General features: G+C 45.8%; 36 protein-coding genes and 1 rRNA gene. 13 read left to right on the top strand and 24 right to left on the bottom strand.

Features of this window, described 5'->3' with window-relative positions; translation table 11 throughout:
- Window positions 1-131 (bottom strand): 16S ribosomal RNA (locus AB4Z45_RS30940); the annotation flags it as partial.
- A 235-nt stretch (window positions 132-366) separates the two neighbouring features.
- Window positions 367-1,314, bottom strand: coding sequence for a helix-turn-helix transcriptional regulator (locus AB4Z45_RS30935; RefSeq protein ID WP_441913305.1), 948 nt, complete (start codon window positions 1,312-1,314; stop codon window positions 367-369).
- Window positions 1,315-1,434: 120 nt separating this feature from the next.
- On the opposite strand from AB4Z45_RS30935, the gene AB4Z45_RS30930 reads away from it, so the two are divergent.
- A complete protein-coding gene (locus tag AB4Z45_RS30930) occupies window positions 1,435-1,926 on the top strand; it encodes a DinB family protein (protein ID WP_441913303.1) in 492 nt (163 codons plus the stop codon).
- 112 nt (window positions 1,927-2,038) lie between these two features.
- Here the strand turns inward: AB4Z45_RS30930 and AB4Z45_RS30925 are convergent, their stop codons facing one another.
- Window positions 2,039-4,957 (bottom strand): family 78 glycoside hydrolase catalytic domain, encoded by a 2,919-nt coding sequence (locus tag AB4Z45_RS30925; RefSeq protein WP_441913301.1) that lies wholly within the window; start codon window positions 4,955-4,957, stop codon window positions 2,039-2,041.
- A gap of 144 nt (window positions 4,958-5,101) precedes the next feature.
- Here AB4Z45_RS30925 and AB4Z45_RS30920 point away from each other — a divergent pair, with 144 nt between their 5' ends.
- Window positions 5,102-5,986: a helix-turn-helix domain-containing protein gene (locus AB4Z45_RS30920; protein ID WP_441913299.1), complete on the top strand. Its 885-nt coding sequence runs from the start codon at window positions 5,102-5,104 to the stop codon at window positions 5,984-5,986.
- A 14-nt stretch (window positions 5,987-6,000) separates the two neighbouring features.
- Here the strand turns inward: AB4Z45_RS30920 and AB4Z45_RS30915 are convergent, their stop codons facing one another.
- Genes AB4Z45_RS30915 through AB4Z45_RS30900 form a run of 4 tightly spaced genes read right to left on the bottom strand, consistent with a single transcriptional unit; the run spans window position 6,001 to window position 9,240 of the window.
- Complete coding sequence (locus tag AB4Z45_RS30915) at window positions 6,001-6,768, bottom strand: spermidine synthase (RefSeq protein ID WP_441913308.1); 768 nt, start codon at window positions 6,766-6,768, stop codon at window positions 6,001-6,003.
- Between the two features lie 17 nt (window positions 6,769-6,785).
- Window positions 6,786-7,241, bottom strand: a complete 456-nt coding sequence (locus tag AB4Z45_RS30910; RefSeq protein WP_441913297.1) for a GNAT family N-acetyltransferase — start codon at window positions 7,239-7,241, stop codon at window positions 6,786-6,788.
- Window positions 7,242-7,278: 37 nt separating this feature from the next.
- Complete coding sequence (locus tag AB4Z45_RS30905; protein ID WP_441913295.1) at window positions 7,279-8,178, bottom strand: copper amine oxidase N-terminal domain-containing protein; 900 nt, start codon at window positions 8,176-8,178, stop codon at window positions 7,279-7,281.
- A 21-nt stretch (window positions 8,179-8,199) separates the two neighbouring features.
- Window positions 8,200-9,240 carry a hypothetical protein gene (locus AB4Z45_RS30900; RefSeq protein WP_441913293.1) on the bottom strand — a complete coding sequence of 347 codons (1,041 nt, stop codon included), beginning with the start codon at window positions 9,238-9,240 and terminating at the stop codon, window positions 8,200-8,202.
- 135 nt (window positions 9,241-9,375) lie between these two features.
- Between AB4Z45_RS30900 and AB4Z45_RS30895 the strand changes: the two genes are divergently transcribed.
- Window positions 9,376-10,044: an AlkZ-related protein gene (locus AB4Z45_RS30895; RefSeq protein WP_441913291.1), complete on the top strand. Its 669-nt coding sequence runs from the start codon at window positions 9,376-9,378 to the stop codon at window positions 10,042-10,044.
- Between the two features lie 1,193 nt (window positions 10,045-11,237).
- Here the strand turns inward: AB4Z45_RS30895 and AB4Z45_RS30890 are convergent.
- Window positions 11,238-11,438: a DUF2197 domain-containing protein gene (locus AB4Z45_RS30890; RefSeq protein ID WP_441913289.1), complete on the bottom strand. Its 201-nt coding sequence runs from the start codon at window positions 11,436-11,438 to the stop codon at window positions 11,238-11,240.
- A gap of 253 nt (window positions 11,439-11,691) precedes the next feature.
- Here AB4Z45_RS30890 and AB4Z45_RS30885 point away from each other — a divergent pair, with 253 nt between their 5' ends.
- Entirely contained in the window at window positions 11,692-12,468 is a 777-nt protein-coding gene (locus AB4Z45_RS30885) for a class I SAM-dependent methyltransferase (protein ID WP_441913287.1), read from the top strand.
- Window positions 12,469-12,523: 55 nt separating this feature from the next.
- Here AB4Z45_RS30885 and AB4Z45_RS30880 read toward each other — a convergent pair whose 3' ends face one another.
- The 3 genes from AB4Z45_RS30880 to AB4Z45_RS30870 all read right to left on the bottom strand — a co-directional run bounded on the left by AB4Z45_RS30880 (window position 12,524) and on the right by AB4Z45_RS30870 (window position 15,963).
- Window positions 12,524-14,281: a methyl-accepting chemotaxis protein gene (locus AB4Z45_RS30880; RefSeq protein ID WP_441913285.1), complete on the bottom strand. Its 1,758-nt coding sequence runs from the start codon at window positions 14,279-14,281 to the stop codon at window positions 12,524-12,526.
- A 129-nt stretch (window positions 14,282-14,410) separates the two neighbouring features.
- The gene (locus tag AB4Z45_RS30875) at window positions 14,411-15,217 is read right to left on the bottom strand and encodes an aminoglycoside N(3)-acetyltransferase (RefSeq protein WP_441913283.1); all 807 of its coding nucleotides are present in this window, start codon (window positions 15,215-15,217) and stop codon (window positions 14,411-14,413) included.
- Window positions 15,218-15,285: 68 nt separating this feature from the next.
- Window positions 15,286-15,963: a hypothetical protein gene (locus tag AB4Z45_RS30870; RefSeq protein ID WP_441913282.1), complete on the bottom strand. Its 678-nt coding sequence runs from the start codon at window positions 15,961-15,963 to the stop codon at window positions 15,286-15,288.
- 185 nt (window positions 15,964-16,148) lie between these two features.
- Here AB4Z45_RS30870 and AB4Z45_RS30865 point away from each other — a divergent pair, with 185 nt between their 5' ends.
- The 4 genes from AB4Z45_RS30865 (at window position 16,149) to AB4Z45_RS30850 (ending at window position 20,808) form a co-directional block, all read left to right on the top strand.
- A complete protein-coding gene (locus AB4Z45_RS30865) occupies window positions 16,149-17,105 on the top strand; it encodes a carbohydrate ABC transporter permease (protein WP_441913280.1) in 957 nt (318 codons plus the stop codon).
- A complete protein-coding gene (locus AB4Z45_RS30860) occupies window positions 17,102-17,932 on the top strand; it encodes a carbohydrate ABC transporter permease (RefSeq protein WP_441913278.1) in 831 nt (276 codons plus the stop codon). Before AB4Z45_RS30865 ends, AB4Z45_RS30860 begins: the two co-directional genes overlap by 4 nt.
- 82 nt (window positions 17,933-18,014) lie before the next feature.
- Window positions 18,015-19,409 (top strand): ABC transporter substrate-binding protein, encoded by a 1,395-nt coding sequence (locus AB4Z45_RS30855; RefSeq protein WP_441913276.1) that lies wholly within the window; start codon window positions 18,015-18,017, stop codon window positions 19,407-19,409.
- Between the two features lie 334 nt (window positions 19,410-19,743).
- Window positions 19,744-20,808, top strand: coding sequence for a ParB/RepB/Spo0J family partition protein (locus AB4Z45_RS30850; RefSeq protein WP_441913274.1), 1,065 nt, complete (start codon window positions 19,744-19,746; stop codon window positions 20,806-20,808).
- A gap of 95 nt (window positions 20,809-20,903) precedes the next feature.
- On the opposite strand, the gene AB4Z45_RS30845 is transcribed toward AB4Z45_RS30850, so the two are convergent.
- The 9 genes from AB4Z45_RS30845 to AB4Z45_RS30805 form a co-directional block, all read right to left on the bottom strand.
- Window positions 20,904-21,524, bottom strand: a complete 621-nt coding sequence (locus AB4Z45_RS30845) for an FMN-binding negative transcriptional regulator (RefSeq protein WP_441913272.1) — start codon at window positions 21,522-21,524, stop codon at window positions 20,904-20,906.
- Window positions 21,525-21,671: 147 nt separating this feature from the next.
- A complete protein-coding gene (locus AB4Z45_RS30840; protein WP_441913270.1) occupies window positions 21,672-23,825 on the bottom strand; it encodes an MMPL family transporter in 2,154 nt (717 codons plus the stop codon).
- A 54-nt stretch (window positions 23,826-23,879) separates the two neighbouring features.
- On the bottom strand, window positions 23,880-25,025 hold the full coding sequence (locus tag AB4Z45_RS30835) for an NAD(P)/FAD-dependent oxidoreductase (RefSeq protein WP_441913268.1): 1,146 nt from the start codon (window positions 25,023-25,025) through the stop codon (window positions 23,880-23,882).
- A 1-nt stretch (window position 25,026) separates the two neighbouring features.
- The gene (locus tag AB4Z45_RS30830) at window positions 25,027-25,761 is read right to left on the bottom strand and encodes a methyltransferase domain-containing protein (protein ID WP_441913267.1); all 735 of its coding nucleotides are present in this window, start codon (window positions 25,759-25,761) and stop codon (window positions 25,027-25,029) included.
- Window positions 25,754-26,908 carry a type III polyketide synthase gene (locus AB4Z45_RS30825; RefSeq protein WP_441913265.1) on the bottom strand — a complete coding sequence of 385 codons (1,155 nt, stop codon included), beginning with the start codon at window positions 26,906-26,908 and terminating at the stop codon, window positions 25,754-25,756. The genes AB4Z45_RS30830 and AB4Z45_RS30825 overlap by 8 nt, the downstream gene beginning before the upstream one ends.
- A gap of 315 nt (window positions 26,909-27,223) precedes the next feature.
- On the bottom strand, window positions 27,224-29,464 hold the full coding sequence (locus tag AB4Z45_RS30820; RefSeq protein WP_441913263.1) for a 5'-nucleotidase C-terminal domain-containing protein: 2,241 nt from the start codon (window positions 29,462-29,464) through the stop codon (window positions 27,224-27,226).
- 229 nt (window positions 29,465-29,693) lie between these two features.
- On the bottom strand, window positions 29,694-30,554 hold the full coding sequence (locus AB4Z45_RS30815) for a metallophosphoesterase (RefSeq protein WP_441913261.1): 861 nt from the start codon (window positions 30,552-30,554) through the stop codon (window positions 29,694-29,696).
- 21 nt (window positions 30,555-30,575) lie between these two features.
- On the bottom strand, window positions 30,576-31,538 hold the full coding sequence (locus AB4Z45_RS30810) for an alpha/beta fold hydrolase (protein WP_441913259.1): 963 nt from the start codon (window positions 31,536-31,538) through the stop codon (window positions 30,576-30,578).
- A 24-nt stretch (window positions 31,539-31,562) separates the two neighbouring features.
- Window positions 31,563-33,068 carry a DUF4153 domain-containing protein gene (locus AB4Z45_RS30805; protein WP_441913257.1) on the bottom strand — a complete coding sequence of 502 codons (1,506 nt, stop codon included), beginning with the start codon at window positions 33,066-33,068 and terminating at the stop codon, window positions 31,563-31,565.
- 127 nt (window positions 33,069-33,195) lie between these two features.
- Here AB4Z45_RS30805 and AB4Z45_RS30800 point away from each other — a divergent pair, with 127 nt between their 5' ends.
- The 3 genes from AB4Z45_RS30800 to AB4Z45_RS30790 all read left to right on the top strand — a co-directional run bounded on the left by AB4Z45_RS30800 (window position 33,196) and on the right by AB4Z45_RS30790 (window position 36,293).
- Window positions 33,196-34,980, top strand: coding sequence for an ABC transporter substrate-binding protein (locus AB4Z45_RS30800; RefSeq protein WP_441913255.1), 1,785 nt, complete (start codon window positions 33,196-33,198; stop codon window positions 34,978-34,980).
- A 94-nt stretch (window positions 34,981-35,074) separates the two neighbouring features.
- Window positions 35,075-35,623, top strand: a complete 549-nt coding sequence (gene thpR, locus AB4Z45_RS30795; protein ID WP_441913254.1) for an RNA 2',3'-cyclic phosphodiesterase — start codon at window positions 35,075-35,077, stop codon at window positions 35,621-35,623.
- Between the two features lie 295 nt (window positions 35,624-35,918).
- The gene (locus AB4Z45_RS30790; RefSeq protein ID WP_441913252.1) at window positions 35,919-36,293 is read left to right on the top strand and encodes a DUF2500 domain-containing protein; all 375 of its coding nucleotides are present in this window, start codon (window positions 35,919-35,921) and stop codon (window positions 36,291-36,293) included.
- A 64-nt stretch (window positions 36,294-36,357) separates the two neighbouring features.
- On the opposite strand, the gene AB4Z45_RS30785 is transcribed toward AB4Z45_RS30790, so the two are convergent.
- From AB4Z45_RS30785 to AB4Z45_RS30770, 4 genes are read right to left on the bottom strand one after another with little or no spacing between them, the layout of a single operon-like run.
- The gene (locus AB4Z45_RS30785) at window positions 36,358-37,020 is read right to left on the bottom strand and encodes a metallophosphoesterase (RefSeq protein ID WP_441913250.1); all 663 of its coding nucleotides are present in this window, start codon (window positions 37,018-37,020) and stop codon (window positions 36,358-36,360) included.
- A gap of 9 nt (window positions 37,021-37,029) precedes the next feature.
- Window positions 37,030-38,214 carry an ABC transporter ATP-binding protein gene (locus AB4Z45_RS30780; RefSeq protein WP_441913248.1) on the bottom strand — a complete coding sequence of 395 codons (1,185 nt, stop codon included), beginning with the start codon at window positions 38,212-38,214 and terminating at the stop codon, window positions 37,030-37,032.
- A complete protein-coding gene (locus tag AB4Z45_RS30775) occupies window positions 38,211-39,881 on the bottom strand; it encodes an ABC transporter permease (RefSeq protein ID WP_083682448.1) in 1,671 nt (556 codons plus the stop codon). The genes AB4Z45_RS30780 and AB4Z45_RS30775 overlap by 4 nt, the downstream gene beginning before the upstream one ends.
- A 15-nt stretch (window positions 39,882-39,896) precedes the next feature.
- Window positions 39,897-41,009, bottom strand: a complete 1,113-nt coding sequence (locus tag AB4Z45_RS30770) for an extracellular solute-binding protein (RefSeq protein WP_441913247.1) — start codon at window positions 41,007-41,009, stop codon at window positions 39,897-39,899.
- A gap of 171 nt (window positions 41,010-41,180) precedes the next feature.
- On the opposite strand from AB4Z45_RS30770, the gene AB4Z45_RS30765 reads away from it, so the two are divergent.
- Both AB4Z45_RS30765 and AB4Z45_RS30760 read left to right on the top strand, forming a co-directional pair.
- The gene (locus AB4Z45_RS30765) at window positions 41,181-42,083 is read left to right on the top strand and encodes a LysR substrate-binding domain-containing protein (protein WP_441913245.1); all 903 of its coding nucleotides are present in this window, start codon (window positions 41,181-41,183) and stop codon (window positions 42,081-42,083) included.
- 35 nt (window positions 42,084-42,118) lie between these two features.
- Window positions 42,119-42,961 (top strand): SDR family oxidoreductase, encoded by an 843-nt coding sequence (locus tag AB4Z45_RS30760; RefSeq protein ID WP_441913307.1) that lies wholly within the window; start codon window positions 42,119-42,121, stop codon window positions 42,959-42,961.
- Window positions 42,962-43,592: the final 631 nt, after the last annotated feature.

Raw genomic sequence — 43,592 nt, 5'->3', positions numbered from 1 at the left:
GGTTACCCACGTGTTACTCACCCGTCCGCCGCTAACCGGCGTTTTCCGAAGAAAACGCTAGTCCGCTCGACTTGCATGTATTAGGCACGCCGCCAGCGTTCGTCCTGAGCCAGGATCAAACTCTCCAAATTGGTGTTTGACTTGCTCATWACTTTTTTATCGCTTTTCTCACGATTCGTTAGAATCGTAAGGGCAGTTATTACTCGTTGTTCAGTTTTCAAAGAGCAAACTTTTCTATCGTTTGTCTTGCTTGTTTTTCTTTTGTTCCGGTGTGTTTCTTGGCCGGAATAAGAATATACCATGTACTCGCCTACTAATGCAAGTGTTTTTTGAAATTAATTCTATTTTGTTGTCTATCCTTTAACTTCACGCATATTTAGCCATGACTTCAGTTAATATCTTTTTCATGCGATCTATTAGTTCAACCGGTTCCTTAACTGTTGCTTCATTACCTAAACCCAAAAAAAACTTCGAATAAAACGAAAGATCAACCTTTCGAATATCGCCATCTATCCAGCCTGTACCATCTTCGCGAATATTCAGCTTGGGCAGCGGCCATAGCTCAGACTCGCAGCGCTGCAGGCCTTCTCTGCTTAATTCAACATAAAGATTAACATATGTATCCTGCGTCTGAAAAACCTCATCGCTATTCCCAAGGTTTACATGCCGCAAATCCAGCGCTTCCAAACCAGATGTATCCTCTACGGCGGAGTGAATTCGATCACAACGGAATAACCGCAATTCAGAACGCAGAAAACAGTAAGCGGAACAGTACCATAATCCGTTGCTTGCATATATGCCAATCGGTTGTATTTGACGGCTTGACTGACCTTCTCGTGATTCATATTCGATAACCAACACTTTTTGGTGAATAGCCCCTTCCAGCAAGATCGATAAATAAGGGGATTTCATTTGCCGAGCAGGCGTGAAAAAATCAACACGATTTTTCATTTGATCAATACGATCCCGCACATCACCAGGCATGTAATAATAGAACTTGCTGAGTGCCGAGGATGATTCAGGTTCAAAGGGAAGATATAAATAGTGCCTCAAAGCATGGCTGGCAAAAAATATCGCAACAGCCTCTTCTTCCGTAAATGCGATCGGTGGCAATATCCTTTCTTTTAATACCTGATACCCGCCATGCGGCCCTACCTCCGAATACAACGGAACGCCCAACTCACTCAGCTCTTGCAAATCCCTCAATATCGTTCTTGTCGACACTTCAAACTCAACCGCGAGTTCTTTGACGGTAAACTTACGTTTTCTATTAACAGTCATCATCAATTCAATGAGCCGTTTCGATTTTGACATATTGATTCTCCATTCATTTCTTAATTATGACAACTACTGTCACTATTATAAGCTACAATCAGTATTAAGCCCACTAAGGGTGACAACAATACTATAATTAAGAAGAATGGAGTGAAGGCAATGCAATCTCAGCCTACTAATGAAGTAAAAGGATTACTGCTGGAGGAATTGGAGCATATCGCGAAAACCTCTTCCAATTTGATTCGCAAAATCTCAACCGATCATTGGTCGTACAGACCACATGACAATATGAGGACGCTGCTGGAGCTTGTCCAACATATCGTATCTATTCCTTCGGTTGATCTGCTCATTCTTCAGGAGAACGATGAAACCGTCATTCGCAAGCTTGAAGCGGATATAGCTGCCGATCAAGACCACGAGAAACTAATTGCTTGGCTCACGACTGGTTTGCATGAAGTCAGAGCTTATATGGAAAGTCTTCCGGATGAGGATTTTCTGCACAAGAAAACAAAACCATTTTATCTAGAACACGGCTCGGTACAGGCAAAATGGCTGATTGAGATTACGACCCATATTCAGCATCATCGGGCGCAGATGTTTACATATTTGAAGATACAAGGCTATGAAGTCAACATGTTCGATCTATACTAAAATAATTCAAATGCATTTCACCGCTCCTATAAAAAAGCTCTCAACTGTCTACTGGCAGCGAGAGCTTTTTTGCATCTTCATTCCATTGAGCGTAAATCAACCGATACTTCTGCTAAAAGATTTTTTTCTCCCGAACGACACCTTCGTATCCTTCTGGTATTATAACATTCACTTTTACCGATGCCGGGGATTGAATGGAAACCTCAATGATTTTCTCATCGATCACTTTCCACGATACATCGATTTGCCCTGCATCGGAGAGAGGAACGCTTCCCTTCGCCCATGTAAGACCACAAGGATTAGGACTAATTTCGACCTCAGTCCAGCCCATTGCTGTACTGCGAATGCCAAGGACCTCGCGTCCAAGGAAATAAGCTGGTGCTGCCGACCAAGCATGACAATGACTTCTAGTCAGCATGTTGGGATTCGCTCTATTTTCCGAGAAGTTCGGATACATCTCCCAGCAAGTTGTCGCGTCATGCTCGATCATTTGCCCGTAATTGCGACGGATGTCTTCAACTATCGTAGAATACTGTCCCGATGCCGACAATGCTTCATAATAGAAGAAAGACATGAATGGACTGCCGATTTGAACAAAATGCGAAGGCGATTCCAGCAAATACTTCTCCATAATGCTTCTACGTTCTCCTTGCGCAACGCCTGTCAAATAAGCGACCACCTGTGTTTGCACGGAGAAGATGTCTGATCTGCGTCCATCCACATGGATACAATCCAAGTAGGCAGACTGTTCCTCGGACCACAAATGCTGATTAATCGCCGCTTGAAGATCATCGGCTGCTGCCGCAAAACGTGAGCGCCCTTCCTCATCACCGGAGAAACCAGCCATCTCAGAGGCAACTCGCAGCGTCTTCACTAGGAAGCAGTTCTGATGTGTGACAATGCCATCGTTAGGCTGATCAATCGGCGACCAATCCAGTAGGTTCCAGCCCTTAATTGCCAGCAAGCCATCCTCATTGATTTCCTTCAAATAATGATCTAACGTAAAACGGATATGCGGATACATCTCTTGGGCAAAATGAAGATCCGCTGTTTGCTCTACATATTCACGGCATGCTATAGCCCAGAAAAAAGTCCAGTTCGGAATAACGCTGCTCCAGCCGCTCGGAACCTGATTTACGTATAAAGGCGTTTGATCCTTCGATCCCGGTACAAGACGCAAGCATCGTTTTACCATATCATTTACGCCGAATAAGTAGTTGCTGACCAGCGCTTCATTGCGGCTATCCCCCACCCAGAAAACTTGCTCATAGGCTGGGCAATCCACAAAGGTATCTTCCATGCATAGCTTCGTCGTGTGGCGGCTGATCTCCCATATGTCATTCAATAAAGGATCTGAGCTTTGGAATCTACCGATCTCTGCTACTGGATAATGGCTTGCTATATAATGAACATTTTGTATTTTGACCGGCGTATTCGCATTTCGGACAGTCAGCATCAAGTACCGCAGGCCTCTGCGAATTGGAGAGACATGAATCTGTCTTCCTTCTTTACATACATAGCGCACAGTATTGTCCAGTCCAAACGTATCTTGGCGATAATCCTCTGTCATATACTCAAATCCGTAAAAGTCTAAAATAGCACCCGCTTCTGCCTCAACCTCAAATGACAGATAACCCGTAAGCTCCTTGCCGAAATCAATAATGATTTCTGTATCTAGACCTGGATACATCGGAATAACTCCCGGCGATGCGTTCGGAATAACAAGATTTTGCAAAGCCACCGGTATAACATGCGGAGTGCTTTCCTTCTTCCACACAGAGAGACCGAATACATCCACTTCACTTACGAGACTATCATCGATAGAACGAATATATGGAGAATACGCATCCAAATCTTGAACGGAAGAAACCTTATCTATTACTTGCTTATAATACGCATCCTCAAAATCAATCTGTCTCGATTCCTGATGATCCAAATATACGGTACTGTCAAAAGGACCAATGCTAATAAAAGCTGATGCACCTACTGACTGTTGCTCAGAAACTAACGGTGATCGAACCTCAATCGGAACTTCACTGTAGATGCCCAGGTGCAGCTGACCTGTATGCATGCTTCCACTCACATCAATTAAGAGTAAATGTTCGCCTTTTTGAATTGTCACTTCCGCATAGCGTTCAGGGAGCACTCCCGTGAACTGATCCGAATCCAGCTTCACCCCATTAATTGAAACTGCTCTTACGCACTCACTCGCAAATGGGAACCCGAGTATTATATCCGCGTCTTCTTGGACAGAGAGAATGGTAGCCGCATAACCCGTGAAGCCGACAACATTTGCATGGTCCTCACTGCCCTCAACCATTTGGTTGCGCATATCAATGGACGTAGAGAAGCTGAAGGACTTAACGCTGCTTAGAGATAAAATGCGGGATGGATACACAGGGTACTCTGCTAACAGCGGAATGTCCCGCTCTATTAGCGTCTTCCACGGTCCAGTGCCAACAACGCCTAGTAACGCTGCTTTCTCCCAAGCATCACCACTACCTTTAGCTGTAGTCCAATCGCTGTCCCACGAACCAGCATCAACATACTCTGAATAGCCTTGCTGACAAGACATTCGAGGCGTACGTGTATGATAGCCTTCATGAATAGCTGTGCTCCAAGTATCATCTGATTCAAGCAGCGTTTGCGTTCCCTCTTCACTGCTCCTATCCAACTGCACAAGCAGCCCGCCGCGGCCTCTTAAATAGTAAAAGGTCGATACGCCAAAATGATGCACGAGCACCGCAATCGTATTCGATTGCCCAGGTACCAGCAGATGGCCAATATCGTACACATCATAAAATTGCTCAACAGTCCAAGAGCGTACAGGGCCGCGTCCTATCTGCTTGCCATTAATATAAAGAACATAGCGAGAATCCGCACTAATTCGCAGTGTTGTTTGAGTATTTTGGTCATAATCATCCGATGATGGTGCAACGTCAAAGCTCTTTTTGAAGCAGCGCCATTCATTGCGAGGGCTTTCAGCTTCTCCGCCCCAAATCCAATTCGCCTTCCAATCCCAATCCATCATGTTATTCCGCCCCTTCTAAGCGAGTCATCGTATGTTTGCACGTGCATTCTACCTCTAATTATAGTAAAATCATGCTACTCAATTACCCCTGTTTCGGACATTTATTCCCTGAAAAACGACATCTGATGAAAGGAATGAAAGCTGATGACAAGCAAGCATACGCTGCTTTACGAGAGCGAGCAATATTTTCAAAAGAGTAAATTCATCTTCGTAAACCGCGCCGAGGAAGACTTTGATCTGCCGCTGCACAATCATGTTTTCATTGAGCTTGCTTATGTAGCTGAAGGCAAGGGCTTTCATCATATAGGGGATGACGTCGTCCCCGTTTATAAAGGGATGTTATTTATTTTGCCGCCTGGCATTCCGCATGTCTTTCGTCCTTCAACACCTTCACGCAACAGCTCACCATTAATTGTATATAATTGCGTCTTCATGCCCTCGCTCCTTCAATCTCAGAAAGACTGGATTGGCGATCAGGAGATCGTTGATTTTCTGGAAACCTGTTTTAATGATGCATCCACTTTCCACTCCTTGTTCGACTCGGATAGTGTTATCGAAGATTTATTTCGCAGCCTGCTGCGTGAATATGAGCTCCCGCGGAGTGGATCATCGGCTTATTTGCTAACGCTGCTAGTGCAGCTGTTTCTATCCGTCTATCGATTAATGAAGGACGCTAAGGAGCTGTTATTAGAAGAGAGTTCTTCCGCCCGCTTCCATCATGTGCTGAACTACCTTGAGCAGCACGCTCATGAGAATGTAACAATCAGCCAGCTTGCAAATCGCTGCGAGTGGAGCGAACGGCATTTCAGCCGCGTGTTCAAGCAGCATACCGGACAAACCTTCCTGCATTACCTGCAGCATCTGCGCATAAAAAAAAGCTGCGAGCTCCTTAGGAACTCCCAGCTAAAAATTAGCAGCATTGCGGAAGAGGTCGGCTGCAAAAATATCGATGCATTCCTCACCCATTTCAAACGAATTGTCGGCATGACGCCGCGCGAATATCGAAAAATCATACGTGACAACAAATGATCCGTATAGTCGGTTCATCCTTTTCGTTTGTCCGCCATGCGATGCCCTTCTTCTAATTCTATTTCGAGGAAACCAGCCATTTCCCGTGATTGAAAGCTGAGCGTTTTGTTACTGCCTACGATGATCATATTACGAGTATCGGCTAGATCTTCTGCAGGCAGAGAGAAGGCTTTCGTATACGGATAGATCTCTTTCAGCGTTGAATAAATTGAATTAATTAGTTTATCGTTTTTGACTTTTCCGAAGAGATTCATAATAATCGAACCGCTTGCGTTCAGCTTCTCTTTCGTTAACTCAAAAAATTCCATTGTCGTTAAATGATGCGGAGTCCCCTTTTTCGTGAAGGCGTCCAAAATAATATAATCGAAGCCGCCGGACACCTGATTCTCAAGGATCTGCCGCCCATCTCCAATTACAACATTGTCCTCGCTATAGTTAAAATAAGTTCTGCTCAGCTCAACTACCTTCTCATTGATTTCCGCTATCACAAATCGTTTATCGGAATAGTGTCCGGCGATGGTTCCAATTCCATGACCAATCATAAAAACATTTTCGAACGATTGATCGTTATTTTCCATCAGATGCATGATCGCACGCGGATACTCCATGACGACTCGCTTCGGCTCCTTCAAATCGATCGCCCCTTGAATCGCATGATCGGAGAACTGCAAGTAGCGATATTTTCCGATCTCCCCAAATAATTGATTGGCTTCATAGACGGTAATCTCTTGAGAGCCGCTAAGCTCCTTGGCTAACTGATACAAATCATCAAACTCCTTCAGTACGTGTGAGAGCAGAGTTAATTTAATGTTTTTTGGAAGGAGGTGAGTGATAGCCGTTCTTCCACTTTAATAACTCCCGTTTCAACATATCCGCTTTGCTTGTAAAGGTTAACCGCAGGAGCGTTTTTAGATCCCGTTGATACGACGATCACATTTCCGCTGACTCCAACGCTTTCGATGTGTTGAAGCAGCTGCTTTGCGATTCCTTTTCTAAAATGATTAGGGTGGATAATGAGCCGATGAATGTCTATAATGTTATTTTCAATAATGATGGCGATGGCTCCGCACAGCTCATTATTAATATAGTAACCGTAGAAGGTCTCGCCGCAATTACGCAGCGTATCTAGGGTGTCTTTTAATGGCGGTATCTCATAAAAATCAATGAGCTCTGCTTCCACCCTATAGGATGGAAGCTGTATTCGCAATACTTCCTCTGCTATGGCAGCATCTGTGATGTCTATTTTTCTAATCAATGTTAATCCCTCTCTAATTCCCTATAGAATCTTTTACTTATTTAATATCTGTTCGTACTTCTCCCTCAATTGGTAAAATGACGACATTAGCAAATTCTTTATTCGTATAACGATCGATAGAGCCTAGTTCCGTCTTCTTTCCATTGCTGTCAATCGTCCCATAATTCAGCCAATCCGCCATGAAGTTATCTAAGAAATAGACGGAATCGCCAAACGGCTTTGGTTCCTTGCCCGCTTCTCCGTTTTTCCCCAACAAATCCTTCTGCCATTTTCTTTCTGAAATACCGCTATCGTTGATTTCATAATAAGTGATTAAACCTCTATATTCCGTGGTATATCGGAGTGCCTCCCCTTGAGGGAAAGTATACACGAAAGTGAAGCCTTCACCATATGGCGCAATATCCATGCCATTGTCAACTCCAGGAGTATGAATCGCAAGCTTTCGCGCTTCTGTAAGATCGCCATTTTTCAGCGTTTTAAACCGCTCTTCACCCGACGGTGTTCTTACAATAATCTGTTTCCCTGTATTGTCGGTTCCTACAGTTCCACCAAGCGTTTCCGCAACAAAACGAACTGGAACGTAAGTACGTCCTTTCTTTACGGTAACTGGAGCATCCAGAGGAACCTTTTTCCCATTTACATCAGCTGATTTTAGTCCGTCCTTTAATCGAACAGTCAATTTCCGAGCTGGATTTTGGATTACAATCGTCTTTGTAGCCGTTTCGTAGGAATATTTGAGTTTTTCGGGATCATTAAAGGCCGTGAGCTGCACCATTGTTCTGCCGTTCACGTTCAGCACATCATCCTGAAGCTTGCCGTCAATGAACATTTTTATGGTTGCCTTGGGTACAGACGCCGCCATCGTTGCAGAACCCGCACTAAGCACACCCGCTATTGTTAGTGCAGCTGTCGTTGCTTTTAGCCATTTTTTCATCATTAAAACCTCCTGTGAATTTTATTATTGTTGCGATTCCACTTCGCCAAGTTTAAAAGCGCCATCCTCCCATTTGTAAACAAAAGTGAGCAGCGGTAGTCCATGCTTTGAGAGCACTTCTTCGATGCCATCTCCGTCTAGATCCACTTCTTCCGCATGACCCGTGTCTACGAGCAGGAATGGAATGGGGCTTCCATCTTTCATTTCAAAATAATTGTGTATCGGTGCATTTGCCCCAAAAACACCATCGATTCGAATAAGCAACTTGCCATAAAGCTCTAACTCTTTGACTGATAGCAGCTCATCATTGTTTTGTGGATGCATGCCTCCGACTGCCCCAAGCTCATAAAGACCAGCTTCGGATTCGAAAGCACCATACACTTGCTCAACGTCACCCGACTTCGAATAAATGCTAATTTTTCCGCCACTAATGTTCTGTTCTTTAATAAGCTGCTCCATTTGAATGTTATCTACCTTCGCAACCTTCTGAGCATTTTCAACCTTCTCATAGGCAAGCGGCATAACGAAATCACTCTGCTCAGTGAGCTGTGAGTCCTCTTGAATGATTTGGAGTAATTCATTCGTCGCTACCTTTGTTAATGTATAGCCTTTATGTGTATCTTTCACATCCATAATAACGCCCTGTTTAGAACTATCGTTTATCCAAAGGTTGAAGGTGTTTTTCACGATTGGCTGTTTCACCGTAATCGTAAAGTTCGGTTTCGACATATTTAAAATCCCTTGCATTTGTACTGCCGTATTTATAGCGCTGACAAAAGCCTCCAGCCTCCTTTGATCCGTGTACACCGACTCAACGGACTTGGCTCCTGTTACTCTGGAAATAGATATTTCTTTCGCATCTGTGATGTTAAACGTAGGATTAGTTTTCTTATCCAATAACCCTGTTAGTTTAGCTTGAACCAGTTGCTGCTCCTGTACTTTTGTTGCTTTTGGGTCAACACTTTCGACTGAACAACCAGCAAGAAGAAGCACTGTAATGACAGCTGAAACGAATGTTCCTTTCACTTTTTCGTCAGTCCTTTCATGAGCAAAAAGCTGTTCCATTTTAACCTCATGTATAGTGACGCCAGATACTGTAAAAAAGTTACTTTTTTTATTCAAATTTAATAAGTCGATGTATGGAAGGATTAGACAGGAGAAAACTAGAATAAAGGAGTAAACGTTATAAGGAGTGTATATATGAGCATTACTACTTATCCAGAGTTCGTAAAGCTAGTCAGTCAATATAAGATATTTCCATTCTCTGACCTTATCCCTGAGCATCCGTCCCTCACTGCCGTGGTTCCTAGTGACAGCTGGCATACAGAAACTGAGTTCGATCCGTGGATATGGCGGGTTAAAATCGTAAAGGATGAGCATGCGGCATATGGCAAGTTTTTTGGAAGCAAACTAACCTTTATTCACGTTGACTTGTTTCCTCATATCCCGTTCTTGTTATCCCAAGGAAAAAGCGTTGAGGAACGTTATAGCAGCGGTCTTATGTCCCAAGAAGCCAAAAATATTTATCATATTATCAAGGAAGCAGGCAATATCGACTCACGCAATTTGCGTAAGGAAAGCCGGCTGACCGCTAAAGAGCAGAAGAAAGACTACGATCGGGCGCTTGTTGATCTTCAAAACTTTGCTGACATTGTGATTACCGGGGCGCAGGAAGCTGACTTCGATGGCGGTTGGAGCAGCATGTGCTTTGAAAGCTCAGATCACTGGCTTCAAACCACACTTGGTAAAGAGGCTGTTGCTCACGATAATCTAGCAGAGACAAGAGCTACCGTCAAAGCAGAGCTGAGCGATGTTTGTACGGAGAAAGCTCTTAAATATTTGGATAAAAAGCTTCATCTCAATAAATAAAAACGATGTGGCTCGTTGATTACTGTGACCGAGCTTAGGTTCCGTCCTTACGGACATATAAGCCGTTATTTCTCAAAATAAAGGCTAATTTGCTTTTTAACGGACATAGGATCCTCTATTTGCCCAAAATGACCCCAATCCCCCTCCATTATCACGAAATAAGAGACCCTATGTCCGTTAGATCGAGAAAAAGGATGATTTACGGCAAATAAGGTCTCTCATGTCCGTTACTTTGTGCTTTGTTTAGGTTCTGTGTTTAGGTTCTGTGGTTAGGCTTTGTGTTTGGGTATCGTGTTTGGGTATCGTGTTTGGGTATCGTGTTTGGGTATCGTGTTTTGGTTCTGTGGTTACGTCTCGTGTTTAGTCTCGTGTTTAGTTTCGTGTTTAGTTTCGTGTTTAGTTTCGTGTTTAGTTTCGTGTTTAGTTTCGTGTTTAGTTTCGTGGATAGGTTTCGTTGTTGGGGTTTGTGGTTGGGTTTCATCTGTAGGTTGTGTGGTTGGGGTTTATGTTAGATTTTAGTCTCGTCTTCGGTTTATGTTTAGGTTTCACGTTTAGACTTAGGCTTAGTTTCCGTCCTTACGGACATATAAGCCGTTATTTTTCAAAATAAAGGCTAATTTGCTTTCTAACGGACATAGGATCCTCTATTTGCCCAAAATGACCCCAATTTCCCTCCAATATCACGAAATAAGAGACCCTATGTCCGTTAGATCGAGAAAAAGGACGATTTACGGCAAATAAGGTCTCTCATTTCCGTTACTGTGTGCCTTGTTTAGGTTCTGTGGCTAGGTTCTGTGGTGAGGCTTTGTGTTTGGGTTTCGTGTTTGGGTTTCGTGTTTGGGTTTCGTGTTTGGGTGGTTTAGCTCCTGTCCTAGCGGACATATAAGCCGTTATTTCTCAAAATAAAGGCTAATTTGCTTTCTAACGGACATAGGATCCTCTATTTGCCCAAAATGACCCCAAATACCTTCGAATATCATGAAATAAGAGACCCTATGTCCGTTAGATCGAGAAAAAGGGCGATTTACGGCGAATAAGGTCTCTCATGTCCGTTAAGTCGAAGGGAGAGATCAAAATTCGCCTTTGAAATGATGGCGAGCACTTGTCATCATAAAAACTGTACATATGTCATCATAGATACATAGCACTAGTTATCATGTAACATTGCTCTGGTCATCTTAAAGCATAGACAATTAAGTTATTAATTTGTCATACCCTTTGGGATCAAGGCCTTCTGGCTTAATCTCGCTCATAGCACTTGCTTCTTTTGTTGTTTTGGAATGACAAGGCTGACAAATATAATACTTCGTTTGTTTTTCAATGAGCTTTCGATATTGAGGATCGCTGTGATTAATATCAAATGGTTTTCTGCACAACATACAGTTTACATGCATTCCATAATCACCTCTCATAGACCAGCATTCGTTAATAGTATAAATGAACCCGTTGTAAATGAGAATTCAGAAATCCCTTTTTATTGGAAATATTGACCTATATTTACCTATTACCTATACTTATAATAACTTTATAAGAAAGCGAGTGGTTATCATGCAAAAACTACATTCCGGTACGTTCATTATTAAGGTGCGTAAGGGATAATCATTACAATCCCTTCCGTAAACATCTAATTATCGGAGGGAATTAATTATGTCGTTTAGTTATTACGGAGAACTTTGCACAGTAGTCTATGATTTATCCAAGAAGACAGGTCAATCTATCGGTGGCGATTTAGAATATTACCAAGATCGACTGAAAGATTGCAAGGGACGTATTCTCGAAGCAATGGCCGGGTCTGGTCGTGTTCTCGTTCCGCTTCTAGAAGCAGGGCTGCAAGTCGATGGTGTTGATTATTCAGTGGAAATGCTCGCATCCTGCCGTCAACGCTGTGATGAACGTGGGCTCGTTACTGAGCTGTATGAGTCAAATTTACAACAGCTTGATTTGCCTCATCGCTATGAAGCCATCATTATCCCAGGCGGTTCATTCTTATTAATAGAGAACCGAGACGAATCACTTCTGGCTCTAAAAAATTTGTATACCCATCTTGATCCAGGCGGACGTATCATACTTGACCTGTTCCTGCCTGACAACAATTTCAGTTGTGGGCAATATAGCGGTACGTCGACATTCAACCTGCCGGATGGAGACATCATTACCATGGAAGACAAACTTGTTGAAGCCGACTTATACAATCAATATAAGATTTCATATATTAAATATGAAAAATGGCACAACGGAGCTCTTATCCAAACTGAGCTGCAGCGCTTTGCCTTACGTTGGTACGGTGTCGAAGAGTTTAAGCTTATTTTAGAAAACATAGGTTTTTCCGATGTGATTGTGTCAGCTGATTACAACTATGGCGAAGCACCATCAAACGGCAAACAGAATTACGTATATGAAGCGATTAAGCCCATAGAAGCTTAAGTAATAGCAAATAAAAAATAGGCTGCCAGCAATGGCAGCCTATTACTTGCTTAAATCAAACATTTACCTGAGCAATAGCTTGTCTCATATCCTTCGTATTAGAGCTTAACACCACAGACACATCATGTACTTGCTTCATCATTTCCAGCTGCTGTGCAGTCAGCATTTGAATTTGCTCCGTTTGATCCGATACATCTCTTGCGATATGCGCAATACTGCTCACTGTAGCGGCTACCTCCTCAGAACCAGCTGTTAACTGCTCCGTCGTTACCGATACCTCCATAATTTGCTCGCTCACAAGTCGGAACGATTCAACCGCATGCAAGAACGATTCTGCTGCTTCACCTGATAAAGAAACTCCGTCTTCAATATCTCTTGAGGCTTTCTCCATCTCTTCGCTTATTTTCCCTGATTCTATTTCAATATTGCCAAGCAGCAATGAAATTTGCTGTACGGAGGAAGCAGAAGCTTCCGCTAGTTTGCTTACTTCTTTCGCTACAACCATAAAGCCTGTTCCATGCTCACCAGCCCTCGCTGCTTCAATCGATGCATTTAGTGCTAGGAGCTTGGTCTGGGAAGCAAAATCGCGAACGGAGCCAATGACATGACCGATTTCACCTGTATAGCTCTGCAATTGCCTTGCAATATGCAGTGTCTGACCGGCAGAAGCCGAAATATTTTTAATTTGTGTGTTCAGTTGTATCATCGCTTGCTCGCCCGATTGTGCGATTTCCAATGACTGTACCGCTGCGCTCGAAACGGTGGATGAAGATTCCGCAATCTTAACGATTCCCTGCGCAATTTCCTCCATCGCAAGTGCGCTGTCATCTGCACTTTTTTTCTGGGCATGCGCACCCTCGAAAATATGCTGAACTGAACCATTCATCGCCTCGCCCATTTGCAGCATATGATCAGCACTGCTTGCAAAGGATTGTGTTGATGAAACGAGCTGCTCAGACGTCTTTTCTACATTGACAACTACTCCTCGAACTCGCTCATTCAAATGCTCGGACATCGTAAGCATCGCCTTGTATACCGTACCTATTTCATCAACAGATTTGACTGGCTTTGCTCGCAAAATCGCATTCGCCTCCACCAGATCACCTAAAGCCATTTTCTCAGCGCTGGCAGTTACCGTCTCCAGAGGCTGAAGCGATCGGCGGACAAACCAGATGATCGCCCCGATTAAAACAAGCGTGATGACCAGCATCATGATATAGAGTGGGATGCTTTCCTTTATGACACTCTTAGCCAGCTGTTGGAATACAGCTGCATCCGTATCAATGCCAATTGCTCCAACCACTGCGCCACTGTCATCTTTCAAAGGTACATAGGCAGACAAGTAAGAACCATATACCGGGTTTTCAATTAGTGGAGAGCTTGCGTTTCTTCCAGCAAAAATATGTTCAACCGCCGAAGCCGGCATATCGGTTACTTCATTAATAGGGGAAGCTGAGCTATCATCTTTAGGCAAACCGTCGATCATAATTCTCGGTTCACGATTTTCATCGAAACGAACAAAATAGACGTACCTTGCGCCAATTTGCGAACGGAAATAGCTGAGCTCTTGGCGAATAGACCAGTATAGCTCTGTTTCCTCAGGCTGTTTGAGGAATTCCGTAAATTTTCCCGACTCAAGCGTGGCCGCATAGCTCTCTGCAATTCGAATATTGTAGCTGTTAATCGCCTCTTCAACTGCAGAATTGGTTTGCACTACTTGTGTTCCTATGTAGCCTCCCGCGATCAATATCATAACTACGGTCATAGCGCATAAAACACGGACAATCAGATGCTTTTTCAATAGCGTTATCATTCGTTCGCTTCCCCTCTGTTCGCTCACTAGCAAGTTATTGCTCTTGAAAGCTTTGCCTGATGAATATGGTTATATTTCTCATCATACCACCGTATTTCGACATTGGGGAAAAATATTACAAAAGGGAAACTAGCGGCCTCTACTCGCTTCCATCCATTTTACTCCGTAATCAACTAAAGCTTTAACTGGCATGAGCAGCGAGTCCGCATTGCCGACCTTTCCTCTGCGAACATAATCCGTTTCTTTCTCAAAACACTCGCCTAAATGATTAAAATCATCCGTATCAAAATCAACGTCGCACAGCGCAACCCATTTTTTCTCTCCGTCTACAAGCATCGGTGCTTTATTAATCGTTTCTGATTTATTTGCATACTCAGCTCGATACTCCGCTAGATGAAGAGTAGTGTTTTTATTATGACCAACGCCCAGCAGCAGCACCCAGCCTTCCAAATCATAAAGCCTCGCTAACGGAGACTGTTCACTCAGACTGTATTCCAAGCTATGATTTGCAGTTATCCTATCCTTCTGGGAGCCCCACGCTGCAAAAGAAACCTGTGGATGATTGCTTCGAACGACGCCATTTTGTTTTCTAAAACATTCATTTATGACCCCCATGTCTAAGCAAGGAGTCAGGTCTGCTTCAAAAGCAGGCATTGTATCTCTGATCGGCTGCCACCATGATTCCTTCACTGGCGGGTATCTCCAAATTTCAGGATCAGACAAATCAGGCGTATGCGTTGGCATGACAAGTGTACCTTCGCTTGTCAGACATGACTCTATCGCCAAAATCACCGCAGTCGGCCCGCCGGATACAAAACCGCCAAGTGCCTTCATCGAGGCATGCATCATAACCGTCATTCCAGGTTGTACGCCGAGCTTAATCAAATCCGATTTCAACGTTTCCGATGTTAATAAATCCCCTTGTATTTCTTCCATTTTGAGCCCCACCTTAATATGCTTTATCTTTTATCTCATTAAATAAAATCTCTGGCTGCTGCGCAACTCTATTTAGCTTTCAAAAAAGTTACTGCATCCTCCAGACGATCTGTTTTTAGCGCTAGCTTTTCAGTATTGAATACTAAAATGACTGGAAATTGCTCGATATTAAACATCTTCTTTATATCTAGCACGTCGTTTGAATTGTACGCCATCATGCTGTAGCCACCATTAAGCATGATGATTGCTTCTTTCTCGATGTCATTAATATCAAAAGGCTCTCCCTTACCATCCTCGTATATAACTGTCGTTCGGTAGCTGCCTTTTTTGCTTGCCAACAAGCCTGCTCTCTTAAAAAGCTGCTCATTGGACATCGATAAAACAATGAGCTCATCCGGTGTATCCGTAATCTTCTCCGTACGCGAGGGATTGATCTGAACCATCTGTCCTTGCTTCAAGTCCTCCCACTTCAGCTTATCGCCTGCTTCATTGTTTATTCTGGTGCTTGGAAGCACGTGGGCTTCATATACTACGCCCCAATCTTCTATAGCTGGACCCGGCTCATCGCGCTTCGTCCACTCGGAAATATCGAATTCGATTTTTTTCTCCTGATCGTTCAAACCGTTAATAAAACCAATCATTTGGTCATTACGGTAATGACCATACGGCTTACTGCTGCAGCCAGCCAGAAGCATCCCTACTGTCAAAAATAAGATGAGGCCTGCACTCTTCCATCGTTTCATCATTAACCCCCCTTTCAACTAATAACGAGCATCACGATTTAAATGTTCCGATATTTCACAATTCACTAACAGTGCATGCCTATCCTTTAATGCTAGCGATCTACAATTTATTATTAATTTCAAAACATTCCTCGAACATTCGAAATCTACACTAAATGAAGAACATGGATGTGAAAGGATGGTAGGGAATGAACATGCAAGAAGGCAAGCTTACTCTAGCCGCTAAGCGTACACATAGCTCTCGCGCTGCTAGTCGACTACTGGCTAAAACGAATCGATTGAGGGAGAACGCACTTGGTTATTTGTTTTTGGCTCCTTCACTTTTGCTATTTACAGTATTTTTATTTTATCCATTGCTGAAATCAGTCTATTTAAGCTTCCAATTAACAGATCCCAGAGGAAGAGTCGCTGAGTATGTCGGGTTCGATAACTATACACAGCTGTTTTCATCGGAAATGTTCTGGAATAGCCTGACGGTTACAGGCCTATTCACACTATACACCGTTCCTGTCGGCATTGTACTTGGCATCGTTACAGCCGCGCTCACGCATATCAAGCTGCCAGCCATGCGTATTTTTCAATTCATGTTCGTAATGCCGCTCGCGCTGTCCGTAAGTACTGCAGCCGTCATTTGGATGATCCTCTTTCACCCCAGCCTCGGAATGCTGAATTATATCCTATCAACGCTTGGCATTGCCCCCATCCAATGGCTTACCAATCCCTCTACAGCTTTATTATCGATATCCATGATGACCATCTGGATGCAATCGGGCTTCAACTACATTATCGTGCTGAGCGGTCTCCAGAGTATTCCGGATGACATGATCGAAAGCGCAAAGATTGACGGCGCAGGCCCATTCCGTGCATTTTTGCAAATCGTACTCCCGCTGCTGTCGCCTACTCTATTTTTTCTAGCTGTTATCTCGATCATCGGTTCCTTTCAATCCTTTGGACAAATCCATCTTCTAACCAAAGGCGGACCTGCCGGATCAACAGAGGTATTCGTATATTCCATCTATAAAGAAGCGTTCATTAACTACCAATTCGGGACAGGAAGCGCCTTGTCGTTAGTCCTATTCGCTATCATTCTTATTTTGACGATTATCCAGTTTGTGTTTGTAGAAAAGAAGGTGTATTACCAATGATCGGATTAATGCCATTTTTACGCCGCTCAAGTGTGTACTTGCTGCTCTCATTGCTTTCCATCGCCATGCTGTTTCCTTTGATTTACACATTTCTACAGGCATTGATGACACCTGAGCAGTCTCTTCAATTTCCGCCTGACTTGTTTCCTGATAGCGTGTATTTGGGCAGCATCTCTGCCGTATTTGAGCTTATTCCCGTTGGTGCTTTCATAGCGAACAGCTTTCTTATCGCGACCATTATTATGGTTGGTCAAGTTTTTATCGCGAGCATGGCTGCTTACGCCTTTGTATATATCCGTTTTCCAGGCAAAAAATATTGGTTTTCCTTGTTCCTCTCCACCATGATGATTCCGTGGGAAGTCACCATTATCCCCAATTATTTGACGGTAAAATCATGGGGATGGCTGGATTCCTATCAAGGCTTGACGATTCCTTTTCTCGCGTCTGCATTTGGCGTGTTTCTTCTGCGGCAATATTTTTTGCAGCTGCCTCGCGAGCTTTTTGAAGCAGCAAAAATAGATGGCAGCGGGCATATCCGCCACTTCTTAGTTATCGTACTGCCACTTTCACGTCCAGCCATAGCTTCATTATCTGTCTATGTGTTTCTGAATTCGTGGAATATGTACCTTTGGCCCCTGCTCATAACGAACAGCGATAAGATGCGAACGGTACAGATCGGCATTAGCATGCTGCAGTTCGAAGAAATGACAAGCTGGAACATCGTTTTAGCCGGCGTAGCTATTGTGCTGCTGCCTTCCTTATTACTGCTCATTGTTGGATTAAAGCAGCTCGTACGAGGGATTACTGCTGGTGCTGTAAAAGGATAATGAATGAGGTGGCTCCGTCTTCATAGACGTTTCCATAAATGTACTGTAAACAAAAAAAGTAGTAGAGAGGGAGAGAAAAAGAATGAAAGCAAGGTTTAGGTCTGGTTTGACGATTATGATGGCGGTAATGTTGTTTGTAGTCACAGCCTGCGGAGGCAACAACTCTGGGAACAAAGGCAATGCAGAGTCGCCTTCTGCTACGAACTCAACTGAAGCTTCAGCAGCTCCTACCGAAACGGCAAAAGAACCTGTTAAAGTTGTTTGGTGGCACTCCATGGGCGGAGAACTTGGCAAAGCAGTAACCCAGCTCGTTACAGACTACAACGCTTCTCAAAAAGATGTAGTCGTTGAAGAAGTGTTTCAAGGAACCTATGACGAGAGTTTAAATAAAATGAAAGCATCGATGGATTCCAAATCTGGGCCATCACTCATTCAAGTATACGAAATCGGTTCAAGATTCATGATCGACTCTAAAGCAACTACACCTGTTCAAACTTTTGTAGATGCTGAAAATTATGACCTTTCCCAGCTAGAAGAAAATATTACAAATTACTATACATTTGACGGCAAGCTTCACTCCATGCCTTTTAACACATCAAACCCAATTTTGTATTACAACAAAGATTTGTTCAAGGCTGCTGGACTTGATCCAGAAAAAGCACCAGCAACTTTCGAAGCGGTGAAGGAAGCTGCTGCTAAGCTTACGCAAAATGGTCAAACAGGTGCTTCATTCGCTATTTATGGCTGGTTCATGGAGCAATTGTTTGCAAACCAAGGCGTAGAATATTTGAATAATGGCAACGGACGTGCAGCTTCCGCTACAGAATCACAATTGAATAACGAGACTGGTGTTAAAACATTGTCATGGTGGAAGGATCTTGTTGACAGCAAATCAGCACTTAACCTGGGACGTAAAACAGATGATACGAAAAAAGCATTCGCAGCTGGCCAAATCGCTATGACCTTAGATTCTACTGCTTCGCTTCGCGGAATTGTAGATTCAGTGGCTGGTAAATTTGAAGTAGGTACTGGCTTCCTGCCTAAACCTGCCGATGCGAAAGATGGCGGTGTTGTCGTTGGCGGAGCAAGCTTGTGGATTCTGAACAACAAGCCTGAAGCTGAACAAAAGGCAGCATGGGATTTCATCAAATTTTTAGCTAAGCCGGAAACACAAGCTTATTGGCACATTAACACTGGTTACTTCCCAATTACAAAAAAAGCTTATGACGAAAAAATCGTTGCCGATAATCTAGCAAAATATCCACAGTTCCAAACAGCAGTTGATCAACTGCACGCTTCTATCCCTTCCCCTGCTTCGCAAGGCGCAGTGATGGGCGTATTCCCTGAAGCGCGTCAGCTTGTTGAAACTGCAATTGAAGAAGCATTAACTGGCGTAAAAGAACCGCAAAAAGCGCTTGATGATGCCGCTAAAGCGATCACTGAAAAAATTGCAAACTATAATAAAACAGTTAAATAATTTGTGAACCTAAGCCAAGCCTCGTTCACGGGGTTTGGCTTTTTTTGTCCATTCTCCCCCTCCATATCGGTACCCTCTGCCAAGCTAGTGTCGCTATTTCGTGCCATCTGCTATAATTAATCAGAACACTTGTTTGTCCAAATTGATGAGTCTTCTCTCGGAAGAACCAGCATCATTTCATTGAAAATTTTATATAACAACCATTCCTAACAAAAGATCCGATATAATAGAGGAAGCCATTATCATAATCGGACGCTCAATACTTTACATAACAGACGAACTAATAACAAATGACGCCATGCATTCTAGTAAACAAAAAGTTAAGGAGAGACCTATGGATATCATTGAAATTGTTACTGATTTAATTGATGAGGATACCGATCAGCCGAGGTACCAGTTTGACGAAGAAGCGCTGCAAGAATTAATGAAAAGCATTGAAGAAATCGGTCTGCTCTCGCCAATTAAAGTGAGAACGACAGGCAACGGACGTTATAAAATCATTTATGGGAACCGCCGCTATAAAGCGAGCAAAATGCTAGGACGGCCAACAATTCCTTGTATCGTCTCAACCGTAACGGACGAGATGGAAATATATTTGGAGCAAATAGCGGAAAATTTGACGCGCGAAGGCTTCTCTCCGATCGAAGAGGCAGAGGCATTTAATAAGCTGTTGAACGATTCGAAGTTTAAGAGCTCCACCAAATTTTTGTCCGGCAAGCTGGGTAAGCCTGAATCGTATATCAAAAACAAATGCGAGCTGCTGAAGTTTGGCAATGCCGTAAAGAAGCTGATCGTTGGCGGCACTGAGATTAGGAAGGATAAGCTGACCGAGGATCAATTGCTCCCTCTTAAGGATTTGCCGATCGAGCACCGCGATCCACTAGCGCTGATTGCAGCGAGAGATGAACTGCCAGTAAGCGACGTAAAAAAAATCGCCAAGCTGTTCAAAGATAAAACGATCTCTGACAGCACGAAGGACAAGCTGCTATTTAAATCAGGCGCTGGACTCATCGAAACCTGGTCAACTCATGAGCAGAACAAAGCGGAGCGCGCCAAGCCTGCACCTGTTGCCGAACCCAAAGCAGCTGTTTCAAAAGTAGAGAAGCAAATCAAACAAGATCAAGCTGATTCTGAACCAGCTCCAAAGACTAGCCAACTACCAGCTTCGTCTTCGTCCATTGAGCTTGCTCTTCATGAGCTGACTGCAGCCCTTCCTTCTCACCTGACTTTGTCTTCGGATATCCTTCAATCCATTGAAGCGATTCGAGCGAGCGGACAAGTTGATTTCATTCAAGGAGTCAGCGCGCTGATCGGCCAATTAGAAAAACATTTGGCAGAATGGAAAGCCGTCCGCGAGCTTGCAAGCGCCAAGCTGCAGGCAGTTGCCACAGCGGATTAAACAACCTACGCATCCTATGTACATCAAAGATCCAGACAAACACTACAAGCGTGTTCGTCTGGTTTTTTCATTGTCTTTTTTATTTATTACATACGCTACAAAGATGATCTCTTCACATTGTCCTTCATCAACTTTGCAATCTGCCTCGATTGAACATTCTTCTGTAATTCCAGCGCATCGATGACTCGTTCTTGTCTTTCTTTGGAATGATTTTGGCTCAGCTTCCATTTGCCTTCTATTTTTGAAATATGAATTTTAAATCCAACAATGCCTTTGGACAAATTGTTAATGTACGTTGGGTCAGCTTGGCTCATGCTCCACGGATTTGGCATGCTTGATTCATAATGGCTAACCGATTGATCTACGATTTTGAGCAGCTCCGCACGATCCTCAATGAGCTCAACATGACCATACACATGAACAGCGGTATAATTCCACGTTGGCACGGAATTTGGCGTTTCGTACCAAGAGGATGAAATATATGAATGAGCACCGGAGAAAACAACGAGCACTTCCCCTTTTAAGCTTGCCCAATGCGGATTTGCTTTTGCCATATGACCATACAAATAACCTTCGCTTTCATCTAAAAGCAAGGGGAGATGCGTTGCACAGGGCTTACCTTCATGTTGTGAAAATAAAACAGCAAAGCTATTCTGCTCCATCAGAGCGTATAATGTCTCTTTATCCGTCACTTCAAACGATTGAGGTATATACATGAAATATCTCCTCTGCATTATGATTATTCAAACTATAGCACAAATCCATTTCCGCTATAAGAAATAAAAATAAGGCGCAATTATGTTTGTCCACAAATAGGCAAATGAAAAACGACTGCCTAAGCAGCCGCAATATACATACGATTTCTATTGCTTCAACCAGCTCGGAGCCCACCAGTTCCATTTTCCAAGCATGAGCATTAAGGAAGGCGCCAGCACCATTCTAACGATTGTTGCATCAATAAATATGGCTGTCGCGATGCCGATGCCTAGCTGCTTTACGCCAACTACTTCGCCAAATGCAAAAGGTGCGGTGACGGCGATCATGATAGCTGCAGCCGCGGTTATCACATGACTGACGGAGGAAAGCCCCTTTCGTACAGCCTGCTTATTGCTGCGCGTTTTATGAAATTCCTCGCTTATGCGCGAGATGAGAAAAACGCCGTAATCCATACTAATTCCAAATACTAATCCAAAAATAAAAACCGGAATCATAATGGCAATGCTGCTCGGCTCAATCCCCAATCGGCCATCCATGAAAATCCATGTCAGAATACCAAAGGATGCTCCTATGCTCAGAAGATTGAGGAGGATAGTTTTGAGAGCAATGAGGACGGAACGAAAGGCAACAAGAAGCACGATGAAATTCGTAACGAATAGAAAGAGCAGCACATAAGCTAAGCTTCCAAAAACATGATCGAATACTTCCTGCTCATACTTGGCCTCTCCACCAAGCGAGAAGAATATTTTTGATGATTCCCCTCTTCGCTCCCACTCCCTCAGCCAATTCATCGTCTCGCGAGAGGATGGTTCGCCCGCAATCGTCACTTGCAGCAGCATTTGATTATTTTTCAGAAATGGCTGGAGCGCCGGCTGGAATTTCTTATTTTGCAGTGGCCGCTGCATCATTCCCAGCAAATATTCAGGTGACAAATTAAGCCTAGAGAATACCGAGTCCACCCTCAAGACGCTCGGGTCTTGCTCCAAGCGCTTCGTCAGCTCAAAGGCATTCATCCAATCCGCTTGCTCCAGAAACAAGCTATCCCCGCGAGCAATAACCCATACCTTTGATGTGGAGGGCAGCTCAAAAACAGCCTTTGAGGTCTCAGCGGCCAAACGAGATTCATAGTTTTGAGGCAATGAAGCCTCATCTGGAACAGCAGTCTCCATTCTACTAAGGGGCAACAAGCATAGGATAAGCACGCCCCCTGCCAGCATCCCCATCACCATTGGCCGTTTCATTACTAAATGAGCAAGCCCATCCCATACGGATGAACGACTGGTACCAATCCGGCGCGTTTTTTTCGTTTGCATGGAAGGCAAGCAAATCGCAAGCAGTGCAGGCAGCAGCGTAAACGCGAGCAGCAGCGATACGGCCACTACTGTCATCGCTCCGAGCGCAATGGACAAGAACATGGGCAGCGGAATCCAGATAAAGCTCAGCAAACCCAAGAAGACGCAAGCTGCCGATACAAAAACAGCTCTGCCAGCTGTCTTCATCGTTGCAGCAAGCGCCTGGATAGGCTGCTTATGCCCTCCAAGTTCCTCGCGAAATCGACTAACGAGCATAAGTGCAAAGTCGATGCTTAGGGCAAGTCCCACCATTGGAATCACATTCAGAACAAAATTGGACAGCGGCAATTTAGTGCCTATTCCATATACAATTCCCATAGCAATCGTCACTGCCGTTATACCAATAACGATGGGGAGCAGCGCAATAATGATTTTACGGAAAACGAGCCACAAGATGAGAAAAGCAAGCGGTATGCCAATCAGCTCTGCTTTTGCTAAATCCGCATGACTAGCCTCATTTACATCGCCTTGAATAACTGATTTGCCTGTCACTTTTATCGAAATTCCGCTGTGGGCGGGCAAAAGTTGGTTTAACTGCTTCAGCGTATCCTCCATCCGATAAGGTGGAGCGTCGAATGAAAGCAGCGCGTACGCGTAGTTCCCTTTCTGCAGCTCCTGCCGCTCAAGCGGAGAAATGATATTAGCCAGACCCTGAGTCCCGCTCACCTGCCGAAGCGTCTGTTCAATAAAGGCACGAAATCGCGACTTCGATAAGTTGTCCGTTTTCTCGAATAGCAGCATGATCGGTGCTTCTGACAAATTAAAATCGGATGCGAGCACCTGCTGCACCTTTGCATAACTTCCCTTTTGCGGATACAAGCCATGGTCTTGTACGACGGAATCCAGCCTAAGCGCATGACAGCCAACTAAGATAAGTGCAATTGACCATAAGAAAATACACACTCGCGGAAAACGAAAGGATAGGAGTGCTAGGCTGTTCATCCCCATGAATATGCACCTCCAAAGTCAGTCAAACCCGCATGCTGCTCATTGGCTTCGCCTTTACATCCGGAATGGCTTTAATCTCGTCGCCCGGACGAGCCCCTGTGCAAGTGGAGGCGCTATTCGTGCGGCGTTTGGCAGCCAGCTAGAAACGGTCGGCATATGAAATAACCATTGCAGGAAGCTTCCCCATCGCAGCGGCCCCTCAAATTCACGTTTAATTGCCCTCGTATACGCAAGCTGCCAATCAGCCATAGTAAGACTTCCATTTAAATAGCGGTCAGCAAGCGGAGCACATAGAGCAGCGGAGCGAAGTGCAATGGACATTCCATCTCCACAAAGCGGGGGAATCATCGCACCTGCATCGCCGAGAAGCGGAAGCTGATCCCATGCGAGCGGCTTATGGTTCAAATGAACAGGAGCTACTGCCGCCTGCGTTCCTTGAACAGGCTCCCCAAGCGCGAGCTTCTCATGCAGCCTCGGATTTCGCCTTGCAGCGGCGTTCATGATCCCAAGTATCGTCTTTCCTGCATTTGCAAAGCTATCGCGAACGAGCAGAGCCGAAGCATTCACAAGCCCGTCTTCTACCGGGCATAAGCCTAAGTAACCGCCGCGGAAGAAATACAGCTCAACAACCGGCTCCATAGCTATGCCGCGAAAATGGGATTTCACGCCCATGTACGAGGGCTTCGCCGTCTGATGTTGCTTGTAGCCCGGTAATCCTGCATGCTTATTTGCTCCCCACGCGGCGATGACAGTACGAGCCTCAACCGAACTGAATTTACCGTTTTGTTTTGTTTCAATGGAATAGCCAAAATCAGTAGGCTTTACTCCCGTCACTGTCGTTCCCGTTTGCAGTTTTGCGCCCGCTTGCTGCGCCGCTTGATGGAGCGCGGCATCAAGCGAATATCGACTGAGACCCCATGCCGCACTTGAAAGCGGAATATTGATCTCAGCGCCATTTTCGAAAATTAAACGTATCCGCTCTATCAGGCTTGGTCCCAGCGCTTTAATAGACTCGCTTAAACCAAGCACCTGTAATGTTCCTTGCGCTTCGGGAGATAGAAACTCTCCACACACCTTATGGCGCGGAAATGATTGACGATCGAGCAGCAGCGTCTCCCAGCCCTTATCGGCAAGCGCTTTGGCTAAGCTGCTCCCAGCTATGCCCGCTCCGAGCACAGCTGCATCCAGTATACGCGTCATTTTACTCAGCTCCGTCAAATGGACTGTTATGTGACTTGCTAATAACGACCGCATATCGGAACAAAGGTCTCCAGCTGTAGCTGATAGAACCGTTGCTCAGTTTTTGGCCAAGTAGCTTCCAATCTTTTGCGCGAAAGCCCTTGGCAACCGATAATGGACCGTCATGCAAAATGTAACGATTAGTGGAAATGATCCGAGTCGTCAGCCATACCGCAGCCCATGCGATCCAGTGGCGGTGGATGTCATTGATAACCACGCCAAGCCGTGATGCCTTGAGCATACTTGCAGCTGCATGCGGCAGCTCCTCCTCGGAGAAATGATGCAAAAACTGTGTCCCCGTTACGATATCCGCACTGCCATCATCCAAATCAAACAAATCTCCTTGCTTAATCTGGACTCTTGGCTCCTTCTGAAAAAACCGCCTAGCTTCCTCGCAAGCCTCTTCCGTTATATCCACTAACTGAATAGAAAGGCCAATTCCCCGTCCATCAGCCCACTTCAGCAGCTCATGGTTCACATCGCCTGAGCCCGCTCCAACATCAAGAATGGTCAGGCTTCTCGGCTTATTCGCTTGCTCCCAAAGTCGTTCGACGCCGTAAATCGTCGGTGCGGCTGCAGCAAAAATACGGTTCAGTTGACGAAGCTGACGCAAAGCCTCGTGCAGCTCAGCCCCGCCAATTGAAAAATCATCCATAAGCTCAGCAGCTGCAGCCCGATGACGCAAGCTTCTAGACATATGCCTCGTCCGCCATTTGCTCTTGATCCCCCGTAAGTACAGCGGGAACATAAGCAATCTTAATCATCTCAGCGGTTAAGCCTGGACCAAATGCGAGTGCAATGCCGCCTACTCGCTCTGAGCCTGTTTCTTGAAGATGCGATCTCATGGCGTTCAGTACAAACAGAATCGTTGCGGAGGAGACATTGCCATAATCGCGCAGCACGCCTAAGCTATGCGAGGTTTGCTCATCTGTAAGCTCGAACTTATTTTGCAAAATATCGATAATTCCTTTGCCGCCTGGGTGGATTGCCCATAGATCCAGCGCATCATCCCCGCATAATTGCTTTACTTCCGCGGGAATAAATTCGCCGATCAGCTTCGGAATATGCGGGGAGAGGTATAGGTCAAAGCCGTGGTTGCCAACCTCCCACACCATTTCCTCTGCGCATTCAGGCAGCAGAACTGAACGTTCTTCGCCTAGCGCAAAAATAGGCCTGTGATTCGGCTTGCCCGCACCAATGACGCAGGCTGAAGCTCCATCCCCGAAAAATGAGGCGGCAAATAACGATTCCTTATCGCCAGATGGCTGAATATGCAGCGTGCATAACTCGACGCAGACAACAAGTACATTAGCGTTACTGTCATTCGATACAATTTGGCGTGACAGGCCAATGGCTTTAAGCCCTGCAGCACAGCCGAGAAAATTAAGCGGGATACGGGTTATCGTGGGGGCTAGTCCTAATTGATGTATGATGGCTGCATCCATTCCGGGCAAAAATTGTCCGGTACAGCTGACCGTAATAAGATGTGTAATCTCAGCCGCATCAACCTCTCCATCTGCCAAAGCTTGTCTCGCTGCATGAAGCCCAAGCGGAACGGATTCCCGCTTATATATCCCCATACGTTCCGCTGTCGAGGGAGCGGTCTCCGGTGAAGCGCTCGGCAGGTAGCGGCATTCGGCTGCTTCCGCGAGCAGATTCGGTTCACAAGTATACCGGCTTTGCACGCCGCATTGCTTAAAAATCCTTCTTCCCCAACGGGCGGAATCCGGCTTATCGCTTAATGCATCGACTAACCTTCGTGCTGTATCCGCTTGATCAACAAGATGAGGCGGAACCGCCGTACCTATCCCTAATATCGCAATACTCGATTGTGAATGCTTCATATCGTAATTTCCCACCCTCTCTAGACAAGCATAATCGGACAAGTTTTCTGCTTTTAACAAGTCTATTCATTGCTTCTCCTCGATATGCAAGCGAGTATTACATCGTTTTCCAATCATTTGTAATAAACTTGAAATATAATTTTCATCTCGTTTTAATGAAAGCCTACTATAATGAAAACAACCCCCTTTTGTAATATATATAATGAAGACCCACAGCACCGAATGCTGTGGGTCTCTTTTTGTCTATTTGGGAAAATAGTATTTACCCAAAAAGTGCCCAGTCTACAAAGACTGGGCACTAAGCAAAATAAAATATTAAATCATATCTACATATTTACCATACACATATGCTATTTTCCCTTTATACGAAACCTTCACCCAGCCGTGCTCCGTTCCTAACACTTCAAGAACAGTGCCTTTTGGTACAGCCGTATAAATCTTAGCCTTCGAAGAAGCTTCAGCACGAACATTCAAGAAGTATGCTGTAACCTTTGCTTGCTTCTTAACGACCGGCTTTACTGTTGGTTTAGGATCAGGTTTAGGATTAGGCTTAACTGGTTCCTTTGGAATGATGACTTCCGGAGTAGTTACCTCTGGGGTAGTCACTGCCGCCTTAATCGCCGCATTCAGTTTATGGTAGAACTCGCCTTTTGTCTTCACGCCGGCAAATAGACTTTGCTCCACCTTTGCTTTGTTAGACAACTCAGCTATTTCATTTTCAGTGACCGCATCCAAAATGTTAATTGAGGCTACATTGGTATATTTGCCATCCTCCGTTTTCGGAATCTCCAATATACCGGTATTAATAAGCTCAACTACATCTGCGCGTTCAGGAGATTTCGTATCTACACCTGTAATTTTCCAATTGCTTTGAATTTTAGGCTCGTATACACCTTTTTTCACGTCTTTTAAGTACGCAATGGCACGATTACGAATGGTTCCGTCCATTTCGCCAAATGTGCTTGCATCCTTCGAAGACCAAAGCTGCTCAAAGCTGCGTCCTTCAAGTGCTCCACCTTTGGCTTTAAGTGCATCCATCCGATAGGCGTTCATACCGAGTTTAATCACATCGTCTGGTTTGATGCTGCTGCCATCCATTTTACGTAAGTTCGTGATTCTACTGCCAGCAGGCTTCGTTAGATCAATTTCATATTTGACGCCGCCAAAAAAATCGTTTGTGCTATATTTGGAAGCGCGTCGTGTCTTATCAAAGCTAACCGTTACATCGCCAGGTCGTGTTGAGTTAAAATAGCCTGCTGCCCATTCCATGTAATCTTTCAAATCTTTACCCGTTACTTGGTAAACGGTAATTTCTCCTAGAGCAAACTGATAGTTATAGGCTATATCTTTTTTCTTAATAGGACCTACATCCAGCCGCGCCTTATCGTTATCAATCTGATGAGCAACGACATCTGCCTTGCTGTAATACAACATGACCTCGTTAAAGAAGTCTGATAACGGTGTTTCCTGAATTTGTACAGTCGGAATATCATTAATTTCATTTTTAGCTACAAGATTCATTCCTTTAAGCTGTGCTACTTCGATATTCGCATCTGCCCTAGCAAAATCATGATACGGCTGCAGCGTGGATTCCAATGCTGGATCCGATACTTCAGTCGTTCCATCGGCCGCTTTAAYAGGCAATGCAGCAGCTTTCTTATCTTTAAGAACTACCTTATCACCTTGCTTCGTGAACGTAAGGTCGATACGAGAAACATGCGTTCCGTATTTATCCGGTTCAACAATTAAAACGCCATTCACCGTATCCTCTTTAATAAGCTTATGCATGTGACCTGCAAAAATAGCAGCCAGCTCCGGGTTCGCATTGGCAATATCAGCTACGCCAGTACCTGGTACACCATTTTCGTTCTCCAGCCCCATATGCATAAGGCCAACCATTACATCTACTTTACCTTCTAATTCTTTGATTGCTTTTTTCGTTTCATCAACAGGGTTTTTGAATACAATGCCGTCTAGATGATCCGTTCCTTTTTCAAATTCAGTCGTCATTGGCGTATCCATTCCAATAACTCCAATTTTTATGCCAGCTTTTTCGATAATGGTATACGCAGGCAAGAATCGATCGCCATTGTCCTTATAGATGTTCCCGCCCAGTCTTTGACCTTTATACTGAGTGGTAATCTTATTGAACACATCGAGCCCGAAGTTGAACTCATGATTGCCCATTACCCATGCATCATAGTTCATTTCATTCATGGCCACCATCATCGGAGACTTCGGTTGATCATTAAATAATTCAGCCGAATTGCCCTGAATCATATCCCCTGCATCCAGTAAAACCGTATTCGGGTTCTCTTCGCGAACTTTTTTGATCATTGTAAATAACTGCGTTAAACTCCCCGTGGGATTGGGACCGTCAAGAGCATAATCCCATGGCATAAACCGTCCGTGAATATCCGAAGTACCTAGGATGGAAATCCGGGTATCCGTGCTAGTCGATTCAGCTGCTTTTACCGAACTCGGAACAAAATTGACAACGCTTCCAAACAACATGAGAGCAGCAATCGCTAAACTCACTTTTTTCTTCATCTTCATTATGACTCTCCTTTGGTGGTTTGGATGACTAGTAGGAACGTTTTCATTCTATAGTATCGCTTGTATTTTGGACATAGCCGAAACGAACTTATTTATTGCAAAAGCGGCAACAGCGAAACCAGTTCGACGAGAAATCGAACTCATTTCGCTGCTGCTTTGCTGGACTGCCATTGGATTCTTTTGCTATTAGAAAGAGAGCTTTTCCACATAGTTTCGTGGATGCTGAGCGTTACGGACGCGTAAGCTCAACCAGTACAACCTCTGGGCGATTAAATATTCTTTGTGGAAAAATGCTATTGCCGAGTCCGCGGCTGACGATCATCGTTGTGCCGCCTTCCACATATTTGCCTCCGTCATACTTTGGCAAGAAGCCTTGCCCCGGGGCCACGAGCCCACCCAAAAAAGGCAAGCGCACCTGTCCGCCATGCGCATGGCCGGAGAAGGTCAAATCAATTTTGTGCTGCGTGTAGACCGAAAAAAGCTCCGGGCGATGCGATAAAAGGATAGTGAGCGTGTCGGAGTTGTTTTCCGATTCTGTTGCTTGCATAGCAGCCGCCATATTTTCATTCAGCTTCGCAACGTCTCCATCTGCCTTTAAATTAAAAACCGGATCATCTACGCCAGCAATTCGAATCTCCCCATTACCCAGCTTTATCATTTCGCTTTTGTTGCGCATCACGTGGACGCCCAGCTCTTTCAACGCCTTCTGTAATGCGGTTAACCTCGGGCCATATTCATGGTTTCCGGTCACATAGTAGACAGGAGCCAGTTCCGTCATTTTGCGCATCAAGGTAAGGCTAGTTTCTGCATTGTATCTTCTGCTGTCAACCAAGTCGCCTGTCATCACAATGAGGTCCGGCTTCAGCTGTTTTACCTTGCTCGTAATTGTGCTTTGCTCCTTGCCGAAGGACTTGCTGTGAAGATCTGTTAAGTGAACGATACGATAAGAGCTGACTCCTTCAGGAAGCTTCGCCGAGCTGATTTCATATTTTGTTATTCCGATCGCATTATTCTCGTAATAAAGAAAAGCGGCTACTACGAGAATAGCTAATGGTAAAATCCACAACAAACGTTTTTTGGTCATGCGCATTACTGCAAAACTCCTTACATTTTAGCGATAACTAGACAAATCTATTTCATCTAATAAACGATTAATAGCGTGAACTACAGCATCTGGTCTATGAATATGAATAGAGTGCCAGCTATCCTCGACTATAATCTGATTCGTGCGCTTGGTCAAATTTGCAAGCTTCCGCTGCCCCTGCTGCCATTCCTCATTCTGCTTCCCTGCGCTTAATACAATAACAGGCAAATCCTGCTTAAGCGGCTCGGCAGCTTTTAATTGCAGGCTGCTTTCCGTCGTACTAAGCAGCTCAGCATAGACAGCCCTATACGCACTTGCCTTGTAGCCTAATGCGCGTACTGGCGCCAGCCATTCTTCCGGCAAACGCTTAGAGCCGATATGCTGCTTCAGCCATCTCGGTATGCCAAGCGGCGCCAGCATATAGCCTAGTCTATATTGGGAACGGTGGCTAAACAGCTGTTTTTGCCGGCCAGCGGTTGTTTGCTCCGGCAGATAGCGGCTCTCGTGCGTCGCATCAACAAGCACAAGGCCGCATACTTCCTCCGGATAACGCGAGGCGAACAGCCTCATAATCATCCCGCCGTAGGAATGGCCAACTAGCAGATAGGGCGGAGCTGCGCCAAGCGTTCTCAGCAGTGAACGCAAATCATCAACATAAGCGCTGCAAGTAGGCAGATCAAGCACCGCCTCACTCCAGCCAAACCCTGCGCGATCATAAGTAATCACGTTCGCCTTCGTCGAAAGCGCCGGAGCAACGAGTGCCCAATCCAGCGAGCAACCGCCCATCCCCGCTTCTAAAATAATTGTTGGCGAACCATGACCCGTCACGGTAACATGCAGCTTGCGTGAGCCGATGTCGGCATGCCAGCCCGTAGGTTTATGTTTTTTTTGCTCATAGACCGTTATCAAATACTGTACGATTAACAGTGGAAATCCGACAAGTGAGAGGATAAGTCGAATACTACGATCAAAAAGGGATATTTTCATCATACAAACGACCTTGCCTTTCTCCAATTATTTAGCCCGTTGCTTCGATAGATTCCAAGATTGCCACTTGTTATGCTTATGGGCCTTATCCTGAAGCTTATTTATTACTCCGTTCAGCCCCTTCAACTCCGGATGCTTCGCTTGCAGCTTTAGCAGCGCCGGCGCCGCATCTGTGGACAGCGTACCGAGATAAGCGATATCAATCTTACCTGTTCGTTCGTAGCGATCACCATTGTTCTCAGCAATCCGCGCATCTATGTTGATATAGTTCATCACAACAAATGCAATAATAGATATGCATATATAGACCTTGCCCATCGAGAAATGCTCTTTCCATATACGCAGCAATGCAACGACGAGCAAAAAGCCCAGATAAATCATAAAGCCATGAACCAGTAGTCTTGTCTGTGTGAAGCCATAAGCCTCCTCGTACAAAGAGAGCCTGCTGTAAGCGGAAATAAGCATAATGATTGTACAGCCTATCAACACGGTAAGAGACAGCTTGCGGATCCACTCCGCTGCTGCGCTAGTGCGCCGAATGAGATGCAAACCGCACATAAGCAAGCAAACGTTAATGAGTGCAACCATAATTAATTCCGCAAAACCTCTGCGTGCATATTCGGCATACGCAGCTCCCTCAGGCAGCAAACCGTTTGCCGCTCCGAACAAATAGGAGAACTGAATGATAACAAACAGCACGTAAACGATATTAATACTGACAAGCAGCGTCCCAGCAGTGATGGGATCAAATTCGATACGTCCGTTTGGCTGTATCGCAGCACCCGGCGTATCTGTCGGTGAATCTTTTTTTGTATCTGTTACCTTATTAAAGAGCAATCCCCATATGTAGCAAAAAGCATAAAACGCGAATACTGCTGCTACGATTATGCGCCAGATGCTCTCCCCTAAAGAGAAACGATCCATGACGCCCGGAATCTCAATCAGCCACGATAGGAAAATTTCATCCGCTGAAGCAAGCAGCGCAATAACGACAATAAGGATAGGTGCGGACAGGAGCAGTCCTAGCGATATTTTTCCAAGCTTGCTTTTCGCCGAGTTCTCACCTTTCTCTTTTCCTCTCAAACGATCATTAACCAGGTTAAACGGTACGCCTATAAAAGCAAACGGCTTAATTAAAGCCAGAAATAATAGCTCTGTATAAAATACGCCTCGGTACCACGGCTTCACACTGCTACTCGTCATAAGCACCGTCTGAGAAATGATCAACGCAAACAATGCAAACATATTCAGCTGGCGGAACAGACCGTTATCATATAGCGCATACGTTAGCGTCAGTAAAAAGATTGGAATGAGCAGCAGCCAGCCAGATCGGGCTTGACCTTGCCATTTCTCAAAGCCCCCCATCCTCCCCTTTATGGAATAGAAAAACAACCCATAAAAGCTGGCAATGAACACGATAACCGAAATGCCTGCGGCTGCTCCTACGAACAAATATTGACTGACTAGACCAAACAGAAGGGCAAGAATAAGCATTTTCTCATACCTTTTTTGCCATGGTGCTGGATCTCTCATTTTTCACTCACTCCATCTTTAAACTGGATTTGTTAATTTACTCCTTTTATTGTAACCTAGAAAACAAGAACAAAAAGTGTAAGTTATAATTGGAAAATTTCATATTTTCGAGTTAGGAGTAATTTGCATGAAAATCCGCAGGCATTATCTCGCGCTTAGGCGCTCATATCCGAGTATTCAAGAGAATATCCCCTTCGAGGTTACAACACAGGAGCTCGCAAATTTGCTCGATTGCACACATCGGAATATGGTACTTTTATTGAAGCGTATGCAGCAGGAAGAGTGGTTAGTGTGGGAGCCAAAGCGGGGACGAGGCAATCGCTCTGCCCTCTCCTTCCTCGTCAGCAAGGAACAAGTCGCGCTGGAGGAAGCGCAAGAAATGATGCAAAAGCAGGATTTGCATTCGGCGCTTGAGCTTCTCCAGCAAATCGAAGAAGCGCCTTTGCTGCGCGACCAGTTTCAGGAATGGCTCTCTGGTCAATTCGGATTTCATTCGGAGGTGCAGGGCAAGCGGCGCACTGATATTTTACGGTTCCCGCTTCCGCAGACCATCTATTCGCTAGATCCGGCAGCTATCCATTACACGGGCGAGTCCCACCTTGTTAATCAAATATTTGACGGGCTCGTTCGCATCGATCCGAGGGGAGAGCAGATTTTGCCGCAGCTTGCCCATGCGTGGGAGGTTGATGAATCGCGTACGCGCTGGACTTTCTATTTGCGCAAGGGCGTTCTGTTCCACCATGGCCGTGAGCTGGATTCTTCAGACGTCAAATATTCGCTAGAACGGCTTAAAAGGCTGGCACCGCAAGGGCTCTACAGCTGGGCTTACACCAACATCATTTCTATGGATACACCGGATGACACAACCATTCGCATTCAACTATCCGAGCGAAACGAAGCTTTTCTCTCTTTTTTGACAACTAATCGCGCCTCTATCGTGCCTCAAGATGCTTGTTCGGCTGCTGGCGAGCAATTTGGCAGCAAACCGATTGGTACAGGTCCGTTTCGATTCGCCGGAAATGATCAAGGCGTCTGGATATTGGAAGCTTTTGCTGCCTATTTCCGCGGCAGAGCATTCCTCGATCGTGTTGAAGTGTGGACCGTTGCCGAGGAGGCAACGCGCGAAAACCACGCTGAGCTGCAATCGTTTCAAATCATGCACAACGCGAGACTAACGGATATGGCAGCTGAACGATGGCAGCAGGTTAGACAGTCCGGCATGACCTGTAAATTCATCACAGTTAATGAACAAAAGCACGGCTTGCTGGCAAACCCCGCCATACGAGCGGCAATTAACCTCGCTATCGAGCGGACAGAGCTTTTGCAGCTGCTATCCGGTGATGTCATTGAAGGAGTCAACAGCTTCTGGCTGAACCAGATTGATGAAACACAGGATGCAGCCCCCATTGATTGGAGCGTAATCAAGCAAGCGCTTGCCAGCTCCGGCTATCAAGGCGAGCCGCTGGTACTAGCTACGATTCCGCAGTATGCAGCGGATGCAGAGATCATTCAGAAGGTGTATGCGAAATCAGGCATTCCGCTGCAAATAAACCTCATTCCTGCCGAGCAATTTAAAGGCACAGCGCGCATGTCCGCTGATCTGCTGCTTTTTGCAGTCATGCTGGACGAGCATCGCGAGCTCAGACTAATTGATTTGTACAAAAGCATGCAGCAGCATGCACTTCCCGAGGTTCATGATATGCTGGAGCACAGCATTCAGATGATATTGGGCGAGCCGGATCGAGCACGCCGAGAAGCGATATTCATAGACATTGAGGCTCAGCTCAAAGCTAGGCACAGCTTGTTTTTCCTCTACCGTAAACATTTGAAAACAGCGTTCCACCCTTCCGTGCGCGGCATTTCATTGGAATCGCTGGGCTGGGTACGTTTCCGCGATATTTGGTTTACTTAAAAATATTTAAAATGGAAAAAAAGTCCAGATCTGACGTGCAGAATGAATGTTTCGAGTTCTATGGCTGCATACTGAGATTAGGAGGGAAAATATAATGCGCTTGTTCGTGGCTATACCTGTATCACCATCTGTGTCCAAGGAGCTGGAAAGCTGGGCAGAAGATCATAAACATACGCTGCCTTTCCGTAAATGGACGCATCCGAGCGATTACCATATTACGCTTCAGTTTCTAGGCGACACTTCGGCTGCTCAGCTTGAGGAGCTGGCAGCCGCTCTAAAAAAAGTAAGAGCAAATGCTTTTTCCTTAACTTGGAGTGGAATCGGAACATTTGGCCCGCCCGCTGCTCCACGCGTTCTATGGGGTGCTGTTAGCGGAAATTTAAAGGAATTGTCCACTCTTCACGAGGAGATTATTCGGGCAACGAGTTCAGTAGGCTTCATTCCAGACGATCGTCCCTACGCGCCGCATATCACGCTTGCCAAAGGATTCGCTGACGCTAATCGAATGCCGATTGAAGCAGCGACGTCTATTGCCTCATCGTTCAGCTGGGAAATCGATCAATTTGTGCTCATGCTCACCCATATGAACGAGTCTCCTATGTACGAGATCATCGATCGTTTTCCGTTACATATGCAGGAATGAGGCTTAACTGCTGTCAAAATAAAAATGATCCCGCTGAGCGGCTATCCAGCTTTCCGACGTGCGCAGCGTCCAGCCGCTCTTTTCTGCGCGAGCCTATCTCCTAACTCTATTAAGCCCCAACAATCCACTTCGTTACTCCCTTCCTTTTTATTCATTAACCTCAGCTTTTGCAGCCTATACCGCATCAGACTAGTCGGAAGAACGTATTAATAGTAAAATTAATGACATGAAAAGAAAAGATTGGATGTGATGGTTTGTGAATGGATTTGGATTCGGCCCTCCAGGCGGAGGAATTATGTTTACGATGGTTCCTATATTTATAATGATTGTATTCGTGCTCGTTATTGGCGGCATTATTTTAAGCATTGTTAAATATTTCAAAAATTCGACCGCGCCAAAAGAAACGACTTACGCGCGCGTTGTAGCCAAGCGCATGGACGTTCGCCATCATACGAATCACCACAACCACGATGGAGTGGGGCATACCAGCAATTCATCCCGTACGTATTATTACATCACGCTTGAATTCGATAATGGCACTCGCAAGGAATATGTAGACGTCAAAAATTTGTACGGCTTGGTTGTTGAGGGTGACACAGGTTATGCAGCAGTCCAAGGGGATTGGATCGTTGCTTTTGAACGAAATAGCAATATAAACAGCTCTATTTAAAAAGAGAAAAAGCGCTTGACCCGTAAATGCAAACGGGCAGCGCTTTTTTTGTGTGTTAGATGGATTAGAGCTTAAGCAATTTGAAATCGCTGCCGCGGCTCTCTGGCGCAGTCGAGCACGAATAGCTCAATTGGCTGCTGACATCAAGCAGTGTTAAGCGACAGCCATGCTTGGCCCCAGTATCAATGGCGAGCCGTCGATTTCCTTGCCATATGGCTCCAGGAGAAGAAGCATTCAGCTTGAACGTTGGCGTATGGCCAAAAATAATGGTGTATGACTGTGCCTCGTCCGAATCAGGCAAAGGCGTATAAATAAACTCGTCGCGAATTTCCGTTAGATCCTTCTTTTTTTGCTCATGCAGAGGGACACCTGGCCGAATGCCTGCATGAACGAATAAATACTGGCCGACTACCACATACAATGAAAGCTTGTGCAGCCATTCTTTCGTTTCCGGGTGAAGCGCACTGCTGGACTCAGAGGATGCAAGAAGTCGCAGCTCCTGATTTCCGAGCAATGCCTGTGCACCTTCGTTGATAAGCTGGTGAATCGTATCTAGCGTGCCCCATGTAGCGGGCCTATCGGCATCGATGTAGTCGCCCAGCAAAATAAGCCGATCATGGTGCGGGTTATAAGCTGCTTCTTGAAGCAAAAACAGCAGTTCTTCTTCATAACCGTGTATATCTGCAATGGCTAAAAGACGCGAGTCTGTTTTTGTTGGATTATACAAATGAATCGACTACCTTTCTTCCTCATTCGGGTAAATGAAAGCAGAGCGAATGGCTAGCTTTATCGTTACATGCTCGCCGGCCTCTAACGGGACTGCGAGCACTAGATATACCTTCTGTCCGCAGCTCGTTTGTGCAACTGCGCGCCAGCGATTGCCTTCAAAGGTACAGTGAAGCACTTGAAGCTGAATCGTATTGTCTGTCCGCTCCTGCGGTGAAGCTAATGAAAGCACGGCTGAGGCGTCTCTTCGCTCGATGACCTCAGCTTCCTCAGGACGGAACATAATGATAGCTTGCGAATAGTCACTCAGGTTCTGCTGCTCTGGCGCGAGCAAGCCGTGAATGATCGATGAGCCGATGCGAACAGCGCTGCCATTGCCTCCGTTTATGACCTCGCCGCGCAAGCCGTTGATTGCTCCAAGCAAAGAAGCTGCCCAGCGGCTGGCCGGACGCGTGAAGCATTGCTGCGGCGTGCCCATCTGATCAATTTGCCCGTTGCGCAAAATAAGCAGCCGATCAGCCATAGCGAAGGCTTCCTCCGGGTCATGCGTAACATGGAAAACGCTCATGCCTAATTGGCGGAATAAATACGCCATCTCGGTGCGCATTTCTACGCGAAGCCGCATATCAAGGTTGGAGAGCGGCTCATCGAGCAGCATCAGCTTCGGCCTAGTAGCAATAGCCCTCGCAATAGCGACCCGCTGCTGCTGGCCGCCAGAGAGCTGCGGCGGCAGCCTGCGCTCAAGCCCTTCAAGATGGAGCATTGCCAGCAGCTCCTGAACGCGCTGCTGAATATCCGCCCGAGCCATCTTGCTTCTATGCAGCCCATAAGCGATGTTATCGAACACATTCATATGCGGCCACAGCGCATAGTCCTGAAACACCATGTTAACCCCGCGCTTCTCAGGGGGCATCATGACGGACGGGGAAGCGATAATCTCATCGCCCAGCTTAAGCTGGCCGCCGTCCGGCTTCGATAAGCCGGCGACGAGCTGGAGCAGCGTCGACTTGCCGCAGCCTGACGGTCCAAGCACGCTAATAATCTCGCCTTCGCGCATGTCGAAAGAAATTCCTTTAAGCGCTTGAAACGATCCGTAGCTTTTCATTAAACCAGATGCTGCAAGCAGCGGTTTGGGAGCGGCTGGCTTAGGCTCATTTGCCTCGTCATACCTTTGCTGAATCGCAGTCGATGTCATGTGTTTGCCTCCTTGCGGCGGAGCATGAGCTCAACCGCCAAAATAATCATAATCACGATAAATGATCCAACGACGGTTGCCGCTGAAGCATAACCAAAATCCAAATCCTCGAATGCCTTGTTTATCGTAACGGGCAGCGTGAGGAAGTTTGGCGGGAACAGGATCGAATTCACCGCTAAGTCAAACACGCTGGAGCCGAATGCAGCAAGGCCCGCAGAGAGCAAAGCGCCGCGTATTAAAGGGACAAGTATGAAACGGACGCGGCTTGCGAGCGTACCGCCTTGCAACTGCGCGGCAGTAAGCAGGCTAAGCGGCACTTTCGCCATTGCGCCGACCATCAATCTCGTAATGACGGGAATAGCGCCGGCGATAGCGGCAAGCACAAGAATCCAAGGCGTTCCGTACAGGAGCAAGCCGATTGAATCGAGCCATTTTTGATTCCAGACGAAAATATACCCAATGCCCAGCACGACGCCGGGAACAGCAAGCGTAACGACAGAGAATACCTCAATCGTCCGTTTAAATTTGAACTGTGAATAGGTTAAGACATAAGCGACGCACAGTCCGAATAATAGGCCAAGCAGAGCAGCGACTCCAGCGATCATTAAGGAATGGGACAAACCCTTCAGCAGCGTGCTTGAGCTATGGAACAATTCCCTGTAATGCTCCAAGGTGAGATTCGCTAGCTTCATACCGCCTGACTGTGTTTTGAATATGGACATCAGTACGTTTGCGCCTATCGGAATGCCGATGACTACGGCAAGAAATAACAAGTTTAGTGTGGTAAGAAGCACAGCAAACTTTCCAGCCGGCTTCGGTACAGACCGTTGCGCCCGGGCCGATAAGAAATCAAAGCGTGAGCGGCGCATCGCATAAAATTGGACAAACATCGCAATGCCGATTAACAATACGAGATAAAAGGACAGAACGCCTGCCATATCGAATCGTATGGGCGATGTGTAGATTGCCGAGTAAATGGAATACGGCAGTGTCGGAAAACGATAAACAGCGGCAATCGATGCAGGAAGCCCGAAATCGCCGATTGTATCCATAAAGACAAGCGCTGCTCCAGCCCAAACGGCTGGCATAAGCAGAGGCGCTTGGATCGTACGCCATACTGTGAAAGCAGATGCTCCGGATAGGCGGGCTGCGTGAGACAGCTGATCAACCTTCCACTCCATCGCCGCATGAACGCTCAAATAAGCGAACGGAAATTTGCTTAAAGTCATAATAAAAATAAGTCCGGCAGGCTGAAAAACAGCGCTCGTAACCCAGTGCCAGCCGAGCAGGTTAACAGCGATGCCGCCTCCGGCAGCAAACAGCACCCAGCCCTGCGCTAAAATAAACGAAGGCGTAATAATGAGCAGCCAAACCGAGGCATCCAGCAGCTTAGCTGTTGGAAATGACCAGTTGGCGCGTATCGTTGCCAGCACGCCGCCGAGAATCGTAGCGAGCACCGTCGTTCCAAGTCCAAGCACAACGGAATTTTCGAGTGATTTTTGCCATAAGGGACGCTTGAATATTTCGAGCAGCAGCGCAAGATCCCCGAGTTGCCAATTGCCGAAGAAAACCCCAGGCAGCAGGACTTGTATAATGACTGCCGCCAAGGGATATAAGACGAGGATGAATAGGATGATACTGACAAACCACCCTAACCGATCCTTCATAAAGGTTTGCATCGTTTACTTAACGGACTGGTCGGCGAACCATTGCTTGATTGCCGCTTCATTTTCAGATGCCCATGAAGCGTCGGCTGCAACGAGCTTCGCATCGGCTGCGCGATCTTGCTTGGCATTTACGCCGTTTACGGAAGGCTGGAAATAGCTCTCGTCGCCTTGATCAATTAAAGCTTGCTGCGTTTTTGGATCGAGCAAAAATTCGATAAATGCTTTAGCTGCATTCGGGTTTTTGGTATCCTTCTGGATCGCAGCTACCCGTACGGATGCGGGAGCGCCTTCTGCCGGCCAAATAATTTCGATAGGCTCGTTATCGTTTTTCATCGCATAGGCATTGCTCTCTTGCAGTGCTGCGATCGAGATTTCACCAGCGGCGAGCGCTTTGACAACGTTTGGATTTTTGGGATATACACGAAGCCCATTGTCCATCAGCGAGCTAAAGAACGTTTGACCGCCATCAATTGTTTTTTCTTTAAAAAACCAAGAAACAAAAGGATAAGCCGGAGCTGCGATAGCTGGGTCAGCCATGCCGATCATGTTCTTGAACTTCGCATTCGAGAAGTCTTCCCATGATTTTGGCGCATCCTCCGCCTTCACTTTGTCCTTGTTATATACAATAACTCCCGCAGCATGTGCGCCAGTAGGAACATACCACTGCTTCTCAGGGACAAAAGATTTGGCAAAGTCAGTTAGATTAGCGACGTTATTCGGCAACCAGCCTTCAAGCAGTTGACCGCTTGCTCCTAGTCCGTAAATGGAAGGCATCGCATCCAGCCAAATGACATCCCAGTGCGGATTGCCTTTTTCTGCTTCAACGCGGGACATAATTTCTGCTCCGTTACCCGCAACGACCTCCAGCTTGTAGCCGGTAGCTTCCTCAAATAATGGAGCGATAATGCTGTCAAAATCGTTCAAGTATACAGTAAGCGTTCCTTTATCCTCCGTGGCAGCTGTTTCTGTCGCTTGCGCTTCTTCGGTAGGAGCCGTCGTTTGTGTATTTCCGGCATTTGCTGCCCCTTTATTCGTGTTTCCGGCATTTCCGTTGCCGCATGCAGCTGTTAGCGCCATCAATCCAGCTAGCAAAACGGTTCCAAGCCAGCGTTTCCCATTCGTTTTCATCGTTTTGATTTCCCTCCACTATCTGTTTTGCTTACCTCCTAACTTTAGCAACGGTTTGTCAGATGATTGTTAACGTAATGTCGAGATATTATGAAATATAATCGATAGATATTGATATACATATAGATTTAATCTATATTAATAGGCAAAAAGCGAGGGAGTGAGCAAGCGATGAATGTACAGCAGCTGCATGTGTTTATGGAGGTATGCAGCGGTCGAACGCTCGCGGAAGCTGCAGATAAGCTGGGACTTAAGCAGCCGACAATCAGCTTTCATCTCAAAAAGCTTGAGGAGGAGCTTGGCGTGGAGCTGTTCCGCAAGCACTCGCGGAGCCTTCAGCCAAGTGAAGCTGCTGTGGATCTGCTTCCCTATGCGAAGAGAATCGTTTTCCTTATGGAAGAAGCTAGACTTGCCATGCTGGAGCGCCGCGAACAAGGGGAAGGCCGTTTGAGGCTGGGGGCGAGCTACACGCCAGCAACCTATGTGATGCCGCCGCACTTTGCCGCCTACCGCAAGCTGTATCCAAAAGTAAGCCTCATGCTGACCGTGAAGCAAGCAGCTTCTGTGCTTGCGATGCTGCGCAGCTATGAGATCGATATAGGCATCGTCTCTCTTGGTCAATCGCTGGAAGAAGGCCTTATTATACAGCCGTTAGTCGCTGATGAGCTGAAGCTGCTGCTTGCGCCGGAACATCCGTTAGCTAACCAGGCGCAAGTAGAGGTCGAAGAGCTTAGACATGAAACATTTCTGCTGCATGAGGTTGGCTCAACCTCGCGTACCTTGTCCGATGAGTGGGCAGCCGGGGCTGGCTTGCAGTGGGAAAGTGTTATGGAGCTGGGTGCGATCGAAACGATTAAGGAAGCTCTAAAATGCAATATGGGTGTTGGCATCCTGCCGCGCCGAAGCGTAATCCGAGAAATCGAAGCCGGCGAGCTCGTTATGCGCGATCTGCCAAAGTATGTAAATCAGCGGCATATCTGTTTGGCTTACCGCAACGAGGATCAGCTGTCTCCACATGTCAGATCGTTTATTGAATTTGTACGGCATACCTTCGCTGCACATGGTAAGCTGTAAATAACGAATAGACGGAGGTGGCTTGGATGAGCAATATGACAGGAAAGGTCGTAGCAGTAACTGGCGCCAATTCCGGCATGGGGCTTGCGACAACGGTCGAGCTTGCGAAGCAAGGGGCGCATGTCGTGATGATATGCCGCAGCAAGGAGCGCGGCGAGCGTGCACTTGAACAAGCGCGCAGCCAAAGCGGCAGCAGCGATATTGTCCTCATGACCTGCGATTTGGGCTCGTTTGCCAGCATTCGCACCTTCACTGCTGCATTTAAGCAGAAATATAGCCAGCTTGATGTGTTGATCAACAATGCAGGGGTTGTCGCCTTGAAACGAAGCATAACCTCGGATGGATTTGAATCGCAAATCGGGATCAACCATTTGGGACATTTTTTGCTGACTAACGAGCTGCTTGACCTTCTTCAACGTGCTCCGCAAGGGAGAATTATCAATGTATCTTCAGGTGCGCATAAGGCTGGAAGAATTCATTTTGACGATCCGAACCTAACAAGGGGCTATAATGTCGCAAAAGGTTATGCGCAATCGAAGCTCGCGAATATTTTATTCACGAATGAGCTGGCAAAGCGTCTCGCAGGTACGAGGGTGACGGTTAACAGTCTTCATCCCGGGGCGGTAGCGACCAATATTGGCGTAGATCGCAAGAGCGGCTTCGGTAAGACGGTGCATAAGCTGCTCAAGCCTTTTTTCAGAACGCCGCTTGAAGGGGCAAAGACGGCAATATATTTAGCATCCAGCGATGAAGCGGCAAATCTGACCGGCCAATATTTTATCGACAGCAAAAGCGTTCAAACGGCAAGCAAAGCGAGCAATCCCGAGCTTGCGGCCAAGCTTTGGGCATGGAGTGAGCAGCAGGTCAAACTTACATAATACGTGCCTAATTAGCAGCACTAATCGAACAGCGCACGGGATAAACTGAACATCTATCAACACACTAAGTATTAAAACGAACTTATTATAATATGGAGTCTGCAGAATGCTCAGCATAGCACTTCCAGCTAATTAAGTCAGCTGCGCGCAGCTAAAATTTAACAGGAACTTTTGCAGCTAATTCACTCAGATGAGCGCGCAGCTAAAATTTAACAGGAGCTTTTCCAACTAAAATAAAATTAGCAGGAAAAGCTCCTGCTATTTGTGGTGGAAGCTGCCTAATTTAGCAATTAACAGGATTTACTCCTGCTAATTCAACACATAATCCCTAAAAAGCCGCTTTACAGCAAAATTACATGGAGCTTTTCCTGCTAATTAACTCAAATGAGCGCGCAGCTTAAAATTAACTGGAGCTTTTCCTGCTAATTAACTCAAATGAGCGCGCAGCTTAAAATTAACTGGAGCTTTTCCTGCTAAATTACAAAGGGGCTGTCCCAAAAGCGTTAAGCTCACTGAAGGGATAGCTCGCTTTGAACAGAAATATTGCAAAATATGAAAAATAGCCGTACAGGGTGGTCTATTCCTGTACGGCTATTTTTTTCTTTTGGTCTATGGTTGCTTTCTTCATCAG

This window comes from Paenibacillus sp. MCAF9, assembly GCF_052114265.1.
Taxonomy (GTDB): Bacteria; Bacillota; Bacilli; order Paenibacillales; family Paenibacillaceae; genus Pristimantibacillus.
Note: the sequence above shows the minus strand (reverse complement) of the source record. Positions and strands in the feature narration are given on the sequence as shown.

What these genes read in the sequence shown, in the direction of transcription:
- AB4Z45_RS30815 (WP_441913261.1), bottom strand. Translation starts at nt 30,554, where the DNA reads ATGCGCATGACCAAAAAACGTTTGTTGTGGATTTTACCATTAGCTATT.
- AB4Z45_RS30770 (WP_441913247.1), bottom strand. Translation starts at nt 41,009, where the DNA reads ATGAAAACGAATGGGAAACGCTGGCTTGGAACCGTTTTGCTAGCTGGA.
- AB4Z45_RS30865 (WP_441913280.1), top strand. Translation starts at nt 16,149, where the DNA reads ATGAACATGCAAGAAGGCAAGCTTACTCTAGCCGCTAAGCGTACACAT.
- AB4Z45_RS30810 (WP_441913259.1), bottom strand. Translation starts at nt 31,538, where the DNA reads ATGATGAAAATATCCCTTTTTGATCGTAGTATTCGACTTATCCTCTCA.
- AB4Z45_RS30900 (WP_441913293.1), bottom strand. Translation starts at nt 9,240, where the DNA reads ATGGAACAGCTTTTTGCTCATGAAAGGACTGACGAAAAAGTGAAAGGA.
- AB4Z45_RS30935 (WP_441913305.1), bottom strand. Translation starts at nt 1,314, where the DNA reads ATGTCAAAATCGAAACGGCTCATTGAATTGATGATGACTGTTAATAGA.
- AB4Z45_RS30765 (WP_441913245.1), top strand. Translation starts at nt 41,181, where the DNA reads ATGAATGTACAGCAGCTGCATGTGTTTATGGAGGTATGCAGCGGTCGA.
- AB4Z45_RS30860 (WP_441913278.1), top strand. Translation starts at nt 17,102, where the DNA reads ATGATCGGATTAATGCCATTTTTACGCCGCTCAAGTGTGTACTTGCTG.
- AB4Z45_RS30760 (WP_441913307.1), top strand. Translation starts at nt 42,119, where the DNA reads ATGACAGGAAAGGTCGTAGCAGTAACTGGCGCCAATTCCGGCATGGGG.
- AB4Z45_RS30825 (WP_441913265.1), bottom strand. Translation starts at nt 26,908, where the DNA reads ATGAAGCATTCACAATCGAGTATTGCGATATTAGGGATAGGTACGGCG.
- AB4Z45_RS30790 (WP_441913252.1), top strand. Translation starts at nt 35,919, where the DNA reads ATGTTTACGATGGTTCCTATATTTATAATGATTGTATTCGTGCTCGTT.
- AB4Z45_RS30930 (WP_441913303.1), top strand. Translation starts at nt 1,435, where the DNA reads ATGCAATCTCAGCCTACTAATGAAGTAAAAGGATTACTGCTGGAGGAA.
- AB4Z45_RS30875 (WP_441913283.1), bottom strand. Translation starts at nt 15,217, where the DNA reads ATGGAAGAAATACAAGGGGATTTATTAACATCGGAAACGTTGAAATCG.
- thpR (WP_441913254.1), top strand. Translation starts at nt 35,075, where the DNA reads ATGCGCTTGTTCGTGGCTATACCTGTATCACCATCTGTGTCCAAGGAG.
- AB4Z45_RS30890 (WP_441913289.1), bottom strand. Translation starts at nt 11,438, where the DNA reads ATGCATGTAAACTGTATGTTGTGCAGAAAACCATTTGATATTAATCAC.
- AB4Z45_RS30905 (WP_441913295.1), bottom strand. Translation starts at nt 8,178, where the DNA reads ATGATGAAAAAATGGCTAAAAGCAACGACAGCTGCACTAACAATAGCG.
- AB4Z45_RS30845 (WP_441913272.1), bottom strand. Translation starts at nt 21,524, where the DNA reads ATGTATATACCTCAATCGTTTGAAGTGACGGATAAAGAGACATTATAC.
- AB4Z45_RS30800 (WP_441913255.1), top strand. Translation starts at nt 33,196, where the DNA reads ATGAAAATCCGCAGGCATTATCTCGCGCTTAGGCGCTCATATCCGAGT.
- AB4Z45_RS30835 (WP_441913268.1), bottom strand. Translation starts at nt 25,025, where the DNA reads ATGACGCGTATACTGGATGCAGCTGTGCTCGGAGCGGGCATAGCTGGG.
- AB4Z45_RS30870 (WP_441913282.1), bottom strand. Translation starts at nt 15,963, where the DNA reads ATGATGAAACGATGGAAGAGTGCAGGCCTCATCTTATTTTTGACAGTA.
- AB4Z45_RS30840 (WP_441913270.1), bottom strand. Translation starts at nt 23,825, where the DNA reads ATGGGGATGAACAGCCTAGCACTCCTATCCTTTCGTTTTCCGCGAGTG.
- AB4Z45_RS30850 (WP_441913274.1), top strand. Translation starts at nt 19,744, where the DNA reads ATGGATATCATTGAAATTGTTACTGATTTAATTGATGAGGATACCGAT.
- AB4Z45_RS30925 (WP_441913301.1), bottom strand. Translation starts at nt 4,957, where the DNA reads ATGATGGATTGGGATTGGAAGGCGAATTGGATTTGGGGCGGAGAAGCT.
- AB4Z45_RS30780 (WP_441913248.1), bottom strand. Translation starts at nt 38,214, where the DNA reads ATGACATCGACTGCGATTCAGCAAAGGTATGACGAGGCAAATGAGCCT.
- AB4Z45_RS30885 (WP_441913287.1), top strand. Translation starts at nt 11,692, where the DNA reads ATGTCGTTTAGTTATTACGGAGAACTTTGCACAGTAGTCTATGATTTA.
- AB4Z45_RS30895 (WP_441913291.1), top strand. Translation starts at nt 9,376, where the DNA reads ATGAGCATTACTACTTATCCAGAGTTCGTAAAGCTAGTCAGTCAATAT.
- AB4Z45_RS30920 (WP_441913299.1), top strand. Translation starts at nt 5,102, where the DNA reads ATGACAAGCAAGCATACGCTGCTTTACGAGAGCGAGCAATATTTTCAA.
- AB4Z45_RS30775 (WP_083682448.1), bottom strand. Translation starts at nt 39,881, where the DNA reads ATGAAGGATCGGTTAGGGTGGTTTGTCAGTATCATCCTATTCATCCTC.
- AB4Z45_RS30880 (WP_441913285.1), bottom strand. Translation starts at nt 14,281, where the DNA reads ATGATAACGCTATTGAAAAAGCATCTGATTGTCCGTGTTTTATGCGCT.
- AB4Z45_RS30855 (WP_441913276.1), top strand. Translation starts at nt 18,015, where the DNA reads ATGAAAGCAAGGTTTAGGTCTGGTTTGACGATTATGATGGCGGTAATG.
- AB4Z45_RS30830 (WP_441913267.1), bottom strand. Translation starts at nt 25,761, where the DNA reads ATGTCTAGAAGCTTGCGTCATCGGGCTGCAGCTGCTGAGCTTATGGAT.
- AB4Z45_RS30805 (WP_441913257.1), bottom strand. Translation starts at nt 33,068, where the DNA reads ATGAGAGATCCAGCACCATGGCAAAAAAGGTATGAGAAAATGCTTATT.